Annotated in this window: 37 protein-coding genes, 1 tRNA gene and 1 pseudogene (1 of these 39 only partly in view); 21 read left to right on the forward strand and 18 right to left on the reverse strand. The window is 35.7% G+C overall.

All coding sequences use genetic code 11. The features are described from left to right. The 11 genes from A9G12_RS11655 to lysS form a co-directional block, all read left to right on the forward strand. Window positions 1-357, forward strand: the 3' portion of a protein-coding gene (locus A9G12_RS11655; RefSeq protein ID WP_065565997.1) for a TatD family hydrolase. Its footprint begins 429 nt before the window's first position; the window shows 357 of its 786 coding nt (coding positions 430-786); its start codon lies off the left edge, out of view; its stop codon occupies window positions 355-357. 61 nt (window positions 358-418) lie between these two features. Further along, window positions 419-1,390: a ketopantoate/pantoate/pantothenate transporter PanS gene (panS, locus tag A9G12_RS11660; RefSeq protein WP_065565998.1), complete on the forward strand. Its 972-nt coding sequence runs from the start codon at window positions 419-421 to the stop codon at window positions 1,388-1,390. A gap of 109 nt (window positions 1,391-1,499) precedes the next feature. Further along, on the forward strand, window positions 1,500-2,894 hold the full coding sequence (locus tag A9G12_RS11665; protein WP_065565999.1) for a DHA2 family efflux MFS transporter permease subunit: 1,395 nt from the start codon (window positions 1,500-1,502) through the stop codon (window positions 2,892-2,894). Between the two features lie 3 nt (window positions 2,895-2,897). Continuing rightward, entirely contained in the window at window positions 2,898-3,530 is a 633-nt protein-coding gene (locus A9G12_RS11670; protein WP_065566000.1) for an MBL fold metallo-hydrolase, read from the forward strand. A gap of 177 nt (window positions 3,531-3,707) precedes the next feature. After that, complete coding sequence (locus A9G12_RS11675; protein WP_065566001.1) at window positions 3,708-4,292, forward strand: biotin transporter BioY; 585 nt, start codon at window positions 3,708-3,710, stop codon at window positions 4,290-4,292. Beyond that, a complete protein-coding gene (locus A9G12_RS11680; RefSeq protein ID WP_065566002.1) occupies window positions 4,279-4,860 on the forward strand; it encodes a YiiX/YebB-like N1pC/P60 family cysteine hydrolase in 582 nt (193 codons plus the stop codon). The genes A9G12_RS11675 and A9G12_RS11680 overlap by 14 nt, the downstream gene beginning before the upstream one ends. Window positions 4,861-4,949: 89 nt before the next feature. Continuing rightward, window positions 4,950-5,025 (forward strand) — tRNA-Asn (locus A9G12_RS11685). 249 nt (window positions 5,026-5,274) lie between these two features. Continuing rightward, on the forward strand, window positions 5,275-6,003 hold the full coding sequence (locus tag A9G12_RS11690; RefSeq protein WP_065566003.1) for a type 1 glutamine amidotransferase: 729 nt from the start codon (window positions 5,275-5,277) through the stop codon (window positions 6,001-6,003). A gap of 206 nt (window positions 6,004-6,209) precedes the next feature. Continuing rightward, a complete protein-coding gene (locus tag A9G12_RS11695) occupies window positions 6,210-6,836 on the forward strand; it encodes a Fe-Mn family superoxide dismutase (RefSeq protein ID WP_065566004.1) in 627 nt (208 codons plus the stop codon). A gap of 171 nt (window positions 6,837-7,007) precedes the next feature. Further along, window positions 7,008-8,106, forward strand: a protein-coding gene (gene prfB / locus A9G12_RS11700) for a peptide chain release factor 2 (protein WP_141674168.1) whose coding sequence is annotated in 2 segments (ribosomal slippage) — window positions 7,008-7,082 and window positions 7,084-8,106 — 1,098 coding nt in all. Because the reading frame shifts where the segments join, the coding sequence is not laid out codon by codon here. A 30-nt stretch (window positions 8,107-8,136) separates the two neighbouring features. Further along, window positions 8,137-9,654: a lysine--tRNA ligase gene (lysS, locus tag A9G12_RS11705; protein WP_065566006.1), complete on the forward strand. Its 1,518-nt coding sequence runs from the start codon at window positions 8,137-8,139 to the stop codon at window positions 9,652-9,654. Between the two features lie 180 nt (window positions 9,655-9,834). Here the strand turns inward: lysS and A9G12_RS11710 are convergent, their stop codons facing one another. The 4 genes from A9G12_RS11710 to ung form a co-directional block, all read right to left on the reverse strand. Further along, window positions 9,835-11,103 (reverse strand): uracil-xanthine permease family protein, encoded by a 1,269-nt coding sequence (locus A9G12_RS11710; RefSeq protein ID WP_218056644.1) that lies wholly within the window; start codon window positions 11,101-11,103, stop codon window positions 9,835-9,837. A 94-nt stretch (window positions 11,104-11,197) separates the two neighbouring features. Next, window positions 11,198-11,824 carry a uracil phosphoribosyltransferase gene (upp, locus tag A9G12_RS11715; RefSeq protein WP_065557191.1) on the reverse strand — a complete coding sequence of 209 codons (627 nt, stop codon included), beginning with the start codon at window positions 11,822-11,824 and terminating at the stop codon, window positions 11,198-11,200. A gap of 255 nt (window positions 11,825-12,079) precedes the next feature. Next, window positions 12,080-13,084, reverse strand: a complete 1,005-nt coding sequence (gntR, locus tag A9G12_RS11720; RefSeq protein WP_065566007.1) for a gluconate operon transcriptional repressor GntR — start codon at window positions 13,082-13,084, stop codon at window positions 12,080-12,082. Beyond that, complete coding sequence (ung, locus tag A9G12_RS11725; protein ID WP_065566040.1) at window positions 13,071-13,769, reverse strand: uracil-DNA glycosylase; 699 nt, start codon at window positions 13,767-13,769, stop codon at window positions 13,071-13,073. The genes gntR and ung overlap by 14 nt, the downstream gene beginning before the upstream one ends. Before the next feature lie 187 nt (window positions 13,770-13,956). Here ung and grcA point away from each other — a divergent pair, with 187 nt between their 5' ends. Then, window positions 13,957-14,340 carry an autonomous glycyl radical cofactor GrcA gene (grcA, locus tag A9G12_RS11730; RefSeq protein ID WP_065566008.1) on the forward strand — a complete coding sequence of 128 codons (384 nt, stop codon included), beginning with the start codon at window positions 13,957-13,959 and terminating at the stop codon, window positions 14,338-14,340. Between the two features lie 162 nt (window positions 14,341-14,502). On the opposite strand, the gene dnaJ is transcribed toward grcA, so the two are convergent. Next, window positions 14,503-15,630, reverse strand: coding sequence for a molecular chaperone DnaJ (gene dnaJ, locus A9G12_RS11735; RefSeq protein ID WP_065566009.1), 1,128 nt, complete (start codon window positions 15,628-15,630; stop codon window positions 14,503-14,505). Window positions 15,631-15,755: 125 nt separating this feature from the next. Then, on the reverse strand, window positions 15,756-17,675 hold the full coding sequence (dnaK, locus tag A9G12_RS11740) for a molecular chaperone DnaK (RefSeq protein WP_065566010.1): 1,920 nt from the start codon (window positions 17,673-17,675) through the stop codon (window positions 15,756-15,758). 229 nt (window positions 17,676-17,904) lie between these two features. On the opposite strand from dnaK, the gene satP reads away from it, so the two are divergent. Further along, window positions 17,905-18,483 (forward strand): acetate uptake transporter, encoded by a 579-nt coding sequence (gene satP, locus A9G12_RS11745; RefSeq protein WP_065566011.1) that lies wholly within the window; start codon window positions 17,905-17,907, stop codon window positions 18,481-18,483. Between the two features lie 82 nt (window positions 18,484-18,565). Here satP and asnB read toward each other — a convergent pair whose 3' ends face one another. The 6 genes from asnB to polA all read right to left on the reverse strand — a co-directional run bounded on the left by asnB (window position 18,566) and on the right by polA (window position 27,258). Further along, a complete protein-coding gene (asnB, locus tag A9G12_RS11750; protein WP_065566012.1) occupies window positions 18,566-20,239 on the reverse strand; it encodes an asparagine synthase B in 1,674 nt (557 codons plus the stop codon). Window positions 20,240-20,459: 220 nt separating this feature from the next. Next, complete coding sequence (locus A9G12_RS11755; RefSeq protein ID WP_065566013.1) at window positions 20,460-20,804, reverse strand: YdbL family protein; 345 nt, start codon at window positions 20,802-20,804, stop codon at window positions 20,460-20,462. A 132-nt stretch (window positions 20,805-20,936) separates the two neighbouring features. After that, entirely contained in the window at window positions 20,937-21,098 is a 162-nt protein-coding gene (locus tag A9G12_RS11760; RefSeq protein ID WP_442903488.1) for a YnbE family lipoprotein, read from the reverse strand. A gap of 47 nt (window positions 21,099-21,145) precedes the next feature. Further along, a complete protein-coding gene (locus A9G12_RS11765; protein WP_065566015.1) occupies window positions 21,146-22,732 on the reverse strand; it encodes an intermembrane phospholipid transport protein YdbH family protein in 1,587 nt (528 codons plus the stop codon). Window positions 22,733-22,790: 58 nt separating this feature from the next. Then, window positions 22,791-24,221, reverse strand: a complete 1,431-nt coding sequence (gene gltX, locus A9G12_RS11770; RefSeq protein WP_065566016.1) for a glutamate--tRNA ligase — start codon at window positions 24,219-24,221, stop codon at window positions 22,791-22,793. A 262-nt stretch (window positions 24,222-24,483) separates the two neighbouring features. Beyond that, window positions 24,484-27,258: a DNA polymerase I gene (gene polA / locus A9G12_RS11775; RefSeq protein WP_065566017.1), complete on the reverse strand. Its 2,775-nt coding sequence runs from the start codon at window positions 27,256-27,258 to the stop codon at window positions 24,484-24,486. A 195-nt stretch (window positions 27,259-27,453) separates the two neighbouring features. Between polA and folE the strand changes: the two genes are divergently transcribed. The 5 genes from folE to ispH all read left to right on the forward strand — a co-directional run bounded on the left by folE (window position 27,454) and on the right by ispH (window position 33,639). After that, window positions 27,454-28,113 carry a GTP cyclohydrolase I FolE gene (folE, locus tag A9G12_RS11780; RefSeq protein ID WP_065566018.1) on the forward strand — a complete coding sequence of 220 codons (660 nt, stop codon included), beginning with the start codon at window positions 27,454-27,456 and terminating at the stop codon, window positions 28,111-28,113. A 209-nt stretch (window positions 28,114-28,322) separates the two neighbouring features. After that, entirely contained in the window at window positions 28,323-29,261 is a 939-nt protein-coding gene (gene ribF, locus A9G12_RS11785; protein ID WP_065566019.1) for a bifunctional riboflavin kinase/FAD synthetase, read from the forward strand. A 37-nt stretch (window positions 29,262-29,298) separates the two neighbouring features. After that, window positions 29,299-32,106, forward strand: coding sequence for an isoleucine--tRNA ligase (gene ileS, locus A9G12_RS11790; RefSeq protein WP_065566020.1), 2,808 nt, complete (start codon window positions 29,299-29,301; stop codon window positions 32,104-32,106). A 104-nt stretch (window positions 32,107-32,210) separates the two neighbouring features. After that, complete coding sequence (gene lspA, locus A9G12_RS11795; protein WP_065566041.1) at window positions 32,211-32,690, forward strand: signal peptidase II; 480 nt, start codon at window positions 32,211-32,213, stop codon at window positions 32,688-32,690. A gap of 1 nt (window position 32,691) precedes the next feature. Continuing rightward, a complete protein-coding gene (gene ispH / locus A9G12_RS11800) occupies window positions 32,692-33,639 on the forward strand; it encodes a 4-hydroxy-3-methylbut-2-enyl diphosphate reductase (RefSeq protein WP_065566021.1) in 948 nt (315 codons plus the stop codon). A gap of 4 nt (window positions 33,640-33,643) precedes the next feature. On the opposite strand, the gene A9G12_RS11805 is transcribed toward ispH, so the two are convergent. The 3 genes from A9G12_RS11805 to A9G12_RS11815 all read right to left on the reverse strand — a co-directional run bounded on the left by A9G12_RS11805 (window position 33,644) and on the right by A9G12_RS11815 (window position 35,582). Further along, window positions 33,644-33,898, reverse strand: a complete 255-nt coding sequence (locus A9G12_RS11805; protein WP_065566022.1) for a YfhL family 4Fe-4S dicluster ferredoxin — start codon at window positions 33,896-33,898, stop codon at window positions 33,644-33,646. A 136-nt stretch (window positions 33,899-34,034) separates the two neighbouring features. Beyond that, window positions 34,035-34,349 carry a hypothetical protein gene (locus A9G12_RS11810; protein ID WP_065566023.1) on the reverse strand — a complete coding sequence of 105 codons (315 nt, stop codon included), beginning with the start codon at window positions 34,347-34,349 and terminating at the stop codon, window positions 34,035-34,037. Between the two features lie 69 nt (window positions 34,350-34,418). Further along, window positions 34,419-35,582, reverse strand: a complete 1,164-nt coding sequence (locus A9G12_RS11815; RefSeq protein WP_065566024.1) for a hypothetical protein — start codon at window positions 35,580-35,582, stop codon at window positions 34,419-34,421. 73 nt (window positions 35,583-35,655) lie between these two features. On the opposite strand from A9G12_RS11815, the gene A9G12_RS12550 reads away from it, so the two are divergent. After that, on the forward strand, window positions 35,656-35,778 hold the full coding sequence (locus A9G12_RS12550) for a hypothetical protein (RefSeq protein WP_255306633.1): 123 nt from the start codon (window positions 35,656-35,658) through the stop codon (window positions 35,776-35,778). 461 nt (window positions 35,779-36,239) lie between these two features. Here A9G12_RS12550 and A9G12_RS11820 read toward each other — a convergent pair whose 3' ends face one another. After that, a complete protein-coding gene (locus tag A9G12_RS11820; protein WP_065566025.1) occupies window positions 36,240-37,739 on the reverse strand; it encodes a hypothetical protein in 1,500 nt (499 codons plus the stop codon). Window positions 37,740-38,059: 320 nt separating this feature from the next. After that, window positions 38,060-39,652, reverse strand: a complete 1,593-nt coding sequence (locus A9G12_RS12380; protein ID WP_065566026.1) for a hypothetical protein — start codon at window positions 39,650-39,652, stop codon at window positions 38,060-38,062. A 369-nt stretch (window positions 39,653-40,021) separates the two neighbouring features. Here A9G12_RS12380 and A9G12_RS11830 point away from each other — a divergent pair, with 369 nt between their 5' ends. Then, on the forward strand, window positions 40,022-41,218 hold the full coding sequence (locus tag A9G12_RS11830) for an efflux RND transporter periplasmic adaptor subunit (RefSeq protein ID WP_065566027.1): 1,197 nt from the start codon (window positions 40,022-40,024) through the stop codon (window positions 41,216-41,218). Between the two features lies 1 nt (window position 41,219). Beyond that, the gene (locus A9G12_RS11835) at window positions 41,220-43,187 is read left to right on the forward strand and encodes a MacB family efflux pump subunit (RefSeq protein WP_065566028.1); all 1,968 of its coding nucleotides are present in this window, start codon (window positions 41,220-41,222) and stop codon (window positions 43,185-43,187) included. Window positions 43,188-43,294: 107 nt separating this feature from the next. Here the strand turns inward: A9G12_RS11835 and A9G12_RS12385 are convergent. Continuing rightward, window positions 43,295-43,800 (reverse strand): annotated as a pseudogene (locus A9G12_RS12385) (hypothetical protein); the annotation flags it as partial.

Here is a 43,800-nt window from a genome sequence, read left to right on the forward strand (position 1 = left end):
AATTTACCTTGTCGTGGCGTGATACATGGATTTTCAGGTAGTTACCAACAAGCAATGCAATTTATTAAACTCGGTTATTATATCGGTGTAGGTGGTGTCATTAGTTATGATCGTGCCAATAAAACACGCAATACTATCGCCCAGTTACCACTAGCAAGCCTAGTACTAGAAACAGATGCGCCCGACATGCCATTAAGTGGTCAGCAAGGTGAGATCAATCGTCCGGAAAATATTGTTAAAATTTTCAATATATTTTCACAGCTACGCAACGAACCTTCGTCACAAATACTTAACGTAATTTTAACAAATACCTTGACGCTATTTAGTAGAATCAATAGAATTAAAATTCTCAAATAAGATTTAAAATAACCATATAATTATTATTGACTTATTTAAATCAATTACCCGGTAGGTTCTTATGGCTCAACGATTTAGTCAACTTTTTGTTCAGTCAATTATTTCGCTTACTCGCTTATTTCCCTTATGGGCGATACTTTGTGCAATAATTGCGTATTTATTACCAGATACTTTTACGCCAATACGACCTTATACATCACAACTATTAATGTTTGTAATGTTTACTATGGGCGTTACCTTAAGTATTGATGATTTTAAGCGTGTTGTAACAAGACCTAAAGCAGTAATTATTTGTACTTTATTACACTACATAGTGATGCCCCTAGCCGCATTATTATTATCCAAATTATTCACTATGCGACCTGAGTTATTAGTCGGAATGGTATTAGTTGGTAGCGTTGCTAGTGGTACAGCATCAAACGTAATGATTTATTTAGCCAAAGGAGATGTAGCACTATCGATAACTATCTCCTCTGTATCAACTTTAGTGGGGGTTATTGTTACTCCAATATTAACTTACCTACTAGTGGGAACAACTGTTGAAGTACCTATCTGGAGCATGCTAGTGCATATTATACAAATAGTTCTAATCCCGATTTTATTAGGTCTTTTGATTCATCATTTATTATTGCCTGTGGTTAAAAAATGTGAACGCTTTTTACCATTAATGTCGATGCTATGTATTTTATTAATTCTTTGTATAGTAGTGGCAGGTAGCCATGCTCAAATTGGTCAAGTTGGATTTACCGTGATTTTTGCAGTCATCTTACATAATGGTTTAGGCTTACTAGGTGGTTATTGGGGGGGTCGTATATTGGGCTTTGATGAATCCACTTGCCGCACCATGTCACTTGAAGTTGGCATGCAAAACTCAGCCTTAGCAGCTACACTTGGTACTAATTACTTTTCAGCACTTTCTGCATTACCTGCAGCTGTATTCTCGGTTTGGCACAATATTTCTGGCTCACTATTAGCTGGCTACTGGCAAGGTAAGCCAACCAAGAATCATAAAAAAACAACAATTGATAAATAATATTGTAAAATAACATTCACTCTAATCTCTCCTTCTTTATAATAGAAGGAGAGTATAACCTTTGGTGCATTTCTGTAACCGCATCTAGATCAATTTTAGGCAAATTAGCATGAATAACGAAATACAGTTATCACCTTTTGTGTATCGCATATTGCCATGGATTGCGGCGTTCGCATTTTTTATGCAGTCTCTTGATACTTCGATATTAAACACTGCACTACCAACTATGGCTAAAGATCTCAATGAATCGCCTTTGAATATGCAATCAGCAGTAATTAGCTATGCCTTAACCTTGGCTCTATTTATCCCTGTAAGTGGTTTTTTATCAGATAGATTTGGCACTAAACATGTTTTTGTAATGGCGGTTATCTTATTCACATTAGGTTCGTTACTGTGTGCATTGTCAAATTCATTAATTTTCTTGGATATTTCACGCGTAACTCAAGGTATTGGTGGCTCAATGATGGTGCCCGTATCGCGACTGGTATTAATCAAATCTTTTAAACGTAGTGATTTTCTAGTAGCACTAAATACTGCAACAATACCAGGATTAATCGGTCCGGTATTGGGGCCTGTACTTGGAGGTTACTTAGTTGATGTAGTGAGTTGGCATTGGGTATTTTTTATTAACTTACCAATTGGTATTTTAGGCGCAATTATCAGTTGGCGTTACATGCCAAATATTAAAGGCGAACGTATGCCTTTTGACCTATTTGGATTTTTATTTATTATTGTCACCTTTATCAGTGCAACATTAAGTGTAGAGTTTTTAAGTCAAAGTCAAAGTGGTCTTGTTTCTCTACTTTTAGCAATAATCAGTTTAGTTTTTTTATTAATTTATCGTTTTTATGCTAAAAAAGCAGCAGCCCCATTGTTTCCACTTTCACTATTTGAAATTCGAACATTCAAAATAGGGATCGTTGGTAATTTAGTCTGTCGATTAGGCATCTCAGGCGTACCTTTTCTGATTCCATTATTATTGCAAGTAGGGTTTGGTTATCCAGCTATGTTTGCAGGTATAATGTTAGTACCAATGGCTATAGCTTCAATTTGCATAAGACTATTTATACCTCGTATTTTGGCTCGGCTTGGCTATCGTGTAGTTCTTGTAGGCAATACAATTATAACCGGAGTACTGATTTTCTTCATGTCACAACTCAGTTTATCTACTCCAACTGTAGTATTATGCTTATTACTTTTTTGCATTGGTGGCGCTAATTCAATGCAATTTACGGCAATGAATAGTATTACACTAGCTAATTTACAAGGTGAAATCACTAGTAGTGGTAATAGTTTAATGGCCGTCAATCAACAATTGGCGATCAGCTTTGGTACCGGATTTGGTGCCGTATTAGTTCGACTAATCAGTACTAATACAAATACTATCCACGCTTTCCAACTGACCTTTATTATACTAGGTGTAGTTACAGTGTTATCTAGCATTATTTTTAGTAGACTAAAAAAGCAAGATGGACAAAACCTAATTTCTCATCAAAGGAGATAAAATATGTTTCAATATCAAATTATTCCAGTTACAGCTTTTGAAGAAAATTGTAGCATTATTTGGTGTGATGAAACCAAAGAAGCGGCTTTTATCGATCCCGGAGGTGAGCCAGAATTACTACAAAACGCGGTTGAAAAACTTGGTGTTAACATCAAACAGATTTTATTAACGCATGGCCATTTAGATCATGTTGGTGCTGCTGCCGCATTAGCAAAGCATTACAATGTCAAAATTGTTGGTCCAAGCCGTGAAGATGAATTTCTATTTAATGGTTTACCACAACAAAGTATGCAATTTGGTTTTCCTCATACTGCAGCATTCTTACCTGACCGTTGGTTACAAGAAGGTGACCAAGTTCACATTGGTAAAACCACACTTGATGTGCTATTTTGCCCTGGGCACACTCCAGGACACATTGTATTTATTGATCATCAGGACAAGCTCGCATTTGTAGGAGATGTATTATTTAAAGGCAGCATTGGACGAACGGATTTTCCTCGAGGTAATCATACCAATTTGATTTCAGCAATTACTACCAAGCTACTACCACTAGGTGATGATTTTGTGTTTGTACCAGGACATGGACCAATGTCAACAATTGGGAATGAACGCATCAGCAATCCTTATTTAGTCTAGCTAAAATGAATAGTGACATAGTTATCATACTAGTTAGTGTGTGGTAACTAACACTAAAATTTACCGATCCAACTAAAACCCCATCAAAGTAAACTTTTTTAACAAAAAATAGTTTACAATGCAAATTATTTAATTATGATAGTTAAATCAGTTAAATCATAAAAAGGTTAAACAGTTATGCAACACTCATTTACAACATATTACCCAAGTTTTATTTCTACTTTATTTAATTTATCCTCATGGCAACGCAAAATGTTAGTAACCACTTGCTCAGTATTAATACTAGCTATTGCTTCAAATATAAGTATTCCAACCTATCCGGTTCCTTTCACTTTACAATCACTAGTAGTATTACTCATTGGCGCATTTTTAGGTCGCCGCCTAGCTACACTGGCACTGTTACAGTATTTGTTAATGGGAGCTTTAGGTTTACCTATTTTTGCCAATGGTAGTGGTGGAATTACGGCTTTACTTTCACCTTCAAGTGGTTATTTATATGGTTTTGTGGTAAGTGCTTACTTAGCTGGGTTAGCCACAGAAAAAGGCTATGATCGCCAATTTATATTAGGCCTAATTGCTTTTGCTTGCGCTCATCAAATGACTTTTGTATTCGGAGTTACTTATTTGGCTGGTTATTTGCACATCAATTTACTTGAAGCAATAAAATTAGGCTATTTACCTTTCGCCGGATTTGATTTACTTAAGTTTACATTAGCAACTTGTGTTATGAATATGTTGTGGCGGCACCATGCTAAAAAGTAATGTTCTCAATAAAGGGGATATCATTTTTCAAAGTCTTAAAGAAAAATGTGCATTTAATGACGCTGTTAGCCATTCAGGCGCAATGGCAAATATGGATGAAATAATAACACATATAAACCATGTCGGTTTATGTGTTGGCAATAATAAGATTATACATGCTTGTCAAAAGGAAGGAGTTATTTTACAGCCTGTCACCGATTTTCTTTCGTCTGGAAGCTATAATATTATTGCTTCGATTGACAATCCATTGCTTATTAAACAAGCATTAACTAGGGTGATGAGCTATTTAGGTTTGCCTTACAATTATAGCTTTCACCCTGACGCTAAAGGACTTTATTGTAGCCAACTGATTACTTACGCTTTCAAATTAAAAGATAATAGTGATTATTTTCAATTATATCCAATGAATTTTAAAGACTTAAAAACTCAACAGATTTTACCTTACTGGATTACTTATTATCGCAAACTTAGACAACCTATTCCACAAGGGGTACTAGGTTCTCACCCACAGCAATTATTAAGACAAACTCATTTATTTAAAACTATTCGCTTATTTGCTACTCAATAGTATAAAAATATCAAGAGTAACGTAATTTCCTGTGATTTAACTATTGACACAGCGGCATTAAGTCTATAATATGCGCGCTACATTTCGGTTCCTCCATAGTTCAGTCGGTAGAACGGCGGACTGTTAATCCGTATGTCACAGGTTCAAGTCCTGTTGGAGGAGCCAACTTTCAAATTTCCAAAAATCTGTTTTATATCTGATATCAAACCTTTAAACAATACAACTAGTCTACTATAAGCCTTAGGTTAATTCTCCATCATGTTCATTTTTTCTAACCCAATGTTGTTTTTATAAGCAGGATTACTCATAATAGTTACTGGTAAAATCATATCTATTATTTTATTTATTTCCATTATGTAGCTAATCAGTAATAACTCTATTGATAATATTGATTGGTCAGAGAGGGATTTAACAATGCATATACATTTTATTATTCATGAAGATTTTGAAGCACCCGGTGCATATGAACAATGGGCAATGAATCATCATCACAAAATTAGTTATTCCCGTGTATATCTTAATGAAGCTCTCCCTAAGAGTATCGACAATATCGATTTTGTTATTATTATGGGTGGCCCCCAATCACCTGCAACGACTAAACAAGAATGTAATCACTTTGACTCTCAAGCTGAACAAGCGGTAATTTTAGCCGCCATAAGTGCAGGTAAAGTTGTTATTGGTGTTTGCCTCGGATCACAATTAATTGGTGAGGCTTTAGGTGCAAACTATGCACATAGCCCAGAAAAAGAAATTGGTAAATTCCCTATTACATTAACTGAAATAGGTAAAAATCACCCGCTATTTAAAGACTTTGGTGACACCTTGGAAGTTGGTCATTGGCATAATGATATGCCAGGCCTAACCCAAGAAGCTCAAATAATTGCTTACAGTGAAGGTTGTCCTCGCCAAATTATTGCCTATGATAAATTAGTTTACGGTTTCCAATGCCATATGGAACTAACCTCTGAGGTAGTTGAATTACTGATTGCTCATTCAACAAACGATCTTAACCAAGCAGACAAATACCGTTTTGTTGATACGCCTGATATTTTACGTTCCCATGATTATACTCAAATGAATCAAAAACTTTTTACTTTTCTAGATAAATTAAGTCAGCACTATCTTTTAGAACTAGAAAAATAATTATGTTTATATTTGATGTTTTCTCGATTTTAAACGTCTTTTCTTTTACTTACGGTGCATTCAGCTAATCAATTAGTTTATGTTGGTAAAAAAATTCTATTATTTAGATAGTTGATAGCTATCTAAATAATAGTTTGTTAGCAATATAGATAGCCCGTATACTGATAACTAATGTTGTTAATAACACCTTAGACAGGAGCAATCTGATGGCTTACACTTTACCACCGCTACCTTATGCTTATGAAGCATTAGAACCTTATATTGATACTCAAACCATGCATCTTCACCATGACAAGCATCACCAGACTTATGTAAATAATGCTAATGCTACACTCGATTCATTACCGGTAGAACTACAAGCATTATCTGCTGATACGTTATTACAAAATTTGGATAAAGTTCCGGAAAATAAACTAACAGCGATTAAAAATAACGTTGGTGGGCATGTTAACCATACTCTTTTTTGGGAATTATTAAAAATTGGAACCGAGCTTAAAGGTGAATTAAAAGAAGCAATTAAAAATGATTTCGGCTCTATCGAAACTTTTAAAGAAAAATTTGCTGCAGCAGCCACCACTCGTTTTGGTTCTGGTTGGGCATGGTTAGTTTTACAAAATGGTAAACTTACAATTGTTTCAACGGCAAACCAAGATTCTCCACTTATGGGTGAAAAATATGCTGGGGTTTCTGGTACTCCAATTTTAGCGCTTGATGTTTGGGAACATGCTTATTACTTAAAATACCAAAATCGTCGAGCTGATTATATTAATGCTTTTTGGAATGTAGTTAACTGGGATAAAGTAGCTGAATTATATGCAACAGCTAAAAAATAAGCTGTAATCACTAAAAAGTTACTTAAAGATGGCGCTTAAAGCGCCATCTTTGTTTCCATTCCTAACTACCAATTCTTCTATAATAAAAATTGGCATTTGCTAAATTATGCTTAAATCCGCTACAATAAACGATTACTAAAACTCAAAAAATTTTACAGTCAAAATAAACACATGTTTGAAATTAACCCTGTTAAATCAAAAATAGTCGAGCTTGCCGAACGCACTGCTGTAATTCGGGGGTATCTTTGACTATGATGTCAAAAAAGAGCGACTTGAAGAAGTCAATGCTGAATTAGAACAATCGGAAATCTGGGCTAATCCAGAAAAAGCTCAAGCGTTAGGTAAAGAACGCGTTGCCCTTGATGAAATTATTAGCACTATCAACTCATTAACACAAGGTCTTGATGATGTCGAAGGTCTACTTGAACTTGCCGTTGAAGCTGAAGATCAAGATACGTTTGACGAAACCAACTTTGAATTAGCACAATTAGAAAAAAAACTAGCTGGGCTAGAGTTTCGTCGTATGTTTTCCGGTGATTATGATAGTGCAGATTGTTATTTGGATATTCAATCCGGTTCAGGCGGAACCGAAGCACAAGATTGGGCCGAAATGTTACTCAGAATGTACTTACGTTGGGCTGAGTCAAAAGGTTTTGCTACTGAAGTTATGGAAGTATCAGACGGTGATGTTGCTGGCATTAAATCTGCTACTATTAAAGTATCGGGCGATTATGCCTATGGTTGGTTACGTACTGAAACTGGAGTACACCGTTTAGTCCGTAAAAGCCCGTTTGATTCAGGTAATCGTCGGCATACATCATTTGCATCAGTTTTTGTTTACCCTGAAATTGATGATGATATTGATATCGACATTAATCCAGCTGATCTACGGATTGATGTGTACCGTGCATCTGGTGCTGGTGGTCAGCATGTAAATAAAACAGAATCGGCGGTCCGTATTACCCATATTCCAACTGGAATCGTGACTCAGTGTCAAAATAATCGATCTCAGCATAGTAATAAAGATCAAGCTATGAAACAGCTAAAAGCAAAATTATATGAGCTTGAAATGCAGAAAAAGAATGCCGAAAAACAACAAATGGAAGAAAATAAATCCGATATCGGCTGGGGCAGTCAAATTCGTTCTTATGTCCTTGATGATTCTCGTATCAAGGACTTACGTACAGGTGTCGAAACACGTAATACTCAAGCCGTGTTAGACGGTGATTTAGATCAGTTTATTGAAGAAAGCTTAAAAGCAGGTTTATAGACTGCTTGTTAACGAATAAAAGGTAAAACTATGTCAACAAATCAGCAAGAGCAACAAAATCAAATTGAAGAGTTAAATAATGAGCTGAAAGCACGTCGTGAAAAACTAGCACATATTCGCGAACAAGGTATTGCTTTCCCAAATGATTTCCGTCGTGACGCAATTTCAAGTGATCTTCATAAACTGTACGATGATAAAACTAATGAAGAATTGATTGCAAATAAAATCATCGTAACGGTTGCCGGTCGTATGATGATGCGCCGAATCATGGGTAAGGCGTCATTTGTTTCTCTACAAGATGTAGCTGGGCAGATTCAACTTTATGTTACTCGTGATGATCTTCCGGAAAACCATTATAATGAACAATTCAAGAAATGGGATCTCGGTGACATTGTTGGCGCTAAAGGTTATTTGTTTAAAACAAAAACGGGTGAATTATCTATTCATTGTCAAGAAATTCGTTTATTAACTAAAGCATTGCGTCCGCTACCCGATAAATTCCATGGGCTTGCAGATCAAGAGATGCGTTATCGTCAACGTTACTTAGATCTAATCACCAATCAAGAATCACGAGATACCTTTAAAGCTCGTTCTCAAATAGTCACTGAAATTCGTAATTTCATGCTTGAAAACCATTTTATGGAAGTAGAAACCCCTATGATGCAAGTAATCCCAGGAGGTGCTTCAGCAAAACCGTTTATTACTCATCATAATGCACTTGATTTGGATATGTATCTACGAATTGCTCCTGAGCTTTTCTTAAAACGCTTAGTTGTTGGTGGCTTTGAACGAGTATTTGAAATCAATCGTAACTTCCGTAATGAAGGCGTATCTCCAAGGCATAATCCAGAATTTACCATGATGGAAATGTATATGGCATACGCTGATTATAAAGACTTAATTGTGTTAACCGAAGCACTATTCCGCCGTTTAGCTATTAATGTAACTGGTAACCCAGTAGTACAATATGGCGAACATTCTTTTGATTTCGGCAAACCATTTATCAAAATGACAATGCGCGAAGCTATTTGTCATTATCGTCCAGAAACAAATAATGCTGATTTAGATGATTTTGATAAAGCACAGGCGATTGCCAGTTCGATTGGTATCAAAGTTGAAAAAGGTTGGGGCTTAGGTCGCATTGTTACCGAAATTTTCGAAGAAGTTGCTGAAGCTAATTTAATTCAACCAACTTTTATTACCGAATACCCAGCCGAGGTATCACCTCTTGCTCGCCGCAATGATGAAAATCCATTTGTGACCGATCGCTTTGAGTTCTTTATTGGTGGGCGTGAAATTGGTAATGGCTTCTCAGAACTTAACGATGCCGAAGATCAAGCACAACGTTTTGCTGATCAGGTATCTCAAAAAGATGCTGGTGATGATGAAGCAATGTTCTATGATGAAGATTATGTTACTGCCCTTGAACATGGTTTACCACCTACCGCAGGGCTTGGCATTGGTATTGACCGAACAGTTATGTTATTTACTAATAGCCATACTATTCGTGATGTTATTTTATTCCCTACCATGCGCCCAATAAAGTAATTTAATATTATTGTTTATTGTTAAAACTCACTTAGCTCTTTATAAGTGAGTTTTATCTAATATTGAAACGTATAGCAGACCTGAAACATCTTTACAATATAATTTTTATTATAACTGTGAATATAGCTATATCTTCTCAACAGATACAGCTAAAACGCTACCGAGTCATGGCTAATTAAATTAATCTGCACTATTTAACTTTTTTTGATGAGGTAAAATCAAATTCAGTACAATGGCTAAAATGCCACACAAACTAATACCTTGCAATGCATAAGAGCCAAAATCAAAAATCATCCCACCAATACCAAACACTAATACAAGTGAAACGATACACATGTTGCGTGATACAGAAAGATCGACTTTATGTTTAACCAAAATATTAATACCCACTGAGGCAATCGAACCAAAAAGCAACACCATAATTCCACCCATTACTACAGTTGGAATGGAGCTTAAAAAGGCACCAATTTTACCAACAAAAGACATTAAAATTGCCCAAATTGCAGCCCAGGTCATAACTCGAGTTTTAAAATTACGCGTAAGTGTTACCGCACCAATCACTTCGGCGTAGGTAATACATGGTGGTCCACCAAAAAAACCTGCAGTTGAAGTAGCAAGACCATCTCCGAGTAATGTACGTTGCAAACCAGGAGCTCGGGTATAATCTTTGCCGGTAACTGCACTAATTGCCATAATATCACCGACATGTTCAATCGTTGGCGCAATAACAATTGGAATCATATATAAAATGGCTTGCCATTGAAATTCAGGGAAAGTGAAATCAGGAATTTTAAACCAAGGTGCATCAATAACTAGTTGAAAGTTTACAATACCAAAAATACAGGAAAGAGTATAACCAACGATAATACCAGCAATAATTGGTACTAATTTAAAAAAACCTTTGGCCCAAATTGCCACAATCAATGTAGTTAACAGTGAAGCCATTGAGATAATTATTAATTGATAATTTTCAGCCGGTAAACCACTATTTTTTCCCATCGCCATGCCTACAGCAACTGGCGCAAGTGATAAACCAATTACCATGATAATTGGTCCGGTCACTACAGGAGGCAAAATACGATCAATAACATTATTACCATTGATTTTCACCAAGAAAGCGAAAAACATGAAGACAAAGCCTGCCGCAACTAATCCCCCTAAAGTAGCTGGAATCCCCCATTGCGCTACACCAAAAGAAATAGGTGCAATAAATGCAAATGATGAAGCAAGAAAAACGGGGACTTTACCTTTAGTGGTTAATTGAAACAACAAAGTACCAACACCAGCGGTAAATAATGCCACATTAGGATTTAATCCAGTTAACAGTGGTACTAATACTAATGCGCCAAATGCTACAAATAACATTTGTGCACCAGTAAAAACATCTTGCCATGAGTGTTTAGACTTTAGTGGATTATTTCCGTTTTCATCTATCGTGGTTTTTGTCACGTTGAACCTCTCTTATTCTACTTAATATTAGTAATATTTTTTATTAACTAACAGACATAAAAAAACCGGATTAACCGGTCTAAAATTTGAGATTTTATTTAGTGCCGAATATTTTGTCTCCGGCATCACCCAATCCAGGTAATATGTAGCCTTTATCATTTAACCTCTCATCTATTGAGGCCGTATATAATTCAATATCAGGGTGAGCTTGTTCTAGTACCTTTATACCTTCGGGTGCTGCAACTAAAACTAACACTTTAATATTTTTACAACCGGCTTTTTTTAGTAAATCAATTGTTGCAACCATTGAACCGCCAGTTGCCAACATTGGATCAACAACTAAAGCCATACGGTCTTCAATATCGGAAGTTAATTTCTGGAAATAAGGTACAGGTTCAAGTGTTTCTTCATTACGATAAAATCCAACCACACTAATGCGTGCGCTTGGTACATGTTCAAGCACACCATCCATCATACCTAAACCTGCTCGCAAAATAGGTACTACAGTAATTTTTTTACCTTTAATTCGTTCTACCTGAACCGGTCCGCACCAACCTTCAATTGTGACTTTTTCAGTAGGTAAATCAGCTGTTGCTTCATAAGTTAATAAGCTACCAACTTCACTAGCAAGATCGCGAAAGTCCTTAGTGCAAATGTCATGTTCACGCATTAAACCAATTTTATGACGTACGAGGGGGTGTTTTACTTCAACTATTTTCATGGGGGCCTCAGTGTTATTCTTCTTTAATATTTAAGTAGGTATAAATAACCACTGAGTGGCTATAGTAGCATAGTTATCAAAAGATGAAAACCGGAAATTCTAAAGCTTAAAAATAATATATGCATCTGTTTAACTAACAAACAATTAGGTTAATTACTTAATTAGACTAGTTTTATTTTTATACGTTTTTTAATTAGAATAGCTCTCCCAAAAATGATAGCTCATTAATTTTTTTATATTATTCTTTTTTAGAAACTAAATACTCTCACCATCCAAATATTCAACAGGAAAATCAATCACCTTTTGAGTTATGGTTTCACCATTAATCGACTTTAATAACATTTCTGCTGATTTTTGACCGATTTCAATTCTTGGAGTTGAAATTGATGCCAATTTAGGGGTTACTACTTGCCCAACATCATGACCATGAAAACCCGCAACCGCAATTTGATCAGGTACACTGATGTTAAGTCGCTGACATTCAAATAAAACCCCTAAAGCTAAATCATCATTAGTACTAAATACACCATCAATTTGTGGATACTCTTTTAAAGCCTGATGAAGTAATTGCGTGCCTAAAGAATAAGAAGATGACTCTTTTGTAGCAAATGTTTTTGGTATTAATCCAACTTCACTCATTGCCTCTTCATAAGCTTTTTGCCTAATGATACTGCGATCATCCTGACGAGCGCTAAAATAAGCAATATGCAGATGCCCCTTATTGATCATCCGATGAATCATCGTTTTGGTTGCCATAAAATTATCAAAACCAACAGCCATATCAATACATGGGGAAACACTGTCCATAATTTCTACTACTGGTACTCCAGATATTTCAATCATTTTACGTGTTGCGGCAGTATGAGTACGTTCTGTTAATATTAAACCATCAATATTGTATGCAAGTAGAGAACGCAAGCGTTTTTCTTCTTTTTCCGGATTATAGCCAGTATGGGCAATCATTGTTTGATAACTATATTTATCGGTTTCAATCTCAATCCCTTTGAGTACATCTGCAAAAACTTGGTTGGTCAAAGAAGGCAATAGTACACCAATAGCATTACTTTTTGCATTAGAGAGCATATCCGGTGCTTTATTAGGGATATATCCTAATTTATCAATAGCGGCGGAAATTTGTAACTGTAGGGATTCAGAAACTAATTTTGGATCACGTAAGAAACGGCTTACTGTCATTTTACTAATCCCAATTAAATTAGCAATTTCTTGTAAACCGGTGCGACGTTTTTTATTGATGCTCATTATGATTTTCCGGTAGGTGTGGTTGCCAATCAATTGGTGATTTACCTTGTTGCATAATCAGATTATTAGTTTTTGAAAAATGCTTACAACCTAAAAAACCACGATGAGCAGACAAAGGCGATGGATGGACTGAAGTTAACACATGATGTTTTTGGCGATCGACAAATTGACCTTTTCGTTGTGCCGGCGAACCCCATAACAAAAAAACCACTCCATTAAGATATTTATCAATTGCAGCAATAACATGATCAGTAAAGGTTTCCCAACCAATCTTTGCATGAGAATGCGCATGCCCGGCTTCAACAGTTAATACTGTATTCAATAACAACACTCCTTGTGTTGCCCAAGATGCCAAATAACCATGTGAAGGAATTCTAAAACCTTCAATATCGGTTGCTAATTCTTTATAAATATTTAATAGCGATGGTGGCGGTTTAATTCCAGGTAAAACCGAGAAAGCAAGCCCATGAGCCTGATTAGGTCCATGATAGGGATCTTGCCCTAAAATCACAACTTTAATATTCTCAAATGGTGTGAACCGGAATGCATTGAATACATCATGCTGTGGCGGATATATTACTTTTCCTTGTGCACGCTGTGATGCAACAAATTGCATTATTTGTTGGAAATAAGGCTTCTCTTTTTCCTCACCAATGACATCATGCCACGTTAATTTGGTCATCATATTATTTTGTTCACACATTAAATTAATCTAAAACATAGACAACATAATAACCGATCATAATAAAAATTTAAATTCAAAGGTATCACTTATCAAAGCAATAGCTTTTTTTGACTTTAATCAAATTTTCAAAGTGCTATATTAACCTTAATAATTTAGGGTAATTAAGCCCATTATGGAGGATTTTAAAATGATTACAGGTATCCAAATTACTAAAGCAAATAATGCAGCTCTTCTTAATTCTTTTTGGTTATTAGATGATTCAACAAAAGAAGCTCGTTGTGTTGCTGCTAAATCAGTATATAAAGAAGATCAAGTAATTCCAACTGCTGAACTTGGTCAATTCGAATATCGTGAAGTACCACTAGATATTGCACCAACAGTTAAAGTTGAAGGTGGTCAACACTTAAACGTTAATGTTCTTCGTCGTGAAACATTAGAAGATGCAGTTAAACATCCTGAGAAATACCCGCAATTAACAATTCGTGTCTCTGGTTATGCAGTGCGCTTCAATTCATTAACTGCTGAACAACAACGCGATGTTATTGCTCGTACATTTACTACTAAGATCTAAGTTAATGTTACGAATTTTAAAACCCAGCAACTGCTGGGTTTTTATTTATAAAGAAGTTAAGTTCTATTAGTTCATCCAATCACATCTTTATTAACTAATTTAGTATAAATAAAAAGGCGAGATCAGTAACCTAACCTCGCCATCAATATATAATAATTAGTTTTACCCAAAAAACTTTTTCACTTTGTCAAAAAAGCTCTTTTCTTTTGGGCTATGCTTTGAGCTTTTATCTGCTTTAAAGCTTTCGCTCAATTCTTTAAGTAACTCTTTCTGTTTATTAGTTAAGTTGACAGGTGTTTCAACCACCACATGACAGTAAAGATCACCCATTGCACTACCGCGTAAAGACTTAATACCTTTACCCCTTAATCTAAACATTTTACCAGTTTGTGTTTCCGCTGGAATGGTTAAACTTACCTTACCATTAAGAGTTGGTACTTCAACTTCACCACCTAAAGATGCTAATGCAATATTAATTGGAATTTCACAATGAAGATTTGAACCATCACGCTCAAAAATAGCATGAGATCTAACTTGTACTTGAACATATAGATCACCTGCGGGCGCTCCATTTAAACCAGCTTCACCTTCACCAGATAATCTAATACGGTTTCCAGTATCGACACCAGCCGGAATCGTAACCGACAATGTCTTAGTTTTTTGTATTCGACCTTCACCATGACATTTCTTACAAGGATTTTTAACAACTTTACCTCGACCATGACAAGTTGGACACTCTTGTTGTACGGCAAAAAATCCTTGTCGCATTTGTACTACACCAGCGCCATGGCAAGTATCACAGGTCACTACATCAGACGCTTTCTCTGTTCCTTGCCCATGACAAGTATCACACGAAACCCATGTTGGCACTTTTATTTCTTTTTTAACGCCAGCTGCTGCTTCTTCTAATGTTAGCGTAATGTTATATTGTAAATCAGCCCCTCTTGATGGACCATGTCCACCACGTCCGCGACCACCACCAAAAAAGTCACTAAAGATATCATCAAAAGCGGAACCACCACCAAAGCCACCAAATCCACCTGCTCCAGCCCCAAATCCTTGTTCGAAAGCGGCATGCCCATATTGATCATAAGCTGCTTTCTTTTGTTCATCAGTTAAGATTTCATAAGCTTCTTTGACTTCTTTAAATTTAGCTTCTGCTTCTGCTTTATTATCCTGATTTTTATCTGGATGATATTTCATGGCTAGGCGCTTATAGGCTTTTTTTATCTCACTTTCAGTGGCATTTTTACTTACGCCTAATATTTCATAATAATCTTTCTTCGCCATAATTAACCTTTACTTTTTTCGTTGTAAATACAACTAAACGGGCTTGAGTTACCCCTCGCCCGTTTAATGTATTATATGTTTAAAACTTGTTGAAATAACTCATTAAAAAACATAATAATTAACGTTTATTTTTTATCATCATCAACTTCTTTAAAATCAGCATCAACAACATCATCTTGAGTAGCAGAATTGCCACCTTGATTTTCTTGGGCTGTTTGTTCAGCTTGAGCTTGTTGTTGCGCTAATTCAAGCAATTTCTTAGATGCTTCCATCAACGTATTAATTTTTGCTTCTATTTCAGCTTTATCTTCACCTCGAGCGGAAACTTCTAGAGCACTTACTGCATCTTCAATAGCTTTTTTATCATCAGCTGATAATTGATCACCAGACTCTGCCACTTGTTTACGAGTTGAATGAACCAGATGATCTGCTTGGTTACGAATTTGTGCCAATTCTTCAAATTTACGGTCAGCATCTGCATTAGCTTCCGCGTCATGAACCATTTTTTGAATTTCTTCTTCACTTAATCCAGAAGAAGCTTTAATAGTAATATTTTGTTCACGTCCAGTATTCTTATCTTTTGCTGATACATGCAAAATACCATCGGCATCAATATCAAAAGTAACTTCAATTTGTGGCATACCACGCGGAGCTGCTTGAATACCATCTAAATTGAATTGACCTAATGATTTATTATCACTGGCACGTTTACGTTCACCTTGTAACACGTGAATAGTTACCGCTGACTGATTATCTTCAGCTGTTGAGAACACTTGACTATGTTTTGTTGGAATAGTAGTGTTTTTCTCAATTAAGGTAGTCATTACACCACCCATAGTCTCAATACCTAAAGACAATGGTGTTACATCAAGTAATAATACATCTTTAACATCACCACCTAACACACCACCTTGTACTGCTGCACCTACAGCCACAGCTTCGTCAGGGTTAACATCTTTACGTGGCTCTTTACCAAAGAAGTCAGCAACCGCTTTTTGTACCATTGGCATACGTGTTTGACCACCAACCAAAATCACATCTTTAATATCTGATACCGAAAGACCAGCATCTTGTAATGCAGTTTTAACAGGATCCATTGAACGTTTAACTAAATCTTCAACTAAAGATTCAAGTTTAGCTCGTGTTACTTTGATATTTAAGTGTTTTGGTCCTGTTGCATCTGCTGTGATATATGGTAAGTTAATATCCGTTTGTTGTGCTGATGATAATTCGATCTTAGCTTTTTCTGCTGCTTCTTTTAAACGTTGCATGGCTAGTGGATCATTTTTAAGATCGAAACCTTGCTCACGTTTAAATTCATCAACTAAATAGTTAATTAAGCGAGAATCAAAGTCTTCACCACCTAAGTGAGTATCACCATTTGTTGCTAATACTTCAAATGTCTTTTCACCGTCAACATCATCAATTTCAATAATTGAGATATCGAATGTACCACCACCAAGGTCATACACAGCAATAGTACGATTACCCACATCTTTATCTAAACCATAGGCCAGAGCTGCTGCTGTAGGTTCGTTGATAATACGTTTAACATCAAGACCTGCAATACGACCAGCATCTTTGGTTGCTTGACGTTGAGCATCATTAAAATATGCAGGAACAGTAATAACAGCTTCAGTAACTGCTTCGCCTAAATAATCTTCTGCAGTTTTTTTCATTTTCTTTAATACTTCAGCAGAAATTTGTGGTGGAGCAATTTTTTGACCTTTAACATCAACCCATGCATCGCCATTATCAGCTTTTACAATTTTGTATGGCATAATACCAACATCACGTTGCACTTCAGCATCTTCATAGCGACGACCGATTAAACGTTTAATTGCAAATAATGTGTTTTGCGGATTAGTTACTGCTTGACGTTTTGCTGGTTGACCAACAAGAATTTCGCCATCTTGTGTATAAGCAATAATTGATGGAGTTGTACGGTCACCTTCTGCATTTTCTAATACTTTTGCTTGACCATTATCCATTACCGCAACACATGAATTTGTCGTACCTAAATCTATACCAATAATTTTACCCATAATCTCTTTCTCCTCGAAATCTGTATTTTATTCTTTGTATATAAGTCTTAAATCTTAATTTTCAAGCCTTTAATTTAACAAAGAACTGTTTTTGTTTTCACATAGATGGGAACATTATTAGCAATATCAAGGGGTAAAAAAATAATTTTTTCATAGTTCTTGATTGATAAGGGTTCTGCACTTATTATTGCGCTCTTTTTTTATATAAAATTTAATTTATAGGATCTATATGCAACAAACAAAACTTGCCAATCCTGGCCCCCTTGGTTTGATGGGATTTGGAATGACTACAATTTTATTAAATATTCATAATGCCGGATTTTTCCCTGTTATGACTGCAATTGTTTCAATGGGTATTTTTTATGGTGGTCTTGCACAAGTGATTGCTGGTATTTTAGAGTTTAAAAAAGGTAATACATTTGGTACAACAGCATTTACATCTTATGGTTTTTTCTGGATTGCACTGGTGGGAATTTGGTATTTACCAACTTCACCAGCAACTACAACAACTAATGCAATATTTGTTGGTATTTTCCTTGCGTTATGGGGTATTTTCACCGCCTTTATGTTTATTGGAACCTTAAAAGCAAATCGTGCATTGCAATTTGTTTTTGCTAGCTTAACAATTTTATTTGCTTTACTAGCTATTGGTAATATTTCAGGAAATCACGATATTATTCATATAGCTGGTTTTGAAGGAATTATTTGTGGCGCTAGCGCTATTTATCTGGCTATGGCAGAAGTCATTAATGAACAATATGGCCGCACAGTTCTACCAATTGGTTCACCTAAAGGATCTACACATTAAAATAATTTCATAATATAAAAATCTACCAAAATAAAAAACGGGGCTTATCCCCGTTTTTCAATATTATAATTATAAAAGTATATTACTTTTTATATGCATCATTATGCACACCAACTGCCGCTCGTCCTGATGGGTCATTAAGATTTTTGAATGACTCATCCCATTCGATCGCTTTAGCGGTTGAACATGCAACCGTAGGGCCACCAGGTACACACTGAGCTGCACTTTCAAGCGGGAATAATTCATCAAAAATTTCACGATACATATAAGCTTCTTTGCTTGCTGGTGTATTGTATGGAAAGCGGAATTTAGCATTTTCTAATTGTTGATCCGTAATTTTACTTTCTGCAATTTCCTTTAAAGTATCTATCCAGCTGTAGCCGACACCATCAGAGAATTGTTCTTTTTGACGCCAAATAACCGATGCAGGTAGGTAGGATTCAAATGCTTCTCGCACAATATGTTTTTCCATTTTGCCATTACTACCACACATTTTATCTTTCGGATTAATACGCATGGCCACATCTAAGAATTTTTTATCAAGGAAAGGCACTCGAGCTTCAACCCCCCAAGCTGCCATTGCCTTATTGGCTCGAGCACAATCATACATATGCAGTGCTGCTAATTTACGTACTGTCTCTTCATGGAATTCTTTGGCATTTGGCGCTTTATGGAAGTAAAGGTAACCACCGAATACTTCATCAGCACCTTCGCCAGAAAGCACCATTTTAATACCCATGGCTTTAATTTTTCTTGCCATTAAGTACATAGGTGTTGAGGCACGAATAGTGGTAACATCGTAAGTTTCAATAAAGTAGATCACATCACGAATCGCATCAATACCTTCTTGTATAGTAAAGTTAATTTCGTGGTGCACAGTACCTAGATGATTTGCTACCGCTTGCGCCGCTTTAAGATCTGGCGCACCTTTAAGACCAACAGCAAATGAATGTAGTTGAGGCCACCAAGCTTCTGATTTTTCCTGATCTTCAACGCGACGAGCAGAGAACTTTTTAGTAATGGCAGAAATAACAGAAGAATCTAATCCACCAGATAATAACACCCCATAAGGTACATCAGACATAAGGTGACTTTTTACTGATTCTTCTAAAGCAACACGTAACGCATTAATATCAGTCTTATTATCTTTAACATTATCATAATCCATCCAATCGCGTTTATAATAAGGTTTTATTTCACCTTCGGTACTAGATAGATAACTCCCAGGAGGGAAAGCTGCAATAGTTTTACAAATAGGAACTAATGCTTTCATTTCGGAAGCTACATAAAATGTCCCGTTTTCATCATAACCTGTATACATTGGAATAATACCAATGTGATCACGACCAATAAAATAACTACCTTTATTAATATCATAAAGAATAAAAGCAAACATACCTTGTAATTCATCTAGGCAGTGAATACCTTTTTCTTGGTAAAGCGCTAGAATCACTTCACAATCAGATCCGGTTTGGAATTCATAACGATCTTTGTACTGATTTCGGAGTTCTTGATGATTATATATTTCGCCATTTACTGCTAAAACTAGAGTTTTATCTTTATTATAAAGCGGTTGAGCACCAGTATTAACATCCACAATTGATAGACGTTCATGCGCTAAAATTGCTTTATCAGAGGCAAAAATACCAGACCAGTCAGGGCCACGATGACGCATTAAGCTTGATAATTCTAATGCTTTAGTTCGTAGTTGTTCTGGATCTGACTTAATATCAAGAATACCTAAAATCGAACACATTGATTTTCTCCATTTAAAATCGCCAAAGCGATATTATTTACAAGTAAAAAAGACTTATTATATGAAAATTTGCGGCTATTTTTTATATTAATTAGCTTTAGGGATCTATTGCAAAAATAACCACCCTAAAATTTCCAGTTTAAACAGAATACACATTAATTATATACAATTAAAGTACAATATCATTATACTTTTCCTATTGTTGCAAAATATAACATTATTATTTTTTTTGCCATTGACCTTGTTGCTTTATGTATTGGCCGGCAGGAGTTTTCTCTTGCGCTTTACTGCCAGCTCTTTTTTCTACTTCATTTAAAGGAACATTAGTTTCAGCTGATACTTTTTGATACTGCTGCTTGCGAGCTTGATTAATTAATTGGGCAATTTCACCCGCATTACCTTCACTGTTAACTATACCCAAATAACCATCTGCTTGTTCACCAACTAATCCTTTGGCTTTAGCCTGACTTAATGAATTCATAGCTTGATCTAAAGTTAAAGCACAAGCAGAGAAAGATAAAATCATAGTTAGCAATGCTATAGTTACTTTTTTATAAATAGTCATAACAAACCTCTTAATAAATACTTTAATTTGTAATGAATCTGAAAGCGTAAAAAGAAAATTTTCATTCTGGTATTTTGGCTGACACAATCATTATTACTGAAATAATAGTTAATAAAATTTAACTATCTTAATTTAATAAAGACCTGATTTATTAATAATATTATCTAACGCCTTATCAACTTTAATATTAATTTCATGATCAATTTTAACATTTAAATTAATATTAATAGGTTCACTGGGCGCTTGAACTTTAACTGTCGGTGAACACCCTAGCAATGTGCAACTCAATGCCATGATTGCAATAATATTTCTTGTCATAAACTAACCTCTTAATTATGAGACTATTTTTTTAAACGCGCTTCAATACGTTTACGAATTGGCTCACTTATTTGATCTGACAATAGTAAACTCGTCATTAATTTAGCAACATTTTCTTCTAAGGTGATATTAAGATTAACTGCTTTGCCATTTTCGACATCCAAATTACTTCCTTGAATATTTAATCCTAATTTAGCAATATCATTAGCATAATCTACCTTGCCAGTTAATTTAGTATAATGAAAATTCTTGAGAATATCAGTGAGTATTTTCATATTAGGATTGCTTTGCTCATAACTTTTTAGTGCTGCATTTTCAAATTGCAAATAACCTTCACCAAGGGTAACTAACTGACCATTTTTAATCATTAATTGTAACATAGTTGCATTATTTTTCTTGCTTGCAAGTAATGTAACTGGCAAAGAACCATCGATCGAACCTTCAGCTGCAAGTCCTTCCACCGGATATTTAGCAAAAATATCTTTTAATTGAATTTGTTTAAGTCTTACATTAAATTGTTGTGGCAATTTAGCTAAATTCAATTTATTGTTTTCAAGTGCTACCGAACCAGAAAAAATATTAGCTTTAGCTTGCGTCCAAGTCAAAATACCTTTATTAATTGCTTTAAGTGAAGCTGCATAAGTACCAGCCAATTTTACCTTTTCAAAAACAATACCTACATTGACTTGTTGAATATTTAACGCTGGTATTGCTATGTTAACTTGATTATCTTTAACAACAACGTTGGCAATCCCAGATGCAGATTTTATTTCACTATTTAGATAAATTCCATTGAGTTTATTAATAATTAATTGTGCTGTTGCCGAAATTTGTTCACTCGTTAATGGGATTTTAGATTGAACTTGTAACTTTATTTTGCCAGCAGAGTTTGCAAACATCAAATCTTGAGAAATATTCAATTTTTCTAAACTAAACGATGCTTCATCTGAACTTGTTAAAGATAATTGATCATTGGTAATCCATCCGATAAATGGCAATGTTATATTACCGTTTATTATTTCGGATTGGTTAAACATTGCTGTTAATAAACCATCTTGTAGATCAATTCGGGAATCTTTTTGATTCAAAGTTAATGTAGTAACAAGTTTAATAGTATTATGATCATTTGTCGTTATTGTTAAACGAATAGCTTGTTGCTGTTTAGTTATATCAACATCGAAGTTATACAATTCATTTTCTTGATTAAACCAGCGTAAGGAATCAACATGAATCGTCTTAGGCAACCAATAAAAAATGTTATCTATGGCAGATAAATTCAAATTTGTTGCACTTTCATCAACTACTTTATCAACGGGTTCTAGTGGTGATGTTGTTGAACTTTGTTGCCAATGGATATCAAGATCTGTTGCTGTTAGCTGTGACCATGAAATTAATAGATTTTTACCGATTATTGATAATTGTGAATGTTGGGAGATGGTTATTTCATCAAACGTGATCCCATCCAAACTGATTTTAGCACCACTCCAGTCAATCGAAAGATCATACTTTTGCTTAAATGAACACCAATAATGCCATCCGATTAGAGAAGTAAACAAAATAATGAGTAAAAAACTCAATAAAATCCAATAGCGTTTTTTTAAGCGAGTCATATAAACTCTCAATTTGAAAAGAGCTTATTGCCGGATTTACCGGCAATAACAAATTAGATTACTCTTGTGCTTGTTCTCGCTGTTCAATATAAGCAAGGGCTTTATCAATTCTAGCAAGGGTTCGCTGTTTACCTACTGCAAAAACTGTCGCATCCACTGATGGAGATTGACCAATTCCTGTTACGGCTACCCGTAATGGCATACCAACTTTGCCCATCCCGACCTCAAGTTCAGTAGCTGTAGCTTCGATGACATGATGAATCTTATCAATTTGCCAATCAAAATCAGCAATGGCTTCAATTTTAGCCTTAATAGTAGCTAACGGAATTTTAGCAACCGGACGTAAATGTTTTTTGGCAGCATCGGCATCAAAATCAGTAAAATCTTGATAACAATAAGCACAAGATTCAGCCATTTCTTTAAGCGTTTTACAGCGTTCGCCAAATAACTTAATAATAGTAATAAGATCTGGCCCTTGGCTTAAATCATAGCCTTGCTTATTCATATGCCAAACCAAATGTTGCGCTACATAATCAGCATCTAAATGATTAATATAATGATGATTTAACCACAATAATTTTTCGGTATTAAATGCACTTGCTGATTTGCTCACTGCATCTAATGTGAAATAACTCACCATTTCAGCTACAGAAAAGATTTCCTGATCACCATGCGACCAACCAAGACGAACTAAGTAATTAAGTAATGCTTCGGGTAAATAACCATCATCACGATATTGCATCACGCTTACCGCACCATGGCGTTTTGACAGTTTTTGCCCATCATCACCTAAAATCATTGATACATGCCCATATTCAGGCAGAGGTGCACCAAGTGCCTTTAAGATATTAATTTGCCGAGGAGTATTGTTAATATGATCCTCACCACGAATAACATGAGTTATTTCCATATCCCAATCATCTACCACTACACAGAAATTATAAGTGGGCGAGCCATCCGTTCGGCGAATGATCAAATCATCAAGTTCTTTATTAGCAATTTCAATTGGACCACGAATTAAATCATTAAAAATAACCACACCATCAACCGGATTGGCAAAACGAACAACATGTGGCTCATCATGCGAATGTTGCTTTTGCACGGCATCACAACGACAATGACCGTCATAACGTGCCTTTTCACCTTTTTCCATCTGCTCTTCGCGTAATTTATCTAGACGCTCTTTAGAGCAGTAACAGCGATAAGCCGATCCTTTTTCTAACATTTCATCAATCACTTGATTATAGCGATCAAAACGTTTTGTTTGAAAATAAGGTCCCTCATCCCATGACAATTTTAACCAATTCATACCATCCATGATTGCTTCAATCGCTTCCGGAGTAGAACGCTCAAGATCGGTATCTTCAATACGCAATACAAATGCGCCTTTAGCGTGGCGAGTATAGAGCCAAGAATAAAGTGCTGTACGAGCACCACCAACATGTAAATAACCGGTTGGACTCGGTGCAAAACGGGTTTTGATTTTCATGAAATGATCCTACTTATAACTGAAATAAGTGTTTAACTAATAAAAAACAACCTAGCTCTTTCATCCTATTAGCCTTTACCAACAGAACGATATGTTTATATAAATTTGATAGTCGCTTATTCTAACACGCTAAAAGGTTTCGGCAATAGCCATGTTATTACCCAGAATTTAGCCATTAACATGTAAAAATGTTTCAGGAGCACATAACGTTTAAGTATAAAGACTGTTCAAGATATTGCTAATAAATACAATATTCCAGTAATTAATGTGCCTCATCCCAATTATTACCAATACCAACATCTACTTTTAATGGTACCGAAAGTTGATAACAATTTTCCATAATTGCTTTAATTTGCAAACAATACTGCTCAACAAATTCATCTTTTATTTCAAATACTAACTCATCGTGTACCTGCATAACCATTTTAATATTCTCAACTGGTTGATTCTTTATCCATTCACTCATTTTAATCATCGCCGTTTTGATAATATCAGCAGCGGTACCCTGCATTGGTGCATTAATCGCGGCTCGTTCCGCACCACGGCGCTCAATGCCGTTAGTTGAAGTAATTTTAGGTAAATACAATCGGCGACCAGATAAGGTTTCAACAAAGCCTTGTTCCGTAGCCTTTTGGCGAGTTTGTTCCATATAAATTTGCACGCCAGGATAACGCTCAAAATAGCGCTCTATATAAAATTGCGCTTCTTTGCGAGGAATATTAATCTGTTTTGACAAACCAAAAGCACTCATGCCATAAATTAAGCCAAAGTTAACGGCTTTAGCTCGCCTTCTTTCTTCGGATGTTACCTCTGATTCTGGTTTACCTAAAATTTCACCAGCCGTAACTCGGTGAATATCCTTATCATGTGCGAAAGCAGCAAGTAAACTTTTATCTTGAGATAAATGTGCCATGATGCGTAATTCAATTTGCGAATAATCGGCAGAAATAATTTTATAGCCTTGAGGTGCAATAAAAGCTTGGCGAATCCGTCGACCTTCTTCATTACGTACCGGTATATTTTGTAAATTTGGATCATTTGACGACAATCGCCCCGTAATCGTACCAATTTGATTATAATTGGTATGTATTCGATGATCGATAGGGCTAATCATCAATGGTAGTTTATCAGTATAGGTATTTTTAAGTTTAGCTAATCCTCGATAAAACAAAATCAGCCGTGGCAGTACATACTGATTAGCTAACTCACTAAGTACTTCTTCACTGGTCGATGGATCGCCTTTTGGTGTTTTCTTTAATACTGGCAAGTTATGCTTATCAAATAAAATTGCTTGAATTTGTTTAGGTGATGCCGGATTAAATTTTTCACCCGCCAATAATTGTAATTGTTGTTCGGTTTCCTTTAATTTGTTAGCCAACTCATTTGAATATTCATTTAGCTGTTTGGCATCTATAAGTACGCCGGTGCGTTCCATTTCAGCTAGTACAATCGCCAATGGCATTTCAATGTCAGTAAAGAGTTTGTTTAACTTTTCATCTTTTTCTAATGTAGGCCATAATTTTTGATGAAGTTGTAAGGTAATATCAGCATCTTCGGCCGCATACTGAGTGGTTTTTTCAATATCAATGGCATCAATAGTAACTTGTTTTTTATCAAATTTAGTTAATTCATTATAAGTAATGGTCTTATGTTTTAAGTAACGATTAGCCATGCTATCCATATCATGACGCTCAGTACTGTTTAATACGTAAGATTCAAGCATGGTATCAAAGGCAATGCCACAAACTTTAATACCATAATTTGCTAATACGCTGTAATCAAATTTAGCATTTTGCGCGATTTTTTTAATGGCCGGATTTTCAAGCACTGGTTTTAATTTAGCTAATACTTCTGTAAGTGGTAGTTGCGCTGGCACACCTAAATATTGATGATTTAATGGTATATAAGCCGCCTGATGAGGCTCAACACTAAGGGATATACCGATTAATTTAGCATGAATATGATCGACATTATCAGTTTCCGTATCAAAAGCAAATTGTTTACTTTGAGCTAGTTTAATTACCCAATTATCTAACTGTTCAGTTGTTAATATACATTGGTAATCAGTTTCTTTTTTAGATACAACTGGTTCATTATTTAAATTAAATAAAGATAAATCATCCTCAACTTGAATTGTATTTTTTTGCTGTTTTAAAAATGAACCTGAAGCCAAATCTTTTTGCCAACGGTGAAAATCATAATAAGCAAATAACTCAGCTAAGGCTTTTACATCAATATCTTTAACTAGTAATTGTTCACTAGTAAAATCTAACTCAACATCAGTTTTTATAGTAGCTAATAAATAAGAAAGCTCAGCTTTTTCCTGATTATCTATTAATTTTTGTTTTAGTGATTTAGCGCCACGAATGGGCAATTTTTCTATCTGATCTAAATTAGCATAAATATCAGTAACGCTATTAAACTCAGTTAGCAAACTTTGCGCCGTTTTTTCGCCCACACCTGCAACCCCAGGAATGTTATCGGAGGTATCCCCTCTTAAAGCTAAATAATCGATAATTTTTTCTGGCGGCACACCAAACTTTTCCATTACACCTTTTGGATCGAGTACTGTGTTGTTCATGGTATTAATCAGGGTGATTTTATCACTAACTAACTGTGCCATGTCCTTATCGCCAGTACTGATTAATACATCCAGATTCTCTTTTTCTGCCTGTCTAGCTAATGTACCTATTACATCATCGGCTTCTACCCCTTCAATACAAAGTAATGGCAAACCCATTGCCTGCAAAATAGTGTGTATTGGCTCTATTTGTGGGCGTAAATTTTCAGGCATTGCCTCTCGGGTGGCTTTATATTCGCTATATATTTCATTACGAAAAGATCCACCTTTGGCATCAAATACCACCGCAATATGAGTCGGATCATATTGGTTAAGTAAACTACGCACCATATTGATCACACCAACGATAGCGCCGGTTGGTTCACCTTTGGCATTAGTTAATGGAGGGCATGCAAAAAAAGCACGATAAAGATAAGAAGATCCATCAATTAAGATAATTGGCGTATTATTTGGCATTATGGTTACCTGACCGTTATTCAATATAATACCAAGCATTATAACCTATTTAACCATAATATGGTTATTATCCTCCACTGTACCTAAGGTTTCAGGTTTGTCTAACGTTACAATAAAGCAGCATGAGTAAAACTGTATATTGCAACGTGAGTGTTATATAATGCCGTATCTATTTTTCGCCAGAGTATGTGATAAATGACAGAATTAAGTCTTGCTGCACAAAAAGTAAAAGCTGCGCTTGCTGCCAAAAACCTTGAAACTCCATCATGTCGATTAACAATGGATAACAGCGAACGTAAAATAAAGATTGAGTCCCACTTCCGCGAAATTATGAAACTAATGGAGCTTGATTTAAGTGATGATAGCCTGTCCGAAACCCCTCATCGAGTAGCAAAAATGTATGTTGATGAGATTTTTTCGGGACTCTATTATGAGAATTTCCCCAAAATCACACTTATTGAAAACAAAATGCAAGTTGATGAAATGATCACCGTGCGTAATATTAGTTTAACTAGCATATGTGAACACCATTTTGTCACTATCGATGGTAAAGCCACGGTTTCTTATATTCCCAAAGATAGTGTAATTGGGTTATCTAAAATAAATCGTATTGTTAAATTCTTTTCACAACGACCACAAGTGCAAGAAAGATTAACCCAACAAATTTTAGTGGCACTACAAACATTACTAGGGACTGTCAATGTTGCGGTTTCGATTGATGCTACTCATTATTGTGTAAAAGCTAGGGGAGTAAAAGATTCCAGCAGTATTACCACCACCACTGCATTAGGTGGCGGATTTAAAACCAACCCCAGTACCAGACAAGAATTTTTACGCGCTCTAACTCATTATTAATAACCACTGTAGATGATTGCTATTAACAAAACGTTTTAAATATCAATCAGTTTAGATGATATAAATATAGCACTGAGTAATCACGTAATATTTAGTTACAAATGAAATAAAATGCAGTATACAAAAGCATAAAAACCGTCTTATATTGCGTGCATCTTCAAGAAAGATTGGTATAATTCTCGGCTAATTAAAAAAATAATACTGTTTTCATGAAGATTATCCGTGGCGTTGCTAATTTAAAAAATCAATTTACTCAATGTGTCCTTACATTGGGGAATTTCGATGGGGTGCATTTAGGGCACCAGCAATTAATCAATCACTTAATTACCAAAGGTAAAACCTTAGGTTTACCCACAGTAGTCATGTTATTTGAACCTCAGCCTTTAGAATTTTTTAATCAAGATAAAGCACCTTCACGAATAACTTCATTTCAAGAAAAAGTCATTCTTATTGAAAAACTTGGTATTGACTTCATTATTGCTATTCCATTTACTCAAACCTTTGCTAATATGTCAGCCGATAGTTTTATTCAAGATTGGTTGATAAATAAACTCCAAGTACAACATATAACTATTGGCGATGATTTTAGATTTGGATTAAATCGCAAAGGTGACATCAAGCTACTACAACAATATGCAAACAATAAAGCGTTTACAATAGAAAGTATGCCTACACTTGTTTGGGATAATTTACGCATCAGTAGTACTGCAGTACGTCAAGCATTATCAAATAGCGACTTTCAAGTGACCCATTGTCTATTAGGTCGCGATTACACTATTCAAGGACGAGTTATCCATGGTAATGCTTTAGCTAGGCAATTAGGCTTCCCGACAGCTAATATTCACTTGCATCGAAAAAAGCCGGCACTACAAGGTGTATATTTTGTTAAAGTTAAAAATTTGTGTAACAATCAATATTATAATGGAATTGCTAATATTGGTATAAGACCAACTATTAACGGCGAAAAAGCTATTTTAGAAGTTAATCTTTTTGACTTTACCGACAATATTTATGACCAATATTTAGAAGTTTTGTTTGTTAAAAAGTTACGCGACGAGAAAAAATTTGACTCATTAGTTGCATTGCAACAACAAATTACACAAGATGTTTGCACTGCAAAACAGATCAGTGCACAATTAACCAATTGAAATATAATATCCACTAAATTAACTGGAATAAATCAGCATGACAGACTATAAAAATACATTGAATCTACCGGAAACTGGATTCCCAATGCGAGGTGATCTAGCTAAGCGCGAGCCAGCTATGTTACAAAACTGGTACGATAAAGAACTTTACCGTAAAATCCGCCAAGTTAAAAAAGGTAAAAAAACGTTTATTTTGCATGATGGCCCTCCTTATGCAAATGGCAAACTACATATTGGTCACGCTGTTAACAAAATTATTAAAGATATTATTATCAAATCGAAAGGCTTAAATGGTTATGACTCCCCGTATATTCCAGGATGGGATTGTCATGGCTTACCGATTGAACTAAAAGTTGAAGAACAAGTTGGTAAACCTGGAGTTAAAGTAACTCCTGCTGAATTTCGCAAAATTTGTCGTGATTATGCAGCCTCACAAGTTGAATTACAAAAAGCTGATTTTATTCGTATGGGTGTACTTGGTGATTGGCAAAATCCTTATCGCACCATGAATTATGATACTGAAGCTAATATTATTCGTGCTCTTGGTAAAGTGATTAAAAACGGCCATTTAGTTAAAGGTGCCAAACCTGTATATTGGTGTACAGACTGTATGTCAGCTTTGGCCGAAGCAGAAGTTGAATATTACGACAAATCATCTCCAGCTATTGATGTAAAATTTAAAGCTACTGATAATCAAGCTGTTGCCGATAAATTTGGAATCAAAACTGAGTTAACTATTTATGCAGTGATTTGGACCACCACACCGTGGACTTTACCTGCTAGCCGAGGGATTGCCTTAAATGCCGAAGTAGAATACCAATTAGTGCAAATCAACGAGCAAGAATGTATGATTCTAGCAACAGATTTAGTTGAATCAGTTATGCAACGAGCCAATATTAACGATTGGAAAATACTTGGTAGTTGCAAAGGTAGTGATTTAGAGTTATTACGTTTTAAACATCCTTTCCTTGATTTTGATGAACCGATTGTTCTTGGTGAACATGTTACTGTTGATGCTGGTACTGGTGCTGTTCATACCGCACCGGGTCATGGTGCAGAAGACTTTATTGTTGGTCAAAAATATGGTCTTGAAGTTGCTAACCCTGTTGGTGGTAATGGTTGTTATTTACCTGGAACTGGTGCTGGTCTGGATGGGCTATTTGTATTCAAAGCCAATAAAGTGGTTGTTGAAATGCTAAAAGAACATAATGCCTTATTACACTTTGAAAATATAGAACATAGTTACCCATGTTGTTGGCGACATAAAACGCCGGTTATTTACCGAGCAACACCACAATGGTTTATTAGTATGGATAAACAAGGTCTACGAGCGCAATCTTTAAACGAAATCAAACAAGTTCGTTGGATCCCAGATTGGGGGCAAGCACGTATTGAAACCATGGTAGCTAATCGCCCTGATTGGTGTATCTCTCGTCAACGTACTTGGGGTGTACCTGTGACCTTATTTGTACATAAAGAGACTGAAGAACTACATCCGGATACCTTAGTATTAGTCGAAAAAGTAGCTAAGCTAGTTGAGCAAAAAGGTATTCAAGCATGGTGGGATGCCGATATTAAAGATCTTTTAGGACCTGATGCTGAAGATTATCGCAAAGTACCAGATACCTTAGATGTGTGGTTTGATTCTGGCTCTACATTCTTTTCTGTAGTTGGTGTCAGACCTGAATTTGAAGGGCATAGTGCCGATATGTATTTAGAAGGCTCAGATCAACATCGTGGCTGGTTTATGTCATCACTAATGCTGTCAACTGCAATTGATAACCAAGCACCATACAAACAAGTTTTAACTCATGGCTTTGTAGTTGATGGACAAGGTCGTAAAATGTCTAAATCGCTCGGTAATATCGTCACCCCTCAAGAAGTGATGAATAAACTAGGTGCTGATATTTTACGTTTATGGATTGCCTCGACCGATTATTCGGGTGAGATGAGTTATTCCGATGAAATTATTAAGCGTTCTGCTGATAGTTACCGTCGCATCCGTAATACTGCGCGCTTTTTACTAGCCAATTTAAATGGCTTTGATCCAGCTAAAGATATGGTGCAACCAGACGATATGGTGGTTCTTGATCGCTGGGCGGTAAGTATGGCTAAAGAAGCACAAGAACAAATTATTAATGCTTATGATAACTATGATTTCCATAAAGTAGTGCAACGTATTATGCAATTTTGTTCAATTGAAATGGGATCATTCTATTTAGATATTATTAAAGATCGCCAGTACACGGCTAAAAGTGATAGTATTGCTCGTCATAGTTGCCAAACCGCCTTATATCATATAGCACAGGCTATGGTTAGATGGATTGCACCAATTTTATCCTTTACTGCCGATGAAATTTGGCAATACTTGCCTACTACTCAAAAACAAGAATTTGTATTTGAAGAAGAATGGTATCCATCATTGTTTACATTATCAGAAAATGAAGCATTGAATAGTGAATACTGGTCGCATATTCTAGCGATCCGCAGTGAAGTGAATAAGGTCATTGAGCAAGGTCGTAATGATAAAATTATAGGTGGCTCTCTTGAAGCTGCGGTTACATTATATGCCGATGAAGATATCGCCAAAGCATTAGCAAAATTAGAAAACGAATTGCGATTTGTATTATTAACTTCACAAGCAAGTGTACAATCATTATCGACTGCCCCTGACAATGCAGTGCAAAGTGAAATAAAAGGGCTCAAAATTGTGTTATCCAAGGCACAAGGTGATAAATGCCCTCGTTGTTGGCATTATACCGTTGATAACGATCCAACTACACATTTATGCAAACGTTGTGAAGAAAATATCCACGGCAAAGGTGAAGTAAGACATTTCGCATAATAGCAACATGTTACTTCACGCATTAGACTAGTCTATAGCGTAAAACCTATAGCTATTTTATACTTTTCCCGCCGACGTTTGTCGGCGGAAACATAATCATGAGCATGAACTATATGAAAAAAGATAATGGACTTTACTGGTTATTGTTCGCAATTATTGTTTTTATCGTTGATATTGCAAGTAAGTTTTTTATTTTAAATAATTTCTTACTTTTCGAATCAGTAAATCTTCTCCCCTTCTTTTCTATCACTTATGTGCGCAATATTGGGGCTGCTTTTAGTATTTTAGAAGGTCAGCGCTGGATGCTAGCACTAATTGCAATTATCATTAGCGGTGCAATAATTTATATGTTATACCGTAATCCTTGTTTAAAAAAATTAGAGAATTTTTCACTCGCACTAATTTTAGGTGGGGCTTTAGGAAATTTATTTGATCGTCTATATCATGGTTTTGTCGTCGATTTTTTAGATGTTAATTTTGGTGATTGGCATTATCCAACTTTTAATATCGCTGATTGTGCAATTTGTGTTGGTATTGGACTATTTATTATCAGTAATTTTAAAAAGTCTAAGAAGATAAAATAATATGCAAATTCTTTTAGCCAATCCTCGCGGTTTTTGTGCTGGGGTTGATCGTGCTATTACTATTGTTGAACGTGCACTAGAATTATTTGGTGCACCGGTTTATGTTCGTCACGAAGTCGTACATAACCGCTATGTAGTTAACCGCTTAAAAGAATTAGGTGCTATTTTTATCGAAAATATTAGCGAAGTACCAGATGATACCATTCTTATTTTTTCAGCTCACGGAGTGTCTAAAGCTGTTAGAGACGAAGCAAAACAACGAAAATTACGTATTTTTGACGCCACCTGTCCATTAGTGACAAAAGTACATATGGAAGTTGCTCGATCCAGTTATCGAGGGGAAGAAGTAATTTTGATCGGCCATGCAGGTCATATTGAAGTTGATGGCACAATGGGGCAATATAACAACCCTGAAGGTGGTATTTATTTAGTTGAATCCATTGATGATGTTAATAAGTTACAAGTTAAAAATGAAAATAATCTCTGCTTTACGACACAAACTACCTTATCCGTTGATGATACAGCTCAAATTATAGCCACATTGCAACAACGGTTTCCCAATATTCGTGGTCCCCGCAAAAATGACATTTGTTATGCTACCACTAACCGGCAACAAGCTGTTAAACAATTAGCGTCACAAGCAGATATAGTGTTAGTTGTTGGTTCTAAAAATTCTTCTAATTCCAATCGGTTAGCAGAATTAGCTAGGCGAAATAGCAAAAATGCCTATTTAATTGATTTCGCTTCTGATATACAAAAAGAGTGGTTAGTTAATGCTCGAACTATTGGAGTAACAGCTGGTGCTTCTGCGCCTGATGTTTTAGTACAACAAGTAATCAATCACTTAAAAAGTTTAGGATGTACAACTCTCATTGAAACTGACGGTATTTTAGAAAATATTACTTTTGAAATTCCTAAAGAGCTTCGTATAGATATTAAATCAATTTAATTGATTAAGATTTTGTGCTAAGTAATTTAAATTTTTCTAGCAATTGTTCAGGCGTTTCTACATGCTCAGGATCGGCAATTATGGCATTTTGAATAGGGCAAACCCGTTGACAAGTTGAATGATCATAATAACCGACACACTCAGTACACTTATCAGGATCTATTTCATAAGTATCAAATCCTATAGAAATAGCCTGATTTGGACATTCGGGTTCACACATATCACAATTAATGCATTTATTGGTTATTTTTAATGCCATCTCTCTATAATCTTTATCGACTCGCCAAAATTTGCGCCATTATAGCGCAGCCTTTAAAAGATTGTTAAGATTAAAGCTATAAAGACATTAATATGCACATTTTATAACCATTTACCGTGAGGCGTGGTTGAACGGCTTAAAGCCTTGCTTCAAGCTCGCTCTTCCACGCGGAAAAACCTTGCAAATCAAATTTATCTTGTAATACATAACCCCATTGTGTTTTTATTGCTTCCGGAAATTTTCCCAATACTTTTGCATTAGGAAAACCCGTTACAATTAGTTTTTCATTATCTAACTTCTTTATCGTTTCCACTCTTAATTTTAGGTCTACACCTAATAACTCACAAACTATATAAGCAGATTGCTCATATAAGTTACAAAATAATCCATTTCCTATAAAACACACTCGATTTGGTTGTCGAGTTAATAAAAGTTTCTTTTCTATAAGCATAAAACTCCTAACAATTATTTATCAATAAATAGCAACTTTTTTAAATATAAAAACTAACAATTAAAGTTTTTATGGTGTTATACATCCTGTTCCTACTGCGTGGAATTCTGGATCATAATAATCATAATTATAATAAGTGTTTCCATGAGCGAATCCACCACTATACCTGAGTCCAGGAGCGTTTGAACTTTTTTCTACAGCCCAACCACCGGTACCACCAACAAAATCACTGGAATAATAATCAGATCTCAAATTACCCCATTCGGTGTTTATCCCACCAGTTATACTTCTTTTATAATTACGACCTCCACGGGGAGCAGTAGTATATTCACGAAGATAAGGTGTTCTATAGGTTCCAGCGGGTAATGTTCCATTACAAATACTTCTGGCAGTGCTATAGATAACAAATTTGGTATCAGCAATAAACCAATGACCAATTCTAAAGTTATACAGTAAATTACTTTTACCACCATCAGCATAAAAATTGAACGTTGAAGGTCTAAAAGCATCACCTCCATTTTGAGCTCGACTAGGACCTTTTAACGTCACTCTAACCACATGCGTTTTTATTTGATCACTCTCGGGGGTAAGTTCTAAAATTACACCTGAACCATCTCCTGAATGCATAGTTGATCCATTAGCATTTATGAACTCTTCTGCCGTGATACCTATCAGCTTAAATTTCAAATATAAATTATTTGCACCTACAGTTGGAAAGTTACTTTCCGGATTATTTATATCTTGCAATTTAAATCCATTTAAAGGATCCCATTGCTCGGCTGGACCGGCAAATTTTCCTTCCCCATATTCTAAATTTGGCTGCGCAAAACAAACTTTCGGCTCAATTACTTTAGGGTAAAAATAATAAGTATGACTTTTATTGTCGATAGTAAGCTGACTGGGATCTCCATATTGCGTTCGAACAACCCCCTTGTGGAGCTCAACAGTTAATGCATAGGGAGCATCACACCCTGATAATACTTGCTTTGGGTTAGACTTAACTGAATTGGTAATATCGCGACCAAAGGCATCTTTCCAATTTACGGTAAGATTGCCTTTTAAATTTGCTTGCTTTGCTGTCAATGGCACTAACTCATCACCATCAGCATCTTGCCAAAATGCATACGGCGCCACCACTAATTGGTCAAATTCCATTTTCGGATAATTATTATTCTGGGATGGCAATGTGACAAAGGTTTCAATACTTTCAAACGTATCTGTTGCTTCTAACATTATCGGGTCATCAGCACTTGAGGTATCAACTACCGCATCCGGATAAGCTTCATGTTCACTCGGAATATAAGAGGTGCCATTAGATATTTTTACTCTTAATAACCCTAATGCGGTTGAACCATATTCTTTAGTTAAACCATTATTAAAAGTTAAATATGGTAATGCACCTTGGATCTTTTACGGTCGTCGCCGTTAACGCATAACTATAATTGGGAATGAGGAAAAGGGTTAAACTGAATAATACTATCTTTAATTGATAAATTTTAAATCGGCTGGCTGGCTGGCTGGCTGGCTGGCTGGCTGGCTGGCTGGCTGGCTGGCTGGCTGGCTGGCTGGCTGGCTGGCCTCTAAACAACTGTATTTTAACATAAAAATCTCCTGTACATCCATATATTTCGTTGTTTTTACACTATATTTTTATTTTACTTCATGTTAGTTTTGAGAAGTATAAATAACGAAGCTAAGTTCTGCAAACATAAAATTATCAAGAATTGTAAAGATGATTATAGATATGAGTGATAAAAGCTACACTTATATAACTAACTACTTATTTAAACTAACTAATAATCATTTAACTGTGCGCGTGGTTGACTGGTTTTAAAGCCTCGCTTCAAATCCACTCTTCCACGCTATAAAGTTATGTATTTCAAATACTTCTTATGGTGTTATACATCCTGTTCCTACTTTGTGGAATCCTGGATTGAAATAATCATAATTATAATAAGAATTTCCAACAGCAAATCCACCACCATATCTAAGTCCAAACGCATTTGTTTCTACGGCCCAACCACCGGTACCACCAACAAAATCACCTTCTGAATAATAATTTGACGATAGATTTCCCCATTCGCTGGTTAATCCACCAGTTATATTATTGTTTCCATCCTTATAACTTATCTTTCTTTGATAATGACTACCACCGATACCGCTATTAGTATATTCACGAACATAAGGTGTCCTATAAGTTCCAGCTGGTAATGTTCCATTACAAATATTTCTGGCAGTACTATAAATAACATAAGTGACATCTCCAATATACCAATGACCAATTCTAAAGTTATACAGTAAATTACTTTTACCTCCATCCGCATAAAAATTGAACGTTGAAGGGCTAAAAGCATCACCTCCATTTTGAGCTCGACTAGGACCTTTTAACGTCACTCTAACCACATGCGTTTTTATTTGATCACTTTCTGGTGTGAGTTCTAGTGCTACACTACCATCATTTGAATGCATAGTTGATCCATTAGCATTTATAAACTCATCTGCTGTGATACCTATCAGCTTAAATTTCAAATATAAATTATTTGCACCTACAGTTGGAAAGTTACTTTCCGGATTATTTATATCTTGCAATTTAAATCCATTTAGTGGATCCCATTGCTCGGCAGGACCAGCATAACCTCCATCCCCATATTCTAAATTTGGCTGCGCAAAACAAACTTTCGGCTCAATTACTTTAGGGTAAAAATAATAAGTATGGCTTTTATTGTCGATAGTAAGCTGACTGGGATCACCATATTGAGTTCGAACAACTCCCTTGTGGAGCTCAACAGTTAATGCATAGGGAGCATCACACCCTGATAATACTTGCTTTGGGTTAGACTTAACCGAATTGGTAATATCGCGACCAAAAGCATCTTTCCAATTTACAGTAAGATTGCCTTTTAAATTTGCTTGCTTTGCTGTCAATGGCACTAACTCATCACCATCAGCATCCTGCCAAAATGCATACGGCGCTACAACTAATTGGTCAAATTCCATTTTCGGATAATTATTATTCTGGGATGGCAATGTGACAAAGGTTTCAATACTTTCAAACGTATCTGTTGCTTCTAACATTATCGGGTCATCAACACTTGAGGTATCAACTACCGCATCCGGATAAGCTTCATGTTCACTCGGAATATAAGAGGTGCCATTAGATACTTTTACTCTTAATAACCCTAATGCGGTTGAACCATATTCTTTAGTTAAACCATTATTAAAAGTTAAATATGGTAGTGTACCTTGTATCCATTTTACGGTCGTCGCTGTTAGCGCATAACTATAATTGGGAATGAGGAAAAGGATTAAACTGAATAATACTATCTTTAATTGATAAATTTTAAATCGGCTGGCTGGCTGGCTGGCCTCTAAACAACTGTGTTGTAACATAAAATGCTCCTACACTTCCATATATTTCGTCGTTTTTTACATTATATTTTTATTGTAATTCATGTTAATTTTGAGAAGTATAAATAACGAAGCTAAGCCCTGCAAACAGAGAATTATCAAGATTTGTAAAGATAATTATAGATATGAGTGATAAAAGTTGCACTTATATAACTAATAATCATTTTTATTCAATTATTAATTACCGCAACTCCTTCTGCTGTATATTTTATGATCATTTAACCGTGCGCGTGGTTGACTGGATTTAAAGCCTTGCTTCAAACCCACTCTTCCACGCAAGAAAATTATGTATCTCAAATTTCTTATGGCGATACACATGTGGTACCTACTCGAATGACCGCAGGTAAATACCAATCCCAGTTCCAATAAACTCTACCATCACCAAATCCACCTCCCCAACGCACCGTTCCGTTTATTGTATTTGTTGTTTGCTGAGTCCAACCAGCGGTTCCCCCAACATAATTAGCTTCGGAATAATAGTTCGATGATAAATTGCCCCATTCACTCACTAAACCACCAACCATTATTCTTTCCGTATCATGCCAGTAACTTATTTTCCTTTCATAGTACATGCTTTTCCCTGGTACCGGAGGGTAATAACCTTCCTGAGTATTTGCGTTGGTATAATCGCGAATATTTGGGATCCTATAACTTCCTGTTGGTTGTAGTCCATTACAAATATTCCTTGAGGTACCATACGTATTAAAAGATGTATCACCAATATACCAACGGCCGATCTTAAAGTTATATAGCAATTTACTTTTGCCACCATCTGCATAAAAATTAAATGTTGAAGGCGCAAATTCACCACCTCCATTGGCTTTATTTGGGCCCTTTAATTTAACTCGGGTAATATGCCCTTTCGCTTTACTGTTTTCTGGTGTTAACTCTAAATTCACGCCAGTACCATCATCTGAATGGACTGTCGCACCGTTAGCTCTTATAAATTCCTCTGAAGTGATCCCTTCAACCCTAATTTTAAAATATAAATTATTTGAACCGGTAGTTGGAAAATTACTTTCTGGTCGATTAATATCTTGCAATTTAAATCCTTTTAAAGGATCCCATTGCTCGGCAGGACCAGCATAAACTCCATTACCAAGATCTAAATTTGGTTGCGCATAACAAACATAAGGTTCGGTTACTTTAGGGTAAAAATAATAAGTATGGCTTTTATTGTCGATAGTAAGTTTACTGGGATCTCCATATTGGGTCCGAACTTCTCCCTTGTGGAGCTCAACTGTTAATGCATAGGGAGCATCACACCCTGATAATACTTGCTTTGGGTTAGACTTAACTGAATCAGTAATATCACGACCCAATCCATCTTTCCAATTTACAGTAAGATTACCTTTTAAATTTGCTGGTTGTGTTGCTAACGGAACGACTTTATCACCATCATCATCCTGCCAAACCTCATATGGGGCTATCATTAATTGGTCAAATTCCATTTTCGGATAATTATTATTATTTTGGGAGGGCAATGCGACAAAGGTTTCAATACTTTCAAACGTATCTGTTGCTTCTAACATTATCGGGTCATCAACACTTGAGGTATCAACTACCGCATCCGGATAAGCTTCATGTTCACTCGGAATATAAGAGGTGCCATTAGATACTTTTACTCTTAATAACCCTAATGCGGTTGAACCATATTCTTTAGTTAAACCATTATTAAAAGTTAAATATGGTAGTGTACCTTGTATCCATTTTACGGTCGTCGCTGTTAGCGCATAACTATAATTGGGAATGAGGAAAAGGATTAAACTGAATAATACTATCTTTAATTGATAAATTTTAAATCGGCTGGCTGGCTGGCTGGCTGGCTGGCTGGCTGGCTGGCTGGCTGGCTGGCTGGCTGGCTGGCTGGCCTCTAAACAATTGTATTTTAACATAAAATACCCCTATACATCCATATATTTCGTTGTTTTTTACACTATATTTTATTTTAATTTTGAAAAGTATAAATAACGAAGCTAAACCCTGCAAACAGAGAATTTTAAAGATTTGTAAAGATGATTATATAGTTGGTTATAAAAATAATTTTTTAACTCGATATTAGTATTTCATGGTAATTTTATTTATAGTTTACCTTTATTATTATAATTGATTTTCAATTGCCCTTATTAATTATGTTTATTAACACATTAAAACTTAATGATTTTCATAATTATTACAATTTATTATGTTTAGTTATCAATGCTAGCTGATTAAATAAGATACAATGCAAATAAAATAATAAAAAATTTAAAGGATGAAAAGGATTGTTTAAATATTTTAAAATTAAATACTTATTCTTAGTATTCATTATTTTTGTAATTTTTTATATTGCAAAATTAATCTTTTCCCCTGCCGATAATACGGCTAACTATATTACCTCACCTGTCATCAAAAACAATATTGAAAAAACCGTGCTTGCCGATGGCACCATCAATGCTTTTAAACAAGTAAGTGTTGGTGCACAGGTATCAGGTCAAATCAAAAAATTATATGTTGAGTTAGGTGATAAAGTTAAGCAAGGTGATATGATTGCTGAAATAGATGACCTAAAACAAAATAATGATTTAAAACAATCTGAAGCATCACTCAACAGTCTTGAAGCGCAACGTAAATCAAAAAAAGCTAAACTAGTTAATTATCAATTAACTTATGAACGGCAACTAAAATTAGTGAATAAAGGAGTTGGTATACAATCGGATTTAGATGCTGCAACAGCTGATCTTGATGCAATTAAAGCCGATATTGCTGCTTTAGATGCCGATATTATAAGTGCTCAAGTTGCTGTCGATACTGCTAAAGTTAACTTAGGTTATACTAAAATTCGTTCACCTATTGATGGCGTTATCGTAGCGATCCCAGTCGATCAAGGTCAAACCGTTAACTCAGTACAGAGTGCTCCAACCATCGTAAAAGTGGCACAGCTAGATAAGATGACAATTGAAGCGCAAATATCCGAAGCCGATGTGATCAATGTAAAAAAAGGTATGCCAACTTATTTTACTATTTTAGGCCAACCAAATAAGCGATTTAATGGACTAACATTACGTGCAATTGAGCCTGCACCTGATTCAATTAATACTGAAAGTACTTCTAGTGCCAGTGCATCATCTTCTACGACCAAAACCGCTATTTACTATAATGGCTTATTTGACGTGGATAATCCTGACCATATTTTACGCATATCCATGACGGCACAAGTATATATAGTACTGGATGAAGCTAAAAATGTTCTTTCAATTCCATCGCAAGCAATTCAAAAAAGTCTAGCTGGCAATAAAGCTATTGTTTATCTGTTAAATAAACAAAAAAATATTGAAGAACGTGAAGTGATTTTAGGGATTAATAACAATGTAAATGTTGAAATAAAATCAGGACTCAAAGAAGGTGAAACGGTTATTGTTAGTAGCACCAACGGATCTTCACTAAATAATAGTGCAAGAGCGCCAAGGATTCGATTCTGATATGACAAGTAACAATCCTCTTATTAAACTCGATAATATAACTCGAGAATTCCCTGCGGGTGAATCAACTATACAAGTTCTTAAAAACATAAATTTGACGATCAATGCTGGTGAAATGGTTGCTATAATTGGAGCGTCAGGATCTGGCAAATCAACTTTGATGAATATTTTAGGTTGTTTAGATAAACCAACCACTGGAACTTATATAATTGGCGGGCGAGAAACAAGTAAATTATCACCCGATGAGTTAGCCGAATTAAGGCGTGAACATTTTGGTTTCATTTTTCAACGTTATCATTTATTAAATGCTTTGACCGCACAAGGTAATGTCGAAATCCCCGCTATTTATGCGGGTGTAACCAATGAAGACAGACAATCTCGTGCCACTAATATTTTAACTCGTTTAGGACTTGTTGATAAAATCTATAACAAACCAAATCAATTATCTGGAGGTCAACAACAGCGAGTCAGTATTGGTAGAGCCTTAATTAATGGTGGGCAAATTATTCTGGCTGATGAACCTACTGGTGCTCTAGATCGTAAAAGTGGTTTAGAAGTTATGGCTATTCTTCGTGAACTACACCAACAAGGCCATACTATTATTATCGTCACACATGATCCTAATATAGCTAAAAGTGCTGAACGAATTATTGAAATTAGTGATGGAAACATTATTGCAGATTCAATTAATCCTGATTATCAACCCAAACAAAATGACAATCGGCAAGTAAAACAGATAGAAACAACTAAAACTAAAGATAATTTTTGGGCCAAATACTATCGTTTCCGTGATGCTTTTAGAATGGCAATAATCGCTATGTTTTCGCAGCGTTTACGAACATTTCTAACTATGCTTGGTATTATTATTGGAATTGCTTCTGTAGTATCTGTCGTTGCTCTAGGTCAAGGTACCAAACAAAAGATATTGGCCAATATTAATTCATTAGGAACTAGTACGCTAGAAATTTATGCCGGAACCGGATTTGGTGATCGTAATGCAGAAAAGATCACCACGCTGCGCTCATCTGATGCAGATTTTTTAGCCAAGCAAAACTTTGTACACAGTACCACTCCTAATGTTTCTACTAGTGTTTATTTTAGAATTAACAATCTTGCTGTAACAGGAACTGTTAATGGTGTAGGGGAACAATTTTTTGCTGTCCGTGGTTATGATATAACCAAAGGAGAGGCATTTGATCAAAATGATATCATTGCTTCTACACAAGAAGCTGTTATCGATGAAAATACTGTTAAACAATTATTTGCTAACGAAGATCCTATTGGAAAAATTTTAATGGTTGGTCAGTTACCAGTAAAAATTGTTGGCATCGCCACCAAACAGCAACAAGGTTTTGGCAGTAACGAGAGCTTAAATGTCTGGTTACCTTATACTACGGTTATTAATCGCATGGTTGGACAAACTTCTCTAAAAAGTATTACCGTCAGAGTTAATGATGATGTTGATTTATCGATTGCCGAACAGGCCATAAATAAAATCATGTTACAACGACATGGAGTAAAAGATTTTTTTATTTTTAACTCAGATAATATTCGCGAATCAATTGATTCATCAGCTTGGGTTATGACACTATTAATTTCTGCCATCGCTTTGATTTCATTAGTGGTAGGTGGTATAGGAGTAATGAACATAATGCTTGTGTCGGTAACTGAAAGAACTCGGGAAATTGGTGTTCGTATGGCTGTCGGTGCTCGCTCTAGCGATATTCTACAACAGTTTTTGATTGAGGCAATATTAGTATGTTTGATCGGCGGGACAATAGGTATTTTACTCTCATTTGCAATAGGGTTTATTTTTAATTATTTGGTTACTTCTTTTGCTATGAGTTTTTCTGTAATAGCTATTATTGCCGCCTTTAGTTGTTCAAGTATCATAGGTATAATTTTTGGTTATTTCCCAGCTAAACGCGCAGCTCAACTCGATCCAATCTACGCACTAGAAAGAGAGTAAAAGGCTGTATAACGAAAAAACCCTTTGTAATTTTACGAAAATACAAAGGGATTGTTCTCATACCTATCAAATTACCTCTAAAAAACAATTTAAAAATAAATAGTTGATTATTTATTTTCTGGAATTACCTCCGATTTAACTTCCGGTGCAAGCGTTGATTCCGGTTGCACATCTGGTATTACTTGCTCTGGTTTAACCTCTTCTGCCGCAGCTTCTTGTGGCTCAGTTGCCACTGGCGTCGCTTCCGAATTAACGGCCGGAGTCGGGGTTGATTCCGGTTGCGCAGCTGGCGTTACTTGCTCGGATTTAACCTCTTCTGCTGATGCCTCTTGTGACTCAGTTACCGCTGGAGTCGCTTCTGGGTTAACTTCCGGTGCAGGGGTTGATTCCGGTTGCGCAGCTGGTGTTACTTGCTCGGATTTAACCTCTTCTGCTGATGCTTCTTGTGGCTCAGTTGCTGCTGGAGCCGCTTCAGGTTTAACTTCCGGTGCCGGCGTTGATTCCGGTTGCGCAGCTGGCGTTACTTGCTCGGATTTAACCTCTTCTGCTGATGCCTCTTGTGGCTGAGTTGCCGCTGGAGCCGCTTCCGAATTAACGGCCGGAGTCGGGGTTG

This window comes from Gilliamella sp. wkB112 (assembly GCF_001690685.1).
GTDB classification, from domain to species: Bacteria; Pseudomonadota; Gammaproteobacteria; order Enterobacterales; family Orbaceae; genus Gilliamella; species Gilliamella apicola_J.

What these genes read in the sequence shown, in the direction of transcription:
- gltX (WP_065566016.1), bottom strand. Translation starts at nt 24,221, where the DNA reads ATGAAAATCAAAACCCGTTTTGCACCGAGTCCAACCGGTTATTTACAT.
- A9G12_RS11760 (WP_442903488.1), bottom strand. Translation starts at nt 21,098, where the DNA reads ATGGCATTGAGTTGCACATTGCTAGGGTGTTCACCGACAGTTAAAGTT.
- A9G12_RS11665 (WP_065565999.1), top strand. Translation starts at nt 1,500, where the DNA reads ATGAATAACGAAATACAGTTATCACCTTTTGTGTATCGCATATTGCCA.
- gntR (WP_065566007.1), bottom strand. Translation starts at nt 13,084, where the DNA reads ATGAGCATCAATAAAAAACGTCGCACCGGTTTACAAGAAATTGCTAAT.
- A9G12_RS11765 (WP_065566015.1), bottom strand. Translation starts at nt 22,732, where the DNA reads ATGACTCGCTTAAAAAAACGCTATTGGATTTTATTGAGTTTTTTACTC.
- ribF (WP_065566019.1), top strand. Translation starts at nt 28,323, where the DNA reads ATGAAGATTATCCGTGGCGTTGCTAATTTAAAAAATCAATTTACTCAA.
- asnB (WP_065566012.1), bottom strand. Translation starts at nt 20,239, where the DNA reads ATGTGTTCGATTTTAGGTATTCTTGATATTAAGTCAGATCCAGAACAA.
- A9G12_RS12380 (WP_065566026.1), bottom strand. Translation starts at nt 39,652, where the DNA reads ATGTTAAAATACAATTGTTTAGAGGCCAGCCAGCCAGCCAGCCAGCCA.
- A9G12_RS11810 (WP_065566023.1), bottom strand. Translation starts at nt 34,349, where the DNA reads ATGCTTATAGAAAAGAAACTTTTATTAACTCGACAACCAAATCGAGTG.
- A9G12_RS11670 (WP_065566000.1), top strand. Translation starts at nt 2,898, where the DNA reads ATGTTTCAATATCAAATTATTCCAGTTACAGCTTTTGAAGAAAATTGT.
- dnaK (WP_065566010.1), bottom strand. Translation starts at nt 17,675, where the DNA reads ATGGGTAAAATTATTGGTATAGATTTAGGTACGACAAATTCATGTGTT.
- ispH (WP_065566021.1), top strand. Translation starts at nt 32,692, where the DNA reads ATGCAAATTCTTTTAGCCAATCCTCGCGGTTTTTGTGCTGGGGTTGAT.
- lysS (WP_065566006.1), top strand. Translation starts at nt 8,137, where the DNA reads ATGTCAACAAATCAGCAAGAGCAACAAAATCAAATTGAAGAGTTAAAT.
- polA (WP_065566017.1), bottom strand. Translation starts at nt 27,258, where the DNA reads ATGCCAAATAATACGCCAATTATCTTAATTGATGGATCTTCTTATCTT.
- ung (WP_065566040.1), bottom strand. Translation starts at nt 13,769, where the DNA reads ATGATGACCAAATTAACGTGGCATGATGTCATTGGTGAGGAAAAAGAG.
- A9G12_RS11820 (WP_065566025.1), bottom strand. Translation starts at nt 37,739, where the DNA reads ATGTTACAACACAGTTGTTTAGAGGCCAGCCAGCCAGCCAGCCGATTT.
- A9G12_RS11835 (WP_065566028.1), top strand. Translation starts at nt 41,220, where the DNA reads ATGACAAGTAACAATCCTCTTATTAAACTCGATAATATAACTCGAGAA.
- A9G12_RS11815 (WP_065566024.1), bottom strand. Translation starts at nt 35,582, where the DNA reads ATGTTAGAAGCAACAGATACGTTTGAAAGTATTGAAACCTTTGTCACA.
- dnaJ (WP_065566009.1), bottom strand. Translation starts at nt 15,630, where the DNA reads ATGGCGAAGAAAGATTATTATGAAATATTAGGCGTAAGTAAAAATGCC.
- panS (WP_065565998.1), top strand. Translation starts at nt 419, where the DNA reads ATGGCTCAACGATTTAGTCAACTTTTTGTTCAGTCAATTATTTCGCTT.
- A9G12_RS11680 (WP_065566002.1), top strand. Translation starts at nt 4,279, where the DNA reads ATGCTAAAAAGTAATGTTCTCAATAAAGGGGATATCATTTTTCAAAGT.
- ileS (WP_065566020.1), top strand. Translation starts at nt 29,299, where the DNA reads ATGACAGACTATAAAAATACATTGAATCTACCGGAAACTGGATTCCCA.
- A9G12_RS11675 (WP_065566001.1), top strand. Translation starts at nt 3,708, where the DNA reads ATGCAACACTCATTTACAACATATTACCCAAGTTTTATTTCTACTTTA.
- A9G12_RS11695 (WP_065566004.1), top strand. Translation starts at nt 6,210, where the DNA reads ATGGCTTACACTTTACCACCGCTACCTTATGCTTATGAAGCATTAGAA.
- A9G12_RS11755 (WP_065566013.1), bottom strand. Translation starts at nt 20,804, where the DNA reads ATGACTATTTATAAAAAAGTAACTATAGCATTGCTAACTATGATTTTA.
- A9G12_RS11690 (WP_065566003.1), top strand. Translation starts at nt 5,275, where the DNA reads ATGCATATACATTTTATTATTCATGAAGATTTTGAAGCACCCGGTGCA.
- A9G12_RS11805 (WP_065566022.1), bottom strand. Translation starts at nt 33,898, where the DNA reads ATGGCATTAAAAATAACCAATAAATGCATTAATTGTGATATGTGTGAA.
- folE (WP_065566018.1), top strand. Translation starts at nt 27,454, where the DNA reads ATGACAGAATTAAGTCTTGCTGCACAAAAAGTAAAAGCTGCGCTTGCT.
- lspA (WP_065566041.1), top strand. Translation starts at nt 32,211, where the DNA reads ATGAACTATATGAAAAAAGATAATGGACTTTACTGGTTATTGTTCGCA.
- satP (WP_065566011.1), top strand. Translation starts at nt 17,905, where the DNA reads ATGCAACAAACAAAACTTGCCAATCCTGGCCCCCTTGGTTTGATGGGA.
- grcA (WP_065566008.1), top strand. Translation starts at nt 13,957, where the DNA reads ATGATTACAGGTATCCAAATTACTAAAGCAAATAATGCAGCTCTTCTT.
- upp (WP_065557191.1), bottom strand. Translation starts at nt 11,824, where the DNA reads ATGAAAATAGTTGAAGTAAAACACCCCCTCGTACGTCATAAAATTGGT.